This is a genomic window from Hydrogenovibrio halophilus DSM 15072 (assembly GCF_000384235.1).
In the GTDB taxonomy this organism is placed as follows: domain Bacteria; phylum Pseudomonadota; class Gammaproteobacteria; order Thiomicrospirales; family Thiomicrospiraceae; genus Hydrogenovibrio; species Hydrogenovibrio halophilus.
Map to the genome: position 1 here is coordinate 461,372 of NZ_KB913033.1, position 57,671 is coordinate 519,042.

53 protein-coding genes (2 of these 53 running past the window's edge) are annotated in these 57,671 nt (G+C 55.7%); 20 read left to right on the forward strand and 33 right to left on the reverse strand.

Features of this window, described 5'->3' with window-relative positions:
- The 4 genes from A377_RS0102285 to A377_RS0102305 form a co-directional block, all read left to right on the forward strand.
- A protein-coding gene (locus A377_RS0102285) for an FAD-dependent oxidoreductase (RefSeq protein WP_019894506.1) crosses the window boundary here: on the forward strand, positions 1-640 show its end. The gene continues 704 nt to the left of window position 1, outside the view; only the last 640 of its 1,344 coding nucleotides appear in the window; the start codon falls outside the window, past its left edge; its stop codon occupies positions 638-640.
- Between the two features lie 198 nt (positions 641-838).
- Positions 839-1,789 carry a GTP cyclohydrolase FolE2 gene (gene folE2, locus A377_RS0102290; RefSeq protein WP_019894507.1) on the forward strand — a complete coding sequence of 317 codons (951 nt, stop codon included), beginning with the start codon at positions 839-841 and terminating at the stop codon, positions 1,787-1,789.
- Positions 1,790-2,008: 219 nt separating this feature from the next.
- Positions 2,009-2,923: a sulfurtransferase gene (locus tag A377_RS0102300; protein WP_019894509.1), complete on the forward strand. Its 915-nt coding sequence runs from the start codon at positions 2,009-2,011 to the stop codon at positions 2,921-2,923.
- 152 nt (positions 2,924-3,075) lie between these two features.
- Positions 3,076-4,011: an MBL fold metallo-hydrolase gene (locus tag A377_RS0102305; protein ID WP_033422824.1), complete on the forward strand. Its 936-nt coding sequence runs from the start codon at positions 3,076-3,078 to the stop codon at positions 4,009-4,011.
- 156 nt (positions 4,012-4,167) lie between these two features.
- Here the strand turns inward: A377_RS0102305 and A377_RS0102310 are convergent, their stop codons facing one another.
- The 3 genes from A377_RS0102310 to A377_RS0102320 form a co-directional block, all read right to left on the reverse strand.
- Positions 4,168-5,535, reverse strand: a complete 1,368-nt coding sequence (locus A377_RS0102310; RefSeq protein ID WP_019894511.1) for a sigma-54-dependent transcriptional regulator — start codon at positions 5,533-5,535, stop codon at positions 4,168-4,170.
- Positions 5,507-7,003 (reverse strand): sensor histidine kinase, encoded by a 1,497-nt coding sequence (locus A377_RS0102315; protein WP_083919066.1) that lies wholly within the window; start codon positions 7,001-7,003, stop codon positions 5,507-5,509. Before A377_RS0102315 ends, A377_RS0102310 begins: the two co-directional genes overlap by 29 nt.
- 201 nt (positions 7,004-7,204) lie before the next feature.
- Positions 7,205-8,317, reverse strand: a complete 1,113-nt coding sequence (locus tag A377_RS0102320; protein ID WP_019894513.1) for a porin — start codon at positions 8,315-8,317, stop codon at positions 7,205-7,207.
- Between the two features lie 295 nt (positions 8,318-8,612).
- Here A377_RS0102320 and A377_RS11650 point away from each other — a divergent pair, with 295 nt between their 5' ends.
- Positions 8,613-9,458 carry a PhnD/SsuA/transferrin family substrate-binding protein gene (locus A377_RS11650; protein WP_157760694.1) on the forward strand — a complete coding sequence of 282 codons (846 nt, stop codon included), beginning with the start codon at positions 8,613-8,615 and terminating at the stop codon, positions 9,456-9,458.
- A gap of 33 nt (positions 9,459-9,491) precedes the next feature.
- Here the strand turns inward: A377_RS11650 and A377_RS0102330 are convergent, their stop codons facing one another.
- The gene (locus tag A377_RS0102330; RefSeq protein ID WP_019894516.1) at positions 9,492-9,962 is read right to left on the reverse strand and encodes an Lrp/AsnC family transcriptional regulator; all 471 of its coding nucleotides are present in this window, start codon (positions 9,960-9,962) and stop codon (positions 9,492-9,494) included.
- A 194-nt stretch (positions 9,963-10,156) separates the two neighbouring features.
- Here A377_RS0102330 and A377_RS0102335 point away from each other — a divergent pair, with 194 nt between their 5' ends.
- On the forward strand, positions 10,157-11,794 hold the full coding sequence (locus A377_RS0102335) for a 2-isopropylmalate synthase (protein WP_019894518.1): 1,638 nt from the start codon (positions 10,157-10,159) through the stop codon (positions 11,792-11,794).
- A 121-nt stretch (positions 11,795-11,915) separates the two neighbouring features.
- Here A377_RS0102335 and A377_RS0102340 read toward each other — a convergent pair whose 3' ends face one another.
- The gene (locus A377_RS0102340) at positions 11,916-13,013 is read right to left on the reverse strand and encodes an MBL fold metallo-hydrolase (protein WP_019894520.1); all 1,098 of its coding nucleotides are present in this window, start codon (positions 13,011-13,013) and stop codon (positions 11,916-11,918) included.
- Between the two features lie 145 nt (positions 13,014-13,158).
- Complete coding sequence (locus tag A377_RS0102345; protein WP_019894522.1) at positions 13,159-14,262, reverse strand: AI-2E family transporter; 1,104 nt, start codon at positions 14,260-14,262, stop codon at positions 13,159-13,161.
- A 74-nt stretch (positions 14,263-14,336) separates the two neighbouring features.
- Between A377_RS0102345 and ppnN the strand changes: the two genes are divergently transcribed.
- Together ppnN and A377_RS0102355 are read left to right on the forward strand one after the other, a co-directional pair.
- Positions 14,337-15,719: a nucleotide 5'-monophosphate nucleosidase PpnN gene (gene ppnN, locus A377_RS0102350; protein ID WP_019894524.1), complete on the forward strand. Its 1,383-nt coding sequence runs from the start codon at positions 14,337-14,339 to the stop codon at positions 15,717-15,719.
- Between the two features lie 81 nt (positions 15,720-15,800).
- Positions 15,801-17,120, forward strand: coding sequence for a DEAD/DEAH box helicase (locus A377_RS0102355; protein ID WP_019894525.1), 1,320 nt, complete (start codon positions 15,801-15,803; stop codon positions 17,118-17,120).
- Positions 17,121-17,132: 12 nt separating this feature from the next.
- Here the strand turns inward: A377_RS0102355 and A377_RS0102360 are convergent, their stop codons facing one another.
- From A377_RS0102360 to A377_RS0102375, 4 genes are all read right to left on the reverse strand, one after another.
- Positions 17,133-17,951 carry an EI24 domain-containing protein gene (locus tag A377_RS0102360; RefSeq protein WP_019894526.1) on the reverse strand — a complete coding sequence of 273 codons (819 nt, stop codon included), beginning with the start codon at positions 17,949-17,951 and terminating at the stop codon, positions 17,133-17,135.
- 211 nt (positions 17,952-18,162) lie between these two features.
- Entirely contained in the window at positions 18,163-19,533 is a 1,371-nt protein-coding gene (locus A377_RS0102365; protein WP_028485196.1) for an NAD-dependent succinate-semialdehyde dehydrogenase, read from the reverse strand.
- A gap of 100 nt (positions 19,534-19,633) precedes the next feature.
- The gene (locus A377_RS0102370; RefSeq protein WP_019894528.1) at positions 19,634-20,857 is read right to left on the reverse strand and encodes an EAL and HDOD domain-containing protein; all 1,224 of its coding nucleotides are present in this window, start codon (positions 20,855-20,857) and stop codon (positions 19,634-19,636) included.
- A gap of 24 nt (positions 20,858-20,881) precedes the next feature.
- Complete coding sequence (locus A377_RS0102375) at positions 20,882-22,222, reverse strand: dihydroorotase (RefSeq protein ID WP_019894529.1); 1,341 nt, start codon at positions 22,220-22,222, stop codon at positions 20,882-20,884.
- Positions 22,223-22,421: 199 nt separating this feature from the next.
- Between A377_RS0102375 and A377_RS12635 the strand changes: the two genes are divergently transcribed.
- From A377_RS12635 to ppx, 4 genes are all read left to right on the forward strand, one after another.
- Positions 22,422-24,848, forward strand: coding sequence for a putative bifunctional diguanylate cyclase/phosphodiesterase (locus tag A377_RS12635; protein ID WP_157760696.1), 2,427 nt, complete (start codon positions 22,422-22,424; stop codon positions 24,846-24,848).
- Positions 24,845-25,144 carry a membrane protein insertion efficiency factor YidD gene (gene yidD / locus A377_RS12925; RefSeq protein WP_083919068.1) on the forward strand — a complete coding sequence of 100 codons (300 nt, stop codon included), beginning with the start codon at positions 24,845-24,847 and terminating at the stop codon, positions 25,142-25,144. Before A377_RS12635 ends, yidD begins: the two co-directional genes overlap by 4 nt.
- Before the next feature lie 144 nt (positions 25,145-25,288).
- Positions 25,289-27,403 (forward strand): polyphosphate kinase 1, encoded by a 2,115-nt coding sequence (gene ppk1 / locus A377_RS0102385; RefSeq protein WP_028485197.1) that lies wholly within the window; start codon positions 25,289-25,291, stop codon positions 27,401-27,403.
- Positions 27,404-27,406: 3 nt separating this feature from the next.
- Positions 27,407-28,963 carry an exopolyphosphatase gene (gene ppx, locus A377_RS0102390; protein WP_019894532.1) on the forward strand — a complete coding sequence of 519 codons (1,557 nt, stop codon included), beginning with the start codon at positions 27,407-27,409 and terminating at the stop codon, positions 28,961-28,963.
- Between the two features lie 12 nt (positions 28,964-28,975).
- On the opposite strand, the gene der is transcribed toward ppx, so the two are convergent.
- The 11 genes from der to A377_RS0102445 all read right to left on the reverse strand — a co-directional run bounded on the left by der (position 28,976) and on the right by A377_RS0102445 (position 38,433).
- Positions 28,976-30,436, reverse strand: coding sequence for a ribosome biogenesis GTPase Der (der, locus tag A377_RS0102395; RefSeq protein ID WP_019894533.1), 1,461 nt, complete (start codon positions 30,434-30,436; stop codon positions 28,976-28,978).
- Positions 30,433-31,677 (reverse strand): outer membrane protein assembly factor BamB, encoded by a 1,245-nt coding sequence (gene bamB / locus A377_RS0102400; protein ID WP_019894534.1) that lies wholly within the window; start codon positions 31,675-31,677, stop codon positions 30,433-30,435. Before bamB ends, der begins: the two co-directional genes overlap by 4 nt.
- 33 nt (positions 31,678-31,710) lie before the next feature.
- Positions 31,711-32,355 (reverse strand): YfgM family protein, encoded by a 645-nt coding sequence (locus tag A377_RS0102405; RefSeq protein WP_019894535.1) that lies wholly within the window; start codon positions 32,353-32,355, stop codon positions 31,711-31,713.
- Positions 32,342-33,649: a histidine--tRNA ligase gene (gene hisS, locus A377_RS0102410; protein WP_028485198.1), complete on the reverse strand. Its 1,308-nt coding sequence runs from the start codon at positions 33,647-33,649 to the stop codon at positions 32,342-32,344. Before hisS ends, A377_RS0102405 begins: the two co-directional genes overlap by 14 nt.
- 67 nt (positions 33,650-33,716) lie before the next feature.
- Positions 33,717-34,151 (reverse strand): helix-turn-helix domain-containing protein, encoded by a 435-nt coding sequence (locus A377_RS0102415; protein WP_019894537.1) that lies wholly within the window; start codon positions 34,149-34,151, stop codon positions 33,717-33,719.
- The gene (locus tag A377_RS0102420; protein WP_019894538.1) at positions 34,144-35,286 is read right to left on the reverse strand and encodes a bifunctional tRNA (adenosine(37)-C2)-methyltransferase TrmG/ribosomal RNA large subunit methyltransferase RlmN; all 1,143 of its coding nucleotides are present in this window, start codon (positions 35,284-35,286) and stop codon (positions 34,144-34,146) included. Before A377_RS0102420 ends, A377_RS0102415 begins: the two co-directional genes overlap by 8 nt.
- Positions 35,264-35,698, reverse strand: coding sequence for a nucleoside-diphosphate kinase (gene ndk / locus A377_RS0102425; protein WP_019894541.1), 435 nt, complete (start codon positions 35,696-35,698; stop codon positions 35,264-35,266). The genes A377_RS0102420 and ndk overlap by 23 nt, the downstream gene beginning before the upstream one ends.
- Before the next feature lie 243 nt (positions 35,699-35,941).
- Positions 35,942-36,268: a HesB/IscA family protein gene (locus tag A377_RS0102430; RefSeq protein ID WP_019894542.1), complete on the reverse strand. Its 327-nt coding sequence runs from the start codon at positions 36,266-36,268 to the stop codon at positions 35,942-35,944.
- A gap of 39 nt (positions 36,269-36,307) precedes the next feature.
- On the reverse strand, positions 36,308-36,754 hold the full coding sequence (locus A377_RS0102435; RefSeq protein ID WP_019894543.1) for an Rrf2 family transcriptional regulator: 447 nt from the start codon (positions 36,752-36,754) through the stop codon (positions 36,308-36,310).
- A 58-nt stretch (positions 36,755-36,812) separates the two neighbouring features.
- Complete coding sequence (cysE, locus tag A377_RS0102440; protein WP_019894544.1) at positions 36,813-37,619, reverse strand: serine O-acetyltransferase; 807 nt, start codon at positions 37,617-37,619, stop codon at positions 36,813-36,815.
- Positions 37,612-38,433: an RNA methyltransferase gene (locus A377_RS0102445; RefSeq protein ID WP_019894545.1), complete on the reverse strand. Its 822-nt coding sequence runs from the start codon at positions 38,431-38,433 to the stop codon at positions 37,612-37,614. Before A377_RS0102445 ends, cysE begins: the two co-directional genes overlap by 8 nt.
- Positions 38,434-38,497: 64 nt before the next feature.
- On the opposite strand from A377_RS0102445, the gene A377_RS0102450 reads away from it, so the two are divergent.
- Positions 38,498-39,325, forward strand: coding sequence for an inositol monophosphatase family protein (locus A377_RS0102450; RefSeq protein WP_019894546.1), 828 nt, complete (start codon positions 38,498-38,500; stop codon positions 39,323-39,325).
- An 82-nt stretch (positions 39,326-39,407) separates the two neighbouring features.
- On the opposite strand, the gene rimI is transcribed toward A377_RS0102450, so the two are convergent.
- The 8 genes from rimI to A377_RS0102490 all read right to left on the reverse strand — a co-directional run bounded on the left by rimI (position 39,408) and on the right by A377_RS0102490 (position 47,105).
- On the reverse strand, positions 39,408-39,896 hold the full coding sequence (rimI, locus tag A377_RS0102455; protein ID WP_019894547.1) for a ribosomal protein S18-alanine N-acetyltransferase: 489 nt from the start codon (positions 39,894-39,896) through the stop codon (positions 39,408-39,410).
- Positions 39,889-40,425: a hypothetical protein gene (locus A377_RS0102460; RefSeq protein WP_019894548.1), complete on the reverse strand. Its 537-nt coding sequence runs from the start codon at positions 40,423-40,425 to the stop codon at positions 39,889-39,891. The genes rimI and A377_RS0102460 overlap by 8 nt, the downstream gene beginning before the upstream one ends.
- Before the next feature lie 2 nt (positions 40,426-40,427).
- Positions 40,428-41,981, reverse strand: a complete 1,554-nt coding sequence (locus A377_RS0102465; protein WP_019894549.1) for a 2-isopropylmalate synthase — start codon at positions 41,979-41,981, stop codon at positions 40,428-40,430.
- Complete coding sequence (gene pssA, locus A377_RS0102470; protein ID WP_019894551.1) at positions 41,974-42,804, reverse strand: CDP-diacylglycerol--serine O-phosphatidyltransferase; 831 nt, start codon at positions 42,802-42,804, stop codon at positions 41,974-41,976. The genes A377_RS0102465 and pssA overlap by 8 nt, the downstream gene beginning before the upstream one ends.
- 39 nt (positions 42,805-42,843) lie before the next feature.
- Positions 42,844-44,157 (reverse strand): UDP-glucose dehydrogenase family protein, encoded by a 1,314-nt coding sequence (locus A377_RS0102475; protein ID WP_019894553.1) that lies wholly within the window; start codon positions 44,155-44,157, stop codon positions 42,844-42,846.
- Entirely contained in the window at positions 44,154-45,785 is a 1,632-nt protein-coding gene (gene pgi / locus A377_RS0102480; protein WP_019894554.1) for a glucose-6-phosphate isomerase, read from the reverse strand. Before pgi ends, A377_RS0102475 begins: the two co-directional genes overlap by 4 nt.
- 48 nt (positions 45,786-45,833) lie before the next feature.
- Positions 45,834-46,709 carry a UTP--glucose-1-phosphate uridylyltransferase GalU gene (galU, locus tag A377_RS0102485; protein WP_019894555.1) on the reverse strand — a complete coding sequence of 292 codons (876 nt, stop codon included), beginning with the start codon at positions 46,707-46,709 and terminating at the stop codon, positions 45,834-45,836.
- A 171-nt stretch (positions 46,710-46,880) separates the two neighbouring features.
- Positions 46,881-47,105 (reverse strand): sulfurtransferase TusA family protein, encoded by a 225-nt coding sequence (locus A377_RS0102490; RefSeq protein ID WP_019894557.1) that lies wholly within the window; start codon positions 47,103-47,105, stop codon positions 46,881-46,883.
- A 272-nt stretch (positions 47,106-47,377) separates the two neighbouring features.
- Here A377_RS0102490 and A377_RS11665 point away from each other — a divergent pair, with 272 nt between their 5' ends.
- The 5 genes from A377_RS11665 (at position 47,378) to soxA (ending at position 51,195) form a co-directional block, all read left to right on the forward strand.
- Positions 47,378-48,829 carry a M48 family metalloprotease gene (locus A377_RS11665; RefSeq protein WP_083919070.1) on the forward strand — a complete coding sequence of 484 codons (1,452 nt, stop codon included), beginning with the start codon at positions 47,378-47,380 and terminating at the stop codon, positions 48,827-48,829.
- A 199-nt stretch (positions 48,830-49,028) separates the two neighbouring features.
- Positions 49,029-49,403 (forward strand): sulfur oxidation c-type cytochrome SoxX, encoded by a 375-nt coding sequence (gene soxX / locus A377_RS0102500; RefSeq protein WP_019894559.1) that lies wholly within the window; start codon positions 49,029-49,031, stop codon positions 49,401-49,403.
- A gap of 44 nt (positions 49,404-49,447) precedes the next feature.
- Positions 49,448-49,915 (forward strand): thiosulfate oxidation carrier protein SoxY, encoded by a 468-nt coding sequence (gene soxY, locus A377_RS0102505; RefSeq protein WP_019894560.1) that lies wholly within the window; start codon positions 49,448-49,450, stop codon positions 49,913-49,915.
- A gap of 51 nt (positions 49,916-49,966) precedes the next feature.
- Complete coding sequence (soxZ, locus tag A377_RS0102510) at positions 49,967-50,275, forward strand: thiosulfate oxidation carrier complex protein SoxZ (protein ID WP_028485201.1); 309 nt, start codon at positions 49,967-49,969, stop codon at positions 50,273-50,275.
- 86 nt (positions 50,276-50,361) lie between these two features.
- Entirely contained in the window at positions 50,362-51,195 is an 834-nt protein-coding gene (gene soxA, locus A377_RS0102515) for a sulfur oxidation c-type cytochrome SoxA (protein ID WP_028485202.1), read from the forward strand.
- 212 nt (positions 51,196-51,407) lie between these two features.
- Here the strand turns inward: soxA and A377_RS0102520 are convergent, their stop codons facing one another.
- Both A377_RS0102520 and ilvD read right to left on the reverse strand, forming a co-directional pair.
- Entirely contained in the window at positions 51,408-51,809 is a 402-nt protein-coding gene (locus A377_RS0102520) for a TerB family tellurite resistance protein (protein ID WP_019894563.1), read from the reverse strand.
- Positions 51,810-51,831: 22 nt separating this feature from the next.
- A complete protein-coding gene (gene ilvD / locus A377_RS0102525; RefSeq protein ID WP_019894564.1) occupies positions 51,832-53,688 on the reverse strand; it encodes a dihydroxy-acid dehydratase in 1,857 nt (618 codons plus the stop codon).
- A 107-nt stretch (positions 53,689-53,795) separates the two neighbouring features.
- Here ilvD and argA point away from each other — a divergent pair, with 107 nt between their 5' ends.
- Together argA and rnt are read left to right on the forward strand one after the other, a co-directional pair.
- Positions 53,796-55,109 (forward strand): amino-acid N-acetyltransferase, encoded by a 1,314-nt coding sequence (argA, locus tag A377_RS0102530; protein ID WP_245546759.1) that lies wholly within the window; start codon positions 53,796-53,798, stop codon positions 55,107-55,109.
- Positions 55,110-55,114: 5 nt separating this feature from the next.
- A complete protein-coding gene (rnt, locus tag A377_RS0102535; protein WP_019894567.1) occupies positions 55,115-55,747 on the forward strand; it encodes a ribonuclease T in 633 nt (210 codons plus the stop codon).
- 111 nt (positions 55,748-55,858) lie between these two features.
- Here the strand turns inward: rnt and grxD are convergent, their stop codons facing one another.
- Both grxD and A377_RS0102545 read right to left on the reverse strand, forming a co-directional pair.
- The gene (gene grxD, locus A377_RS0102540) at positions 55,859-56,206 is read right to left on the reverse strand and encodes a Grx4 family monothiol glutaredoxin (RefSeq protein WP_019894568.1); all 348 of its coding nucleotides are present in this window, start codon (positions 56,204-56,206) and stop codon (positions 55,859-55,861) included.
- A 229-nt stretch (positions 56,207-56,435) separates the two neighbouring features.
- On the reverse strand, positions 56,436-57,671 hold the 3' portion of the coding sequence (locus A377_RS0102545) for an N-acetylglutaminylglutamine amidotransferase (RefSeq protein WP_019894569.1). It continues 621 nt past the right edge of the window; only the last 1,236 of its 1,857 coding nucleotides appear in the window; its start codon lies off the right edge, out of view — the gene reads right to left on this strand; it ends in the stop codon at positions 56,436-56,438.

The window sequence follows — 57,671 nt, forward strand, 5'->3', positions numbered from 1 at the left end:
CAATCTGTCGACCCTGCCAATGGCCGGGAGCTTTTATTTTGCCCCGCAAATGCTCAATGGCAAAGTCTATACCATGCAGAACGACAAACTGCCCTTTGCCGCCCTGCACGGCGACCCGGACCTGACCGAACCGGGCAAAACCCGTCTGGGTCCGACGGCCCTGGCATTGCCCAAGCTGGAACGCTACACAGGCGGCACCTATCTGGACTTCTGGCGCACCCTGAAACTGGATCGCAAGGTTCTGAAAGTCTTCTGGGATCTGATGAAGGATGGCACCATTCGCAATTACATTCTGCGCAACATGCTGTTTGAAATCCCCTGGCTCAACAAGAAGCTGTTCGTCAAAGACGCCCGCAAAATTCTGCCAGGCTTGACCACCGACGAACTCACCTACGCCCAGGGTTATGGTGGCGTACGCCCGCAGGTGATTGACAAGACCACCCGCGAACTGAAACTGGGCGAAGCCAGCATTGTGCCCGACAACGACAATGTGATATTCAATATGACCCCGTCGCCCGGGGCGACCACCTGTCTGGGCAATGCCTATCGCGATGCGCAAATCATTTGTGAACGTCTGGGCATGGAACTCAAGCGGGACGAGCTGATCCACGACCTGCTTGATGGTGAAGACCTGTCCTGATCGGGCAGGCAATAACCATTCAACTCAGTCAGAAATCACGCCCGGCCCGACCTGGTGTGATAAAATGACTCTCTCAATTTTTTGGCGTCAAGACCGTTTTTGCGCCCAAGCTCACAAAGCGTCCTTTGCTTAACATCGGTATCCGTTCCCCACAGGGGCATACGAACCTCACAGGACGCAAAAGTCGAAGGAAATTGCATGACCAAGCACATGCCCGATATCGCCTGCCAGCCGCATAAAAACCCACAAGGCAAACTCAACTGGGTTGGAATGAGTGGCATCGAACTGCCCGTTCAAATCCAGCAAACACCGAACACACACCTCACACTTTCGTCTCAGGTTCAGGCGTATGTCAGCCTGGAAGACCCGTTAAGCAAAGGCATTCACATGTCTCGGCTCTACCTGATTCTGGACGAGGAAGGCGCCAAAGAACCCCTGACCCCCAAGCGCTTGCAGCACCTTCTGCAAGCCTTTATTTCTTCGCATGAGGGGCTCAGTCACAACGCATTTCTGGAATTTCGCTTTGACTATTACGAGCGTCGCCGTTCACTCAAATCCGACAACGCCGGGTGGAAGCATTACCCCTGCACCCTGCGCGGAGAAATCCGCGACGGGCAGTTTGAGTGCGAAGTCAGCCTCACCGTGCCCTACTCCTCCACCTGCCCCTGCTCGGCCGCCCTGTCACGTCAACTGATTCAGGAAGCGTTTGAGCAGCGGTTTCAAAATGGCGAACTGGACTTTGACGCCGTGCATGAATGGCTGGGCACGTCCGAGGGCATCAGCGCAACGCCGCACAGCCAGCGTTCCTACGCCCAGGTCAAACTCAAGGTCAGCGCCCAGCACAAACTGAGCCTTTCCAGCGTGATCAATCAAATCGAAGACAGCCTGAAAACGCCGGTCCAGGCCACCGTCAAACGTGCAGACGAACAGGAATTCGCCCGGCTCAATGCCAGCAATCTGATGTTCTGCGAAGACGCCGCGCGCCGTCTGCAAAAAACCCTGGACACTCAGCCCGATTTCCTCGATTTCTGGGTACGCGTCAATCATCTGGAAAGTCTGCACCCGCATGATGCCGTCGCCATTGTCACCAAAGACATCGAAAATGGCTATTCAGACGAACCCAACTTCATGGACCGGTTTGAATACTGATCGGTTCTAAACCAACCCGTTTCACTGCCGGAAATTGCAATGCCTTTTGCAATTTCCAACATCCCAGCCTGGGACCATTCCGACCCTTTGTTTTTTTCACTGATTTTTCAATCACTTGAAAACCGCTGTCTTTGGCACACATCTTCCTATGTTTCCATGAAAATTTAAGGAAACCGCGTTTTTTGCAGCAACGAAAAACGCCAATCAAAAGGATACGCCATGAAAGCATGTTTCAAAGGGCTTTTTACTCTGGTATTAATCGCATTCAGTCTGCAGGCCCACGCCCAGGGACGGGATTTTCTGGTCAACTCCGACTGGCTGGCTGAAAACATGGACGACGTCAAGGTCCTGGAAGTACGGTACCATCCGCACCGCTATCTGACGGTCGGCCACATCCCCGGTGCGATACAGGTCAAGCGCTTCTCCGACCTGGGCGACAACCAGGCCAACCCTCTGATGCGTCTGCCGCCCAAGGCACAGTTTCAGAACACCCTGCGTCAATGGGGCCTTGAATATGATGACACCATTGTCATTTATGACGATTCGGCCACTGCACTGGCCTCGCGCGTGTATTTTCTGCTGGATTATTACGGCTTGGACATGAACAAAGTCAAGTTACTGGATGGCGGCATTCGCGAATGGAGTGTGTTCGAGGAAACCACCCAGACCGCGACCCAACCCTCACCCAGCAAGATCGTTCTCAAGGACCCCGATCCCAAACTGTCTGTGGAGTGGACAGCCGTCTACAACGATGTCGTCAGTCAGCGTCGGGACAACGTCACTTTGCTCGATGCCCGACCAACCGACATGTACACAGGGGAAGTCATCAAACATTCCATTATGGGTGGTCACATCCCTGGGGCGGTCAATGTGGTCAGCCTGAACGGCATCACCGGCCAGAACTGGAAATCGGCGGAAGACCTTGCCGCGATGTATGCCGACATTCCCAAAAGCGACACTGTGTATGTGTACTGTCACGACGGCTTTCGCATGAGTCTGGCCTATATGCAGCTCAAAAGCCTGGGTTATGAGGACGTGCGACTTTACAATGGGGGCTGGTCACACTGGGGCAACTCTTTGACTCTGCCGGTCATTGATGGCAAAACGCCCTATTCCGGCGATTTCGATCTCTGATTTCGAGTGCGGTTTTCGCCTGATGCCTGCCTGGCCATGTGGTCAGGCATTTTTTTTGCACGTTTGTGGCGCAATTTTCGCTTGAGATCATGAAACAAGCAGAGTTATACTTATATCTGCATAAACAGATAAACAACGAAAAAGGATCCGTAATGAAATCAGTCTTACTCTTTCTCCTCACATTGGGCTTGAGCGTCCAAGCCTGGGCTGGTCAGGGCAAGGACCTGTTTGCCGCCGAAAAAGTCACCGACGGCATTTACGCCTATGTAGGCCCGATTGATGACCGTTCGCCCGAAAATCTGGGTCTGAACAACAACATCGGCTTGATCGACACCTCCGAGGGCTGGGTACTGGTGGACGCTGGTGGCGGTGACGCCGCCGCCAGAAAAATCGAAGCCATGGCCAAAGCGGTCAAGGACCAGCCCATCACCGCCGTGATCAACCTTGGCTCACAGGATCACCGCTGGCTGGGCAATGACTACTTTTCTCGCCAGGGCGCGACCATTTACGCTTACGAAGGCACCGTCGACACCCAGAAGCGCATGTATGACAATGTCACCAACCGCATGTTTTCAGCGGTTCCGGCCAACAAAGGCGCCAAGCAGAAAACCGCAGACAAGGTTTTGCAGGGGGACAAAAACACCCTGACCATTGGCGGCGTGGAAATGCAGTTGAACTTCTATGGCGACGCCCACTTTCCGGGCGATGCGGCCCTGTGGCTGCCCGGCAAAAAGGTGCTGTTCACCGGCGACATTGTCTATCTGGACAGAATGCTGGGCGTTCATCCCTGGTCCGACCCAATGGCCTGGCACGAAGCCTATCAGGCCATGCGTGATCTGCCAGCGTCATACATTGTACCGGGGCACGGACAAGTGGCCGAAGGCTGGGACCGTGTGGACCGTGATACCGGGGATTACCTGAAAAAACTGACCCGGAAAATGTATGACGCCGCCGATGCCTTTATGGGCGTGGGGTCCGCCGTCAGTGACAACAAGAATTGGCCCGAATTCAAACACCTGAAACACTACGATTCCTGGCATTCCACCAACCTGAACCGCACCTACCTGAAACTGGAATCGAGCATGTGACCTGCGCGATCCGTCGCGCGCATTCAGCGACCTGAAAAAAGCCTCTCTGAGGCTTTTTCTGTTTCTGCCTGACCGTCAGCAAACCCCAACGGCAAAAACCACCAGGCCTGGTCAAAATCCGTTCTGGCAGCCGATTGGCTTAAGTCCGACAGACGGCTAAGATTGATAGGTTTGCAGCTTTCGATACAGGGTGGACGCATCGATCCCCAGTTTGTCTGCCGCCAGGCGCTTATTGCCTTCACACACGGTCAGCACATGCTCAATCCAGAAACGTTCCATGTCCGCCAGGGTGGCGTCTTCCGGCAAGGCCTGTTCGCCGGTTTCGGTCAGCAACTGCGGCACCTGAATGCTCAGCAGTTCCTTGGGCAGATGATGCATTTCGATTTCCGCCCCCTTGGCCAGCACCACCGCGCGCTGAATGATGTTTTCCAGCTCCCGGATATTGCCCGGCCAGTGATAACGCTTGAGCGCTTCAACCACGCGAGGCGACAGCTCCCGCACCGATTTGCCGAACTTTTTGGCGTATTGATGCACAAACGCACGCGCCAGCGCTTCGATGTCGGCCTCACGGTGACGCAAGGCCGGCAATTCCACCGGAAACACATGAATGCGATAATACAGATCCGAACGGAATTGACCTTTTTCCACCAGCGCTTTCAACGACTGGTTGCTGGCAAACAATAAGCGGACATCCACCTGAATCGCGCTTTGGCCGCCGACCCGCACCAACGTCTGATCCTGCAGAAAATGCAACAGCTTGGCCTGCACGTCGGGCTGAGTGGAATTGATTTCGTCCAGCAACAGGGTGCCGCCATGGGCCAGTTCCAACAGTCCGGCTTTGCGCTGGGTCGCGCCGGTAAAAGCCCCCTTCTCATAGCCAAACAATTCCGATTCGATCAGGTTCTCAGGCACCGCCGCACAGTTGAGCGAAAAAAACGGGCCTTGCGCCCGGTGACTGATCTGATGAATCTGACGTGCCAGCACGCCTTTACCCACCCCGGTTTCACCGTTGATCAGCACCGGCACATCCAGCGGTGCGGCCTGTGCCACTTCCGCCATCACCGTCTGCATGGTTTTGGATTGGGATGCCACCGGTGCCGATTCGGTCTCCAGCTGCGTCAGCCGCGCTTCCAGTTGTTGAAGCTTGTGACGCTGAGCCAGCTGCTGGTGCACCCGTTCCAGTAAATTCGCCACCTGACGGGTTTCAAAGGGCTTGGTGATCAGGTCGTAGAGACCCAGTTTGAACCCTTCAATCGCATCTTCCATGGACGCATAGCCGGTGATCATCACCACCAGCACCTCTTCGTTCAGAGTTTTGACCTGATCCAGAAGTGTCAGGCCTGAGCCGTCCGGCAGACGCAGATCGGTCAGCAATACCTCCGGCAGAAAGCGCTGACATTCCTTCAGGCCGTCTTGCGCACTCAAGCTCACCCGCGTATCAAACCCGGCGGTTCTGGCCAGTTCGGCCAGCAACTCCGCCATGTCCTCATCGTCTTCAATGATCAGCAGATTCAGTGTTTTCATAAGCGTTCAGTTCAATCCGAAATTGGGTGCCTTCGGTCACGCTGTCATCCAGCGTGATCCGGGCCTGCATTTTTTCCAGTAAGGTGCGGGTCAGATACAACCCCAGACCGGTCCCGGCATTGTCATTGCGAAAGCTGCCGGCTTCTTTGGTGGTGAAAAAAGGTTCAAACACCTGATCGCGCTTTTCGGCCTCGATCCCTTTGCCGTTATCACAGACCCACAAATACCAGGCCTGGTGGTTTTCTGCTGGCGTCAGAGACAGCGTCACCCGGCTGGCACCGGCCTCGGCGCTGTTGCTGATCAGATTATACAGCACTTGCTCCAGCGCGGAAGGATCGCCCTTGACCCAGGCGGTTGCCTCGGCGTCAAACACAATCTCCACCGGCGCATCGCGTTTGAGCACCGGTCGAATCATCGTCAGAATGCCGTCGATCAATTGATTCAGATTCACGGCCTGCGCCACCACTCTGGGTTCCCGCGCCGCCGAGAGCAGATCCTTGACCGAGGCGGCGCATTGCTTGGCCTGCTTTTCGATGGTCTGCAAACGCTTTTGCATCGCATCGTCCCGGGTTTGCTGAGTCGCCATCTGGGCATAGCCGATGATGTTGGCCAGTGGCGTGTTGAGATTATGCGCCAGACCGGCCGCCAATTGCCCGATGGCCACCATGCGTTGGTTCTGACACAGGTTTTGCGTCGCTTTCTGGCGAAACTGGTGCGCCTCCTGCAGGGAATCAATGTGGTTCTGCAACGCCACCTGCAAATCGAAAATGGCGTAGTTGAGCACCTGCAGTTCCTGAGGCAGATTCTGCCGAACTGGCACCGGCTGTTGAAACAGGGCAGGCATGTCGTTCAGTCGTTCGGACAGATCCCGCACCGGGGCCAGAAGATGCCGATCCAGCAACCGCCGTACGATCACAAACACCAACATCAGCAACAGCGCAAACAACACCAGCCCAATCCCAAACAGTTGCATAAATGTGGTCCGAATCGATTGTCGGGAAAACCCCAGGGTGACCTCCCCCAACGACTGCCCGAAAAAGGCCATCGGCGCGGTGTAGTGCAAATGGGTCTTGAAAGGGTCACTGCCGGTCTCGCGCTGCTTCTGCACCTCGCTCAAGATCTCGCCCTGGGCATTGACCACCTGAATGTGATGCAAGTCTTGGGTCTGCGCCAGCAGATCACTGGTAATGCGGTCAATCACGCTGTATTCCTGCAACATCACCGCATCCTTGGCCACGGTCGCGACTTGCGAGGCCAGTGCTTTGGCTTTCTGCTCCATCGCCTGTTCCAAGGTGTGGGAAATAAACGCATAACCGGCCAGACTCAATGCCAGCATCATGCCCAGCAGCGCCGAAGCCAGATACAGATTCAAACGCCCGGCCAGGGTTCTGGGGCGTAAGCGCTCAAACCACCCCCTTCTATGACGGAAGAAGGTGGGGAACCCGGATTTTTCAGTGGCCACTGCCATGTTGTTTTCCTTTCATCCGTCAAGTCAATCGGCGTATTCCAAAGCTCGCCCAAAAGCAAGCGAACTTTAGAATAGACCCCAACAGGGATTCGGTCAAAAAAAAGCCAGTGCAAGACTGGCTTTCAAAATTCACAAAGATAAAGAGAACGAATACATTCCAGCGCCGCTCACAACAACGGCGCTTTGGATCAGGTTTGCGAATTAATAACCAAACTTGGCATCAATCCCCACTGTGAACGCCATGGCTTCGGCATCCCCACGCTCATACTGGTTCCAGCCCGCAATCAAAGCCGACTTATCAGTCAACTTGTACTTGGCACCCAGTGCATAATGCAGAGAGTCATCATCCTGGCTGTAAGCATTGTCATCACTCGCCTTGTTTGTACCAATGCTGGCTGTCAGTAGACCGTACTTGCCAACTTTTTGCGAGACAACGGCAAACATATTCTCACCAAGGTTAATGTCAGTCACATCTTCGTAGAAGCCAGCCAGTGTGGTACCGGTTTTGAACTTGTATTGCGCACTGGTTGAGTAAGCCGTGCCATTTTTGGCCTTGCCATTATTAACACCCGCTGCCCCGGTTACACCAAGATCATTTTCACTGTCCAACGTAACGGTATCCGCTGTCAGACGAAGTCCGCCGTTGAAATACTTCACCCCAAAACCATGCGCGCTGCCACCTGCCATGTCTTTCAACTTACCGGAGTTATGCAGGCTGTCCTGGCTCTCATCGGCCAACACCGAGTAATGGGCATTGACCTGAAATCCGTTCATTTTGGGCGAGGTGTAATCCACCGCATAGTTGAAGTAATTGGAGTTCAAGTTGGACGCGCCCTGCTGCCCTTTGTCACGCGCTTGCAGAATGTGATCCGTCCAAGGATCGATCTTGGTATAACTGGATTTATACCCGACCGTAAAACGCCCCATACGAATGCGACCATATTGTTTATTGTCCAGTCCCGCATAAGCGTCACGCATGTACAAAGCACCATCACCTGTATCGCCTTCGCCAGCGGCGTCCGAGTTATTGCCCACAGCGGTGTATTGAACATCGGCTTTGTAAATCAGCTTTGTGTTTTCAAGCGTGGTGTCCAACGAACCGGAAAAACCAAAACGAGAGGCGTTGCTTTTCAACTCTGTGCCTTCCATGCGTTCCAGCACATTATCCTTTCCTGCCAGAGGGGTGATATCGACCATATCGGCTGACACATTGATTTGACCGTGAACCGACAGTTTGTCTTCGGCCATCACAGGGTTCATTGCCAGGCCACAAGCAAGTGCCACTGGGGTCAGTTTTGCAAAGGTATGTTTCATAAGGTTTCCTCTTATCCTCTTTTGTTTTCGTTCGTGGTCGCGCCAGTCGCACACCACAAGACCGAGTACAGAGAGGAATAAGCGTGCCAACACCTAACTTACTGTTTTTTATAGTATTACAGATAAACGAACTCTTGCAGGCTGCGAACTCTTTGCAATCTGCAATGCATTTCAGAACTTCATGATATAAGCGTTTTTTAGCACCTGGCTGCTGGATTTTATCCGCCCCTGGCCAGAAAGCACTAAAATGACCCCATTTTGTGGCAGGAGAGATGGTGTGCACTCAGGAATGCGAATGCTACTGGCGGGATTGCTTGGCTGGATGCTGATCAGCGGCTGCGACCGTCCTGACCAGCCGGACAAGATGGCCGAAACAAGCGAGGTCGAGCCGCTGGTGCTGGCGGTGCAGCCGTTTGATCTGCCCTCCAGTGTGCAACAGCATTTTGCCCCCCTGCAGAGCTATCTGTCAGACGTGCTCAAACGCCCGGTCAAACTCTATATCGCAACCAGCTATGAAGACCAGATTCAAAAGATACTCAATAACAAGGCCGACCTGGCCTATATGGGTCCGACCATTTACGTCAAAACCCAGAAAATTCAGAAACGGGCCCAAAAACCCCTCAAACCGATCGTCACCGAACACCCCTATCGCGGCGTGGTGGTGGTGCATGAACAGTCGGACATTGAAACGCTGTCACAACTGCGACACAAACGCCTGGCACTGGGGGCCTATTTTTCCTACGCCGGGCATTTTGCTGCCAGAGAGGCGCTGAATCAGGCCGGTGTGCGGTTGGCAGACTTGTCTCTGTACAGTTTTCTGCAACGCCATCATCGCGCGGCCATGTCCGTGGTCTATCGCCACTTTGATGCGGCGGCCACCACCGAAGGCATTGCCCGACGCATGATTTCACAAGGGCACCCATTGCGCATCATTCACAGCACGAAACCGCTCGCGCCCATCGTGCTCGCAGCCAACCATCACCTGTCCGATGCATTGGTGGAAACACTTCAAATTGCCTTGCTCAACCCGAACTTTGATCAGGAATTGACGCTGTCCCTGTTCAGCCCCCAGGGCTACCAGGCTTATCAGGGACAGCACTACCGCGAAGTCGAACGGGTCATGACCCATTTTGAACGCTGACCCTTTCTCTTAACCCCAATATTTACCTTCGGGTTAAACGCTTTCCATGGGCAAAGCGGTTTTGTCCACGACCTTGCGCAACACAAAACTGGTATGGACACCGCTGACACCGGGAATCTGGGTAATGTGATTGAGCAGCAGGGCCTGATAAGCGTCCAGGTCTTTCACGATCACTTTGAGCTGGTAATCGGCGTTCTGCCCGGTGACCAGCAAACACTCCATCACCTGCGGCAATGCCTTCACGGCCGTTTCGAAACCATCAAACCGCTCTTGCGTGTGGCGATCCATCGCAATGTGAATCAGCGCCATCAGATCCAGGTCCAGTTGTCTGGCATCCAGCAGGGTGCGATAACCCAAAATCAAGCCGGATTTCTCCAGCGTTTTAAAGCGACGCAAACAGGCCGAAGGCGACAAACCAATCTGGTCGGCCAATTCCTGATTACTCAAACGCGCATTGTCCTGCAAGGCCGCAAGCATGGCCCGATCATAGCGATCCAGCTTCATTGACTTTCCCCCATAATGTGCAGATAAAACATCATAAAACCTACCCTGTGCAACAAACTGCCAACATTCACAATATTACAGCAATTTTAAACCATAAAACCACCAGGCCTGGTGGTTTTTGCAATCGGATTGCGCTCGCAATGGCCTACACTAAGCCTGACTCAAACAAAGCAGGCAAACATTCAGGAGAGCCAATGATGACCCCTCGTAAATACCGCCCCACGGTCACGCCCGATTTACCCAATCGTCAGTGGCCGAATCAGCGCTTAACCCGAGCGCCGATCTGGGCCAGTGTGGATTTACGCGATGGCAATCAGGCGCTCGCCACCCCCATGAGCGTCGAACAAAAGCTGCAACTCTGGCAGGTACTGGTGGAGATGGGGTTCAAGACGATTGAAATCGGCTTTCCTTCTGCCAGCCAGCCGGAATTTGAGTTCACCCGTCGTCTGATTGATGACGGCCTGATTCCCGAAGATGTGAACGTGCAGGTGTTGGTGCAGGCACGCGAGCATCTGATCGAAAAAACGTTTGAGGCTCTAAAAGGGGTCAAACGCGCGGTGGTGCACGTCTACAACACCACCTCCACCATTCAGCGCGAGCGGGTGTTTGAAAAATCCCAGTCCGAGATTCTGGGCATGGCCGTGCAAGGCGCTCAATGGGTCCGGCACTACGCAGCCCAACACCCGGACACGGACTGGACCTTTCAATACTCGCCCGAGAGCTTTTCGCAGACCGAAACCGACTATGCGCTCGACGTGTGCAAAGCGGTGATGGACGTGTGGCAACCCACGCCCGAGCATCGCTGCATTCTGAACCTGCCGGCCACGGTGGAAAGCACCTCGCCCAATCGCTTTGCCGACCAGATCGAATATTTTATTCGTCATCTGCCCAACCGCGACAGTGCCATCATCTCTGTCCACACTCACAATGACCGTGGCTGTGCCGTGGCAGCGGCCGAACTGGCACTGCTGGCCGGTGCCGATCGGGTCGAAGGCACCTTGCTCGGCAATGGCGAACGCACCGGCAATATGGACATGGTCACCCTGGCGATGAACCTATACAGCGAAGGCATTGACCCGGAGCTGGATTTATCGCGCCCGGACGACTGGGTGCCGGTACTGGAAGACGTCACCAAAATCCCCACCCACCTGCGTCATCCTTGGGTGGGCGAGGCGGTTTACACGGCTTATTCCGGCAGCCATCAGGATGCGATTCGCAAATGCCTGTTGCGCCAGCAACCGCAAGAGCCTTGGCAAGTCGCCTATCTGCCGATTGATCCAAAAGACCTCGGGCGCGACTACGAAGCCATTATCCGGGTCAACAGCCAATCGGGCAAAGCCGGCACCGCGTTTTTGCTGAGCCAGCATTACGGATTGAATCTGCCCAAATGGGTGCAGCAGGATTTTGCCCCCGTGGCGCAACAGATCGCCGAAGCCGGCGGCGGCGTGGTCAGCCACGCCCAGCTCTATGAAGCCTTTGCCCAGCATTACCGGCTGGACCAGGCGTCGAACCTGCGCCACTATCAGCTCGACCGCCAGGCCAGTGCCGATTCACTGGTGGTGCAATGGCAGGACCACCGTCTGCAAGGCCAGGGTCGCGGCACCTTAAGCGCCTTGTGCCAGGCCTGGCAAAACGCCACCGGGGAAACACTGGACATCATTGACTATCATGAACATGCTCTGCATCCGGCACAAACGCCTGTGGTTGGCAAGCAGGCCCAGGCCATCGCCTATGTCTATGTGCAACACAACCAGCAAAACCGAATCGGCATCGCCACCGCCGAAGACACCGTCAGCGCCATGATCGAAGCCACATTGAAAGCACTGGGATAGAAAAACCACCAGGGCTGGTGGTTTTTGGGGCCGTGACAAGCCGTTTATGACCGACACAAAAAAGCCGCAACGATGGATCTCGTTGCGGCTTTTTCATTGGGTGTCGACTGGAATCCGGCGATCAGAAACTGCCGAAATCGCCGCCGCTCATTTCACGATAAATACGACGCGCATTGTTTTCCGCGGCCTGATCGAACACCGGGCGGTCTTTATACATCGACTGATCAATCGCTTCGGCGTCAGACTCATCGCCATCATTGTCTACCACTTTGCGTACCTCGGCGCGCAGATACTTGAAATAGTCCAATGTCTGCTCGGTAATGGTCTCCAGATCGGCCGGTGTGCCATGTCCCGGAATCACATCCACATCATCGGGTATCTCGTTGAGCATGCGTTCAAAAGACGCCACCCACTGGGCACTGTTGGTGTAGGGGAACATCACCGGCATCCGCTCGTTGAACCCAAGATCGCCAGTCATCAATACCTTGCGTGAAGGAATGTAGGCACTGGTGGACGCAGGCGTGTGTCCGGGACCGAAATCAATCAACTCCACCGTTTCGCCGCCGCCGACATCAATGGTGTGGCGGCTTTCAAAAGTAGTGAATTCGCCACTGACATTGCGCGAAGGCTGGGTAATGGCCGTGCCGACCCGCATCGACCATTCTTCTTTGATGGCTTCAAACGCCTGATCAAACTGGAAATTGGCCATGTCGCTGGAATACAGGTTTTTCACGCCCACATCCACCCAGTAACTGGCCCCCAGATAGGCGTGACCCTGGTTGTTTTCCACTGCGACCCACTTGACGGGTTTGGTGGTCACGCGCTTGATCTGACGATGCACACTGTAGGCAATCGCCGTGTTGGCCCCGGCATTGAACACAAACACACCATCGTCAAACACCACAAACGAGATGTTGTTGTTGAGGCCATAGTTGGAGGGATTGTGCCAGATCTGTGAACCGACAATGGTATAGACTCCGTCGGTGACCTGGACTGCCTGCGGCAGGGGCAGTTCCGGCCCGATGTACCCGGCCTTCTTGAGCGTCGATTCCAAACTGTCGGCATAGGTGGTGACCGAAGGCGCCATTTGCTGGTCGCCCTCGATCGATTTCAGTTCGTTGGCATACGCCTCAAACCCGGCCACATAGGGGTCTTCGGCCGCCTGGGCCAAGCCGGCAGTTGCGGCAAGCAATGCACTGATCAGCAAACGTTTTTTCATAGAAGGCCTCCTTCTGTCTTGAAATATCTGCGTAACTTTTTCATCGTAACACGAACCGGGGTGGCGTAAATCAGGTTGTTTTTTGGGCTGTCCTTAAGTTTTTTTATATGAACACGTCACGCGAACGCAACCACCATTCATTCCATCAGGTCCGGTCCAGCCAGTCACCGCTTTTGTGCTCGTACACATCAAACACCGTAATCGCCATCGCCGCGATCACCGGCCCGAAAAACAGACCGATGATGCCAAAATGAATCAGCCCGGCAAAGGTCGAAAGCACGGTGATCAAGGTGTGATTGGCCACCGCCAGATCATCGGCGTTGCCCCCAATGGAGCGGGCGATCTTCTGGATCATAAGCGGGCGGGCCAGATTGTCAATCAGAAACCCATTGACCACGGCACCCACAAACACCACCAGTCCGGCGCTCATGTAATCGCCCTGAGCCGCCAGAATAATGGCCAGCGGAATCCAGACCAGGGCCGCCCCCACGATCGGAATGAACGAAGTGATGGCAATGGCGGTACCAATAAACAGTCCCGGCAGACCCAGAAACCAGGCCAGCACCGCAAACACCGCCCCTTGCATCAGCGCGATGCCCAGCACAGAAAGCAACAGGATGGTGGAAAGGTTGGAAAACCGGTTCATGATCATGTGATCGTAAAAGTTTTCCAATGGCGAAAGCACCTTCAAATGATGCGCAATCTTGTCGCCATCGCGATAGAAAAAGTAGAGCGCAAACACCGCCAGCAGCAAAAAGGTCAAAAACGACGTGGTGCTGCCAAACACACCCTGCACCAGAAACACGGCCGTGTTTTTGGCAAACGCGATGATGGTGTCGGCATTCTGCTCCAGTTGCTGAGCGACCTGGGCCTGCGTGCTTTCAGGCACCGGCAAGGCGTCGATCAGGTTTTCCGACATCTGGGCAAAGCTCTCGGCATTCTGCTGTGCCAGCCAACTCTGGGCCTGACCGAACACCTGCCCCACCTGCAATCCCACCTCCAGGAGCAGGTAACTGACCGGTGCGATCACCACCACAAACACCAATGAACTCATGATACCGGCGGCAATGTCTTTGTTGCCTTTGACCCTTGCCAGAATCTTGTGAAAATACGCATAGGTGGCGGTCGCCAGAATCACCGCAAAAAACAGGGCTTCCAGAAAGGGAGAAAACAGCCAGAACAACCCAACCACGGCCAGCAACAACAGCAACATCAAGAAACCGTCTTCGTATGGGGCATTCGATCGCATAAGCTTTACCTTGATTGTGTAAAATACGTTCTATTATACATGCCCGACAACCACCAACACACTGATCCGAATTTATGACAGAGCACCCAAACCGCACCACCATTCGTCCTTCCGGTTCCTTGCAGATATTGTCCTACAAGGAAGCCACCCAGCTTTGCGACCAGACCCAGGAAGGGCTCAACGACCTGTTTCGCCAGTGCGCGCTGGCGGTGCTGAACACAGGGCTGGTGGACGACAATGGCCTGGCGCTGATCGAAGCCCACCCGGATTTTCAGATTCGGGTTCAGGTCAAAGGCCGCGGCCTGCAGATCGAAATTGAAAACGCGCCGAATAATGCGTTTCTGGAAGACGACATGATTGTGGGCCTGCAGGAACATTTGTCCGCGGTGATCCGCGACCTGATCTACGCCAAAAACGAAATCGTCGACAACGGCGAGTTTGATCTGGAAGACACCTTTGGCATCACCAATGCGGTGTTTCATCTGGCTCGCAATGCCGAGCTGATGCAACCCAATCGCGAACCCAATGTTGTGATCTGCTGGGGCGGGCACAGCATCTCGCGCGTCGAATACAAATACACCAAACAGGTCGGCTACCATCTGGGCCTGCGTCAGCTCGACATCTGTACCGGCTGCGGTCCCGGTGCAATGAAAGGCCCGATGAAAGGCGCGGTGGTCGGGCACGGCAAACAGCGTTATCAAGACGGGCGCTTTATCGGCCTGACCGAACCGGGCATCATTGCGGCGGAAGCGCCCAATGCCATTGTCAACCAGCTGGCCATTCTGCCCGACATTGAAAAACGACTGGAAGCCTTTCTGCGCCTGGGCCACGGCATCATCATCTTCCCCGGTGGGGCTGGCACCATGGAAGAAATCCTGTATCTTCTGAGTGTGATCATGCACCCCCAGAACAACAACATTCCTTTCCCGGTGGTACTCACCGGCCCCGAATGCAGTCGCGCCTATTTTGATGCGGTGCTGGAATTCATCGAATTCACCCTGGGGCGCAAAGCCAGTGACAAACTGACCGTGTTGATCGACGAACCGATTGAAACCGCGCTGTTTCTCAAAAAAGGTCTGGGTCATGTCAAAGCCTACCGCGAGGCCACCTCGGACGCCTATTATTTCAACTGGAACCTGCACATTCCGTTTGAACTGCAAAAACCGTTTGAACCGACCCATGATAACATTGCCCAGCTGCGCATTCACAGAGACCAGCCCGAACACCAACTGGCATCACAATTGCGCCAGGTGTTTTCGGCCATTGTCGCCGGCAATGTCAAGCGCGAAGGCATGGCCCAGATCGAAGCCCATGGGCCTTTTCAGATTCAGGGCGACCCCGAAATCATGCGGCGCATGGACAAACTGCTGCGCGCCTTTGTCGAACAGCGCCGCATGAAGCTGGGCACCGAAAACTATGTGCCCTGCTACCACATTGTGACCGACATGTCGGCCTGACCGCATCCACCTTAAAAACAACCAGGCCTGGTGATTTTGTGTGCCAATCGGCTCCACCAGGCCTGACGACGGAGACTTCACATGACCCCCACGGACACAGACCTGTCTGAACAGCTCGAACCGATTGACCGCATTGACAGTTTTGAAGCGCTGGATCTGGACCCGTCCCTGCTGGCGGCGCTGGAAGCCCAGCATTTTCATCGCCCGACCGCTGTGCAAGCCGCCACGATCCCAGTAATGATGGAACAGCGTGACCTGCTTGCCGGTGCCGCCACCGGCACCGGCAAAACCGCCGCGTTTGTCTTGCCTGCCCTGCAGCGCCTGCTGGACGACCCCAGGCCGACCAGACACCCCAGGGTGTTGATATTGGCGCCGACCCGGGAACTGGCGTTTCAGACCCACAAGGTGGTCAAACAGCTCGGCCATTTCTGTGAATTTTCGTCGCAAGTGATCACGGGCGGCATCGCCGCCAACCAGCAGCTGTCACGCTTGAAACAGCCGCTGGACATTCTGGTGGCCACGCCGGGACGATTGCTCAAGCTGATGGCCGACGCCTTTCTGGATTTGTCCGACTTGGAGCTGGTGATCATCGACGAAGCCGACCGCATGCTGGACATGGGTCAGGGACCGGACGTACTGGCTTTGCTGGAAGCCATCCCCCGCGAATTTCAGGGCGGGTGTTTTTCCGCGACCCTGGCGGGAAAAGGACTGGAAGACTTTGCCCAACAAGTACTGGACGAACCCGAGGTCATTCACATTGACGCGCCCAACCAGCAATCCCGACAGGTTCAGCAAAGCCTTTATCTGGCCAAAGACCGCGATCACAAAGGCCAGTTGTTGCAGGCGATCATTCGCGACCCGGCCTGTCAACGCGCCCTGATTTTCTGCAACAAAAAAGAGCGGGCCATCGAATGGCAAGCCTGGTTACAGGCTCAGGACATTGACAGCCTGTTACTGCATGGCGACATGATTCAAGCCAAACGCTTACAGATTCTCAAACGTTTCCGTCAGGGCCAGCCGCCGGTGATGGTCGCCACCGATGTGGCCGCGCGCGGTCTGGATGTGGACGGCATCACCCATGTGATCAATGCCGACATGCCGTTTCGCGGCGACCAGTACATTCACCGCATCGGCCGCACCGGGCGCGGCCATCAGGCGGGTGTGGCCATCAGTCTGATCGAACGCCACGACCTGCCCAATCTGCAGCGGATTGAATACCATCTGCAACAGACCCTGCCCACCGAGGTGATCAAAGGGCTGGAACCCGGATTCAGCCGCAAGGATCTGGACAAGCGCGCCAAAAAACCGAAAAAGAAAGCCAAGGCCAAAAAGAAAGTCTCCGCCAAAAAGTCAGGTAAGGCCAAAAAACCGGGCACCCGACCCAAACGCCCCAATCGTTAAGTTTCCGACATTTCAGGGGGTGGGTTCGGAAGGCGATTGAGAAGACGGTTCAGCGGGTTCGGCCGATTTCGCGGTCTCCGGCTCCAGCGACAACCGGTCAAAATAATAATGCGCCAGCGTAATCACCCCCAGGACCGGTGCAAAAAAGCTCAGAATCGGCAGCACACTGAGCAGATACCAGAGCGCCAACGGCATGGTGCCCGTCCAGTCTGTCACCGACTTGACCCGGTCAAACAGGGGTTTGGGCAAAATGACCTGACCCACGTCCAATACCAGCGCATACCGAAAAAACAGAAACCCGATCAGCCAGAACCAGAGGATATTGACCAGAGGAATAAACAGCAGCGGCAAGGTCACCAGCAGCAACAGCAGCATGCCCAATGCGTATTTCACAATTTTCCAGGTCAGCCCCCAGAAATGCCCGTGCCCGGCATAATCGGTATAAGGGTAATGCTTGTCATGCACCGCCTTGACCAGAGAATCGGTCATAAAGGCGGTGACAATCATCGCAAACAACAGCACCAGGTAGCTGCCCAGAATGATCCCCAACACCCCGGCGACGATGGTGACCAGAAAGCCGACCAGCCACAACAGAAAGCCCCCGATCAGTGGAATCGAAGCCAGGGTCTGCTCCGCCGAGTTCTCCCAGTCTTCGATCATGGCCATCCACGGGTTGTTCCAAAGCAGATCGGAAGACACCGCCCAGCCAAACACGGCATACCCCAACACCGACACCGCAATCAGCCCCACCACAAACGGGACAAACAATCGCACCAGTATGGCCGGTTCTTTCAGGTCAACCAGTGTTTTCCAGAGATAAGTGACGCCCACGCTTCCGCCTTAATTGAGTCCTGTGCACGAGATAGAGACACGGACAAAAATGGTTAAAATTTCCCATATTTTCGTTGAAAAACTTCCGAATAGCCAGCTATTCGCTGCGTTTTTCGCCTCAAACGAAGAACTCGACGCCCGAAAAGGTAAGTCGAGAACCTGGAAAATTTTTCCTCATTTTTTCCTCGCGCTCTACCCGTGCAAAGAACTCTTAATGAATGTAAATGGTTTTGATATTGGTGAATTCGCGAATGCCTTCGCGTGACAGTTCACGTCCGTAACCGGAGTGACGAATGCCGCCGAATGGCAGACGCGGGTCGGAAAAGGTGATGCTGTTGACATAACTGGCCCCGGATTCGATGTTGCGGGCGATGGTCTCACAAGTGGCGGCATCTTTGCCCCAGACACTGCCGCCCAGCCCGAAGTCGGTGGCGTTGGCCAGTCCGACCGCATGCGCCGGTTCACTGGCCTTCAGCACCGTGGCCACCGGACCGAACATCTCTTCATGGTAAGCCGGCATGGCCGAAGTCACATCGGTCAGGATGGTGGGCGCATAATAACTGCCGGGACAATCCAGCTGATAACCGCCCGTCACCAGCGTCGCGCCCATCTGCACCGACTTCTGTACCTGAGCGTCCAGTTCTTCCAGCAGATCCTGACGCGCCATCGGCGCCAGAGTCGTGTCGGCGTCCATCGGATCGCCCGCCTGCAACTGGCTTTCCACCGCTTCCTTGAATTGGGCCACAAATTCATCATGACGGTAGGCGTCCACAATAAAGCGTTTGGCAGCGATGCAACTCTGGCCGCAATTCTGGAAACGTCCCTTGACCGCACCGGCCACCACCGTGGCCATGTCGACATCATCCAAAATGACAAAGGCGTCGGAGCCGCCCAGTTCCAGCACGCATTTTTTGAGTTCGCTGCCCGCCACCGCGGCGACTTTGCGCCCGGCGGGCTCGCTGCCGGTCAGGGAAACGGCTTTGATCACTTTGTTGCGAATCACCGGCTCCACTTGCGAGGCGCTGATCAGCATGTGCTGGTACACGCCTTCCGGGTAACCGGCTTTGCGAAAGACTTCTTCGATCGCCAGCGCGCATTGCGGCACATTGGAAGCATGCTTGACCAGTGCGATGTTGCCCGCGGTAATGGTGGGCACCGCAAACCGGAACACCTGCCACAGCGGAAAATTCCAAGGCATGACACCCAGTACCACCCCCAGCGGCTTGTAGGTGAGGTAACTGCGGGAGCCGCCGGATTCCAGCGGCTCGTCGGCCAAAAACTCCGGGGCCTTTTCGGCATAATAATCACACAGTTGGGCGCATTTATCGACCTCCGCCAACGCTTCCTTGTAAAGCTTGCCCATCTCCAGCGTAATCAGTTCGGCCAGGGGTTCGCGATCGTCCAGCAGCACATCGCCCAATCGTTTCAACAACTGACAACGGTGCTCCAAAGGCACTTCTTTGGCCCACTGCGTCCACAGCATGCCAGCATCGGTCACTGTCTGCTCAATCGTGGCCTCGTCCCAGAGGTCAAATTCCGCATTGTGGGCCCCGGTCGCCGGGTTCATTGATTGCATCGCCATGATTCCATCCCTTTTTATTCATGCCATACGTCGTTCGCAGTCGGCTGGCTGACGTTCGACTGGTTTTTTACCAGGCTTGGTAAAAAACCACTTTCACCGCTCAGGGTTCACTGAGCCCTTCTGCCGGGTTTTGTTCTATTCTATGCGCCCAGGCACACGCCGCCAAATAAATTCGGTTGAGGTAGGCGATGTCGTTTTCAAAAAACGTCATGCTGACATCGGGCAGCTGGCCCCGCTCAAAACTCCGGCACCAGCCCAATACCTGCCCCATCAGCCCTTCGCCTTCGAGGATGGCTCGGGTAATCGCATCTGCCAACACCATCTGTTCCAGCAATCCCGATTCCGGCTGGCGGAAATAAGCCTCCAGCAGAGAAAAAAGCCCGCCCAGAAAAAACTCGTCTTTCTGATCCGGCATGTGCATCACAAACGCCGCCTGCTCACAGAACCGGGCTCGGGTCAGAGCGGTAATGGTCAATTCCGGTGGTGTCTGTTCTTCCGGCAGTGCTTCCACTTCTTCGATCAGGGATTCCAGATGCCCCATACCGGTGTAATGCAATGCCTGATGCAGGTCATCCAGTTTCAGGTTGTGCGCCTGAGCCAGATCGTTGAGACTGTGTACCAGTTTGAACGCCAGGGACGGCACCTGTGACAGCAACACGCCGATGGGTTCAAAACTGGTGCCTGGCCGTTGCATTTCCTGCTTGAGAGACTGCAAGGCACTGTGATTGACACCCGGTTCATAGCCGGGCTCCGCAGGTAAGTGCTGCCAGAACAATCCCTGAAAATTTTCCACACCCTGCTGGCGGAGCGCATCAAACTGTTCTGAGGTTTCGACCGGATGGGCCACCGCCTGAGCGTCGCTTTGATGAATGCGCGCCACCCGGCTTTTCAGAGTGGTTTCGTCCAGCTGAGCGGTCTCAAGCCGTGCCCAGTGCGAAATGGGCAGCAGCTTGTCGGCCACCTCCGAGCCATCGTAATCGCCCAATGCCAACAAAGTGCCGTCCGCACGCAGCGTTTTCAGACGTTTCAGGATCGCCACATCCTTGACCATGGACAGGGGCAACTCCAGAATCAGCTGATCGGGCGATGCCATCTCAGGCAAGGGCGCGTCGGCCAGCAGAGCATGTGGCAACGCCAGCCAGAGCGGCGCCCCCGCCACCACTTTGGCAAAACCGGTGTTCTGCTCGACCGTCTCAATCAGACGAATCGCAGCGTCCAGATCGTTCTGAGTGGGCTCCGGCGGCAAATGCAGGCACAGGCGCACGGCCTGGGTCTGCAAATTGGCATCCAGAATGGGCTGTCGTTCAAAAAACACCTCGGCCATCGTCGACCTCCTGCCAGGTTTTAATCATGTTCCATCACGCGAAAAGGTTAAGCGCTGCCCCGGCTGAAACGGCGCAAACTGCCCCCGTTCGTAAATCAGGTGACCGTTTACCAGGGTGGCGGTGACCGAGCTTTGAAAACGCTGGCCCGACCAGGGCGACCAGCCACAATGATACAACACGTCTTCGGGGTCATCGGTATGAGGACGGTTGGGATCGACCAGCACCAGATCGGCGGCATAGCCTTCGCGAATGAACCCACGGTTGGCAATCTGATAGCGAATGGCCACATTGTGTGCGGTTTTCTGCACCACCGTTTCCAGATCAAACACGCCCTGATGCACCAATTCCAGTAGGGAAACCAGCGATTTCTGTACCTGTGGCAGACCGGCCGGTGCCTGGAAGTAGCGGTTCTGTTTCTCGTCCCAGGTGTGCGGTGCGTGATCGGTGGCAATGATGTCAATGCGCCCGTCCCTGACCGCCTGACGAATCGCGTCACGGTCGGCACGGGATTTGATCGCCGGATTGCATTTGATCAAGGTGCCCAAACGCTCATAGTCTTCGTCGCAAAACCACAGATGATGGGTGCAGGCCTCGGCGGTGATCTGCTTGCCGGCCACCGGACCTGGCTCGAACAACGCCATTTCGTCGGCGGTGGTCAAATGCAGCACATGCAGATTGGCACCGGTTTTTCGGGCCAGATCGACCGCAAACGAAGACGATTTGTAGCAGGCCTCACGGCAACGGATCTCGGGATGGGCCGACATGGGCACGTCCTCGCCATACTTTTCACGGTACAAGGCTTCCTGCGCCTGAATCATCGGTGTGTCTTCGCAATGAGTGGTAATCAAGGTCGGGCTGTGGGTGAAAATCTGCTCCAGGGCCACTTCGCGATCCACCAGCATGTTTCCGGTTGAGGCCCCCATGAAAATCTTGACCCCGCAGGCCGCATTCGGGTCCAGCGCCTTGACCTGTTCGATGTTGTCATTGGTCGCGCCCAGGTAAAACGAATAATTGGCCCAGGCATTTTGCGCCGCATGGGCGTGCTTGACTTCCAGCGCTTCCAGCGAAGTGGTGGCGGGCTTGACGTTGGGCATGTCCATAAAGGTGGTGGTGCCACCGGCCACCGCCGCTTTGGATTCGGTCGCAATCGAACCTTTGTGGGTCAGTCCCGGATCACGAAAATGCACCTGATCGTCAATCATGCCCGGCAATAGCCACTGGCCGGGGGCTTCGATCACCTTGTCCGCCTTGCCGGTCAAATCCGGACCGATCTCCGCGATCAGGCCATCCCGAATCAGAACATCCTGCTGATGGCGCTGACCCTCATTAATCACCGTCGCCTGCGTAATCACCGTGGCCGTCATACTCTGTCCTCTCGTCGTTTCCATCTCTACTCAGCATTCTAACCCGTCCGGCTCAGCGATAACAAAAAATCCCTCAGCGAAGACGGCACCCGACCAGGGTCGAGACAAACCCCTGATCAGACTGGGGAAACTTTTTGTCTTCTCGCTTCGTTTCTGCCAAAATAGCTGCAAATTATTATTTAACAAACCGTGTTGCCTCTTGAAACGATTATTGACCCACATTTTGAACGGCTCCATTTTCCAGGGCGGTCTGCTTTTGGCAACTGGCCTATTGATCGGTCTGAGCTGGTGGGCCGATGCCCGTGAGCAACAACGACTTTCCCAGAATTGGCAGGCCGCACTGAATCAGGCCGTGTCCGAGCTGAAATCGGATCGTCGGCGTTTGCAACCCTTGCTGGCCGCCACGGGCGATCTCAGCGAGCCACAACGTCAGACACTGGCGCAGGCACTGTCACAACAGCCCGGGGTCAGGGTTGTTTTTCAGGATACCCTGCCAGCGAAGGCCGAATCGCAGCCGTTTCAGCTGGTTTGGGCAACGCCCATTCAAAACCGCTCTCAATGGGGCGTGATCACGGTGGATCTACCCGAATGGCTCAAGGCGTCTTTCCGCCACTTGCCCGCTTCCAACCTGACTCTGACCGAAACCCACAGCGACACAAGCGAACCACTGTTCCAGTCCAGCGCCCTCGATTCTGCCTGGCGGACCCACCGACTGACGTTTTCACTCAACGACCATTTTCGCCAGCTGACACCAGCACAGGCCCACTATGCGCTGACACTGACCACCGCGGCACGCTGGCCAACCGGCCAGCTTCCCTGGATTGCGCTGATGACGGTATTGATCATCGTGCTCTATGTCTGGTTGCTTGGCCGCTATCGGCGTCATTCCGATCAGCGCAGGGAGTGGGGACTGAATCAGCGGCGCTTTAGCCAATATGTGAAAAATGCCCACGAAGCCATCATTCTGTGTGACCCCAATGGCCTGATCCGCCACTGGAACCCGGCCGCCGAAACCCTGTTCGGTTATCGCAAGACCGAGGTACTGGGCAAGCCGCTTCAAAGCTTTCTGACCGATGGCGACAGCCGACCGCACAATATGTTCCGCCTGCTGGCCCAGGAAAACGAAAAACATTACGAAATCGCCTTTATCCGCAAAAATTTTGAGACCGTTCGCTGCGAAGTCACCGCCACACGGTTTGACCAGGGCGACGAGTACGAATACGCGCTGTTCATTGACGACATCACCCAACACAAACGCCGTGAGGCCGAAATCGAACAGCTGGCCTATTACGACCCCCTGACCGGCCTCGAAAACCGGCACTTTTTCAGCCAGAACGTTGACAGTTATCTGGCGCAGTCGCCACTGGACCCAAGCGTGGTCTTTCTGATCGATCTGGACGGCTTCAAACAGATCAATGACACGCTCGGTCACGAATTCGGGGACGAACTGCTCAAGGTCATCGGCAGCCGCTTGAACCACTCCATCCGCAGTGCCTTTCCGCCCCCACGCCTGTGTCGGTTCGGCGGTGACGAGTTTCTGGTATTGCTGAGCAGCATTGAGCCGGACGAAGCCATCGCCACCGCCCGACGTTTGCTGGAAACCCTGCACAAACCCATCAAAATCGAAAAAGAGGAAGTGCACATCACCGCCAGTCTGGGCATCGCCTTTTATCCGGAACACGGTCACAACCTGAGCGATCTGTTGCGTCACGCCGACAGCGCCATGTACGAAGCCAAGGCCAAAGGCAAAAACACCCTGGCCATCTACGACAACACCATTGAAGCCCGACTGTCCGAACGCCTGAAAATCGAGCGTGGCTTGAGGCGCGCTCTGGACGACAACGAACTGGATCTGTATTACCAGCCGCAAATCGACGTGCGCAGCCAGCAGGTCAATGCGGTTGAGGCCCTTTTGCGCTGGGAACATCCCGAGATCGGCCCGGTTTCCCCCGACCGTTTCATTGCCATTGCCGAACAGAGCAGCCTGATTCTGGAGGTGGGGCACTGGGTATTGCAGACCGCAGTCAATCAGCTCAAGGTCTGGCAGGGCACCCCGTTTGAATCGCTGCATATCGCCATCAATGTCAGCAGTCATCAACTGGAAGATCCGACGTTTCTGGATCAGGTGCATGAGATGATGGCAAAGGAAAAGGTGCCGTTTGAGAAGCTGGAAATCGAACTGACCGAACGCTCGATCATGTCCAATGCCCAGGACAATGTCGACATGCTCTACCAGATTCGGGAACGCGGACTGACCATTTCTGTGGACGACTTCGGTACTGGCTATTCGTCTCTGAGTTATCTCAAGCGATTCCCACTGAACATCCTCAAAGTGGACAAGTCGTTTGTCGATGGTCTGCCCGATGACGAAGACGATGCCGCCATCTCCCGGGCCATCATCAAACTGGCCCAGAGCCTGAACATGAAAGTGATTGCCGAAGGCGTGGAAAACCAGGCCCAGTTTGACTTTCTGCTCCAGGCCGGCTGCGACATGGTGCAGGGCTACCATTATTGCAAACCCCTGCCCGTTCACGCCCTGGAAGCCTGGATGCATCATTACGACCCGGTGCACGCTGTCGCCGAACCCTTATTGACCGATCCCCAGACCCACGAGCAACCGAAATGACCCCGTTGAAATGGTTGCTGATTGGGCCCCTGCGCTTCTACCAGTGGTTTATCAGCCCACTGCTCGGACCGCGTTGCCGTTTTTACCCCACCTGCTCGCATTATTCGATTGAAGCCATCGAAACACATGGCATTCTTTGCGGCAGCTGGCTGAGCATACGACGCGTATTGCGCTGCCATCCGGGCAACCCAGGCGGCGTGGACCCGGTTCCCGAGTGCGGTTGCCACCGCTCTCCTTCGTCTGACTCTGACCCGGATCAAAACGACGCTTCTTCGGACCCCGCTTCGCGTTCCTGACTTTCCTGTCATCCAGACGTCATCTGTCCGTGATAGACTTGGCGGCGGAATAGCGTCTTTAAAAGCCTCTGAAAAGGCGCTAAAATGCTGATTCTGCCTCCGGCCATCTCGGCCGGCCACGACGCGCAAGGGAGTGCCGCACCGATGAACGACCAGAAAAACCCCTATATCAACCGTGAACGCAGCCTGATGGAGTTCAATCGCCGAGTGCTGGCCCAGGCCAAGAACCCCAACATTCCCCTGCTGGAACGTTTGAAGTTTCTGTGCATTTCCAGCAGCAATATGGACGAGTTTTTCGAGGTGCGCCTGGCCAGCCTTTATGAGTTACAGAGCGATCCCGGTGCGCGCACCAAGCCCGACAACATGGTGCCGGAGCAGGCAGTCGACATGCTGCATGAAGTGGCACGGGAACTGGTCGAAGACCAATATGACACCCTCAACCACACCCTGATTCCAGAACTGGAAAAAGAAGGCATTCGTTTTCTGCGCCGCAACCGCTGGAACGACAAGCAAAAGGAATGGATACGCCAGTTTTTCATAGATTCCCTGCAGCCGGTCATGAGCCCGATGGGACTGGACCCGTCCCACCCTTTCCCACGCCTGCTCAACAAAAGTCTGAACTTCATTGTGTCGCTGGAGGGCAAGGACGCTTTTGGCCGCACCAACGGCCTGGCCATTGTTCAGGTGCCGCGCTCCCTGCCACGTTTGATCAAACTGCCGCCTGAAGCCACCGACGGCGACAACGATTTTGTGTTTCTGTCCTCGGTGCTGCATTCCAATGTGTCCAACCTGTTCCCGGGCATGACCGTCACCGGCTGTCACCAGTTCCGCCTGACCCGCAACACCAATCTGTTCATCGACGAAGAAGAAGTCGATGACATCATGCAGGCCATTCAGGGGGAACTTTCCAGCCGTGATTACGGCGGGGCCATCCGTCTGGAGGTGTCGGACCGCTGTCCACCCGACATGTACCGTTACCTGCTCAATCAGTTTGATCTGGACGAATCCCAGCTGTATCAGGTCAATGGCCCGGTCAACCTGCATCGTCTGGACGCCGTGCCGGACATGGCCCGTCGCCCCGATTTGCTGTTTCCGCCGTTTTCGGCACGCAAGCTGACCGCGCCCAAAGCCAAACAGAGTTCGTTCAAGCTGTTCAATCGCAAACAGGAACCCGAAAGCCTGTTTGAACAGATTCAACGCAAGGACATTCTGCTGCACCACCCATACGATTCTTTCAGCCCGGTGATTGAGTTTCTGCAACAGGCTGCCAACGACCCCAACGTGCTGGCGATCCGCATGACCCTTTATCGCACTGGCGAGAAATCGGCGATCATCGATGCGCTGGAAAAAGCCGCGCATAACGGCAAGGAAGTGACCGCAGTGGTGGAATTGCGCGCCCGTTTTGATGAGGACAACAACATTGCCCAGGCCAACCGCCTGCAGGACGCCGGGGTCAATGTGGTCTACGGTGTGGTCGGATACAAAACCCACGCCAAAATGATTCTGGTGGTGCGCCGTGAAAAACAGCAGCTGCGCCAGTATGTGCATTTGGGCACCGGCAACTACCATCACGTTACCACCCGTTTCTACACCGACTTCGGTCTTTTGACCGCCAATCCGCGCATTGCTCAGGATGTGGCCAAAATTTTCCAGCAGCTGACCAGTCTGGGCGACACCAAGAATCTGGGCATTTTGCTGCAATCGCCTTTCACTCTGCAGCAGGGCATGGTCGAACGGATTCAGCGCGAAGCCGAAAACGCCCGCAATGGCCGTCCGGCCCGCATCATCGCCAAGATGAACGGTCTGCAGGAGCAGGGCATTATTGACGCCCTCTACCATGCCTCCCAGGCCGGAGTGAAAATCGACCTGATCGTGCGCGGCATCTGCAGCCTGCGCCCAGGCATCGAAGGCATGTCGGAAAACATCCGCGTCATCAGCATCATCGGGCGTTTTCTGGAACACCATCGCGTTTATTACTTCGAAAACGCGGATGGCAAACCCGAACTCTACTGTTCCAGTGCCGACTGGATGCGGCGCAATCTCTTTTCTCGCGTGGAAACCTGTTTTCCGATCGAAGACAAGGCGCACTTCCAGCAGGTGTTTACCGAAGGACTGGCCATTTATCTGCAGGACACCGTCGGTGCCTGGGAACTTCAACCGGATGGCAGCTACGTGCAGCGCCAACCTGATGAAAGCGCGCCCCCTTTCAGTGCCCAGCAATGGCTGATCGACAAATATTCCGAAACCGAAGAAGGCTGAAGCATGAGTTTTTTTGACAGCCTTTTACCGGGCCACCGACCCGAGGGCGCCCAGAGCATGTATGCCGCGATTGATCTGGGGTCCAACAGTTTCCACCTGGTCATCGCCCGCGAACTGCATGGACAGGTTCAGATTGTGGACAAACACAAGGAAATGATTCGCCTGCGTTCGGGTCTGGACAAAAAAGGTTATCTGACCGAAACCGCCTTTGATAACGGCATTGCCTGCTTGGAACGCTTCGGCCAGCTGATCAAAAACCTGCCCCCCAATCACGTTCGTGCCGTCGGCACCAACACTTTGCGCAACGCCCGCAACAGCCAGGCGTTTCTGGCGCAGGCCAAGCAGGCGCTGGGGCATGACATTCAGATCATCGGCGGGCAGGAGGAAGCCCGCCTGATCTATCTGGGCGTGGCCCACGACCTGCCACAGACCGATGAACAGCGTCTGGTCATGGACATCGGCGGGGGCAGCACCGAATACATCATCGGCAAGGCGTTTGAGCATGAGCATCTGACCAGTACTGAAATGGGCTGCGTCAGCATTACCCAGCGCTTTTTCCACAAGCCTGAAATCAGTGAAAAAAGAATGAGCAAGGCCATCAGTCGTTGTCGCCAGGTACTGCGTCCGCATTACCGGAAGCTGACGCGTATGGGCTGGGACAATGCCTATGGCGCGTCCGGGTCGATCAAGGCGCTGGGCAACATTCTGGTCGAAAATGGCTGGGATGGGGCCGAAGACGGTTCCCAGCCGGGCAGCATTACCCTGAAGGGTCTCTATCAGATTCGCGATGCCATCCTCAAAGGCGGCAGCGTGGCCAAAGCCGATCTGAAGGGACTCAAAGAAGAGCGGGTGCCGGTGCTGGCAGGCGGTCTTGCGATTCTGATCGCGACGTTTGAAGAACTCAAGATTGCCCAAATGCTGGTCTCAAGCAACGCCTTGCGGGAAGGTCTGATTTACGACACGCTGGGAAGACTCTATGATGCCGATGTGCGTGAAACCAGTGTGGCCGCAGCCCAGGCCTGGTTAAAAGTGGATCAGCCACAGGCCGATGCCGTGGCCGAAACCAGTCTGGATCTGTACCAGCAGGCCAGTGAGGTCTGGGAACTTCAGAACACGGAATACGACTACGACAAACTGTTGAAGTGGGCCGCGCAATTGCACGAAGCCGGCATCGCCCTCAGCTACAAGCGCTACCGTTACCACAGTGCCTATCTGATCGAAAATTTTGACATGGCCGGATTCACCCAACAGGAAAAACAGATGCTCGGGGCCCTGTTGCTCAATCACCGCGGCAAGTTTCTGGTAGAGCCTTTTGCCCGTCTGGATACGCCCCATGACACCAGATTACAACGCCTGACGGTGCTGTTGCGATTGGCCGTTCGCCTGCACAGGGGGCGTGAAACCGAACGTCCATCAATGCAACTGAACGTCTTTCACCAGACCGGGCTGGCCATCCGGTTTGAATCCGGGTGGCTGGCCAACCACCCGCTGACCCAACTGGACCTCGAAACCGAAGCCCAACACATGGCCGCGGCCGGATTTGAATTGATCTTCGAATAAGCAGACAGGCTGCTAGCGACGAGGTTTCTGGGTCCGTTTGCGTTGTTTTTTGTGGCGTTTCAGTTCGTTGTTTTCGGCTTGTGCAAGCGACTTTCCACGACGCTGCACAAAATTGGACGCCCGATCTTTATAAGGGTTGCTGGAGACACGGTATTCGATGCGCACCGGTGTCCCCACCCACTTGAAGGCTTTTCGGAACACATTCATCAGGTATTTGGTGTAAGCGGCCGGTAATTTGTCGACCTGATTGCCGTGAATGATCACCGTCGGCGGATTGACCCCGCCCAGATGCGCATAACGGCATTTTATGCGGCGGCCCCCAACCAGAGGCGGTTGATGATCGGCCACGGCCTGGGTCAGCACGCGATTCAAATCGGCGGTGGACACCGACTGCACCGACGCCTGATACACCGCATTCACGGTTTTGAACAGCGTGCCCACACCGGTACCATGCAACGCCGAAATCAAATGGCGCTCGGCATAATCCACAAACGAAAAACGGTGGCTGAGTTCGTGTTTAACCTTCTGGCGCTGTTCATGACTCAGATGGTCCCATTTATTGATCGCCAGAATCAAACCGCGTCCGGATTCAATCGCCAGTCCCAACAGGGTCAAGTCCTGATCGGTCACGCCTTCGGAACCATCCATCACCAGAATCACCACATGGCTCGATTCCATGGCCTCAATGGCCTTGACGATGCTGAATTTCTCGATTTTTTCCTTAATGTTTTTGCGACGCCGAATCCCGGCGGTATCGATCAGGGTATAGGCCTGACCGTCCCGCTCAAACGGCACAAAAATGCTGTCACGAGTGGTTCCCGGCAAATCAAACGCCACCACCCGTTCTTCCCCGATCATTCGGTTGATCAGGGTGGACTTGCCCACATTGGGCCGCCCTACGATCGCCACGCGCGTCCCTGGTTGCTCATCCAGAGACATTTCCGAGTCGGACTCGGTCGTCTCCAGGGCTTGCGACGCCTGTTCAATCGAGGCCAATGCCGTCTCCAGCAGATCGTTCACCCGGTCACCGTGCGCAGATGAGATGGCAAAGGGCATGCCCAATCCCAGCGCATAAAACTCGCTGCCGACCAGATCGGGGTTCTGACCTTCGGCTTTGTTCACCACCAACGTCACCGGCTTGCCAAATTCACGCAACTGCTGGGCAATGGTCTCATCCGCCGGAATCAAACCGGTGCGGGCATCCACCAGAAACAGCACAGCATCGGCTTCCTTGATCGCTTGCACCGCCTGGGACGCCATCAGTGGATCGACACCGGCCTGTTCACCGCTGAGTCCGCCCGTGTCGACGACGATAAAAGGATCGTCGCCGTACCGACCGCGACCGTACTGACGGTCGCGCGTCAACCCCGGGTAATCGGCCACAATGGCATCACGGGTGCGTGTCAGCCGGTTAAACAAGGTGGATTTACCGACATTGGGCCGTCCAACCAGTGCAATGATCGGTTTTTTCATTTCTGTGCGTCATCTTTGTGTTGTGCAAACAATCCCTGCGGATCGTTCGGGTGTTCAAACGCATACCAATCGGAAGCTTGTACCTGGTACGACTTCACATACCCGTCCGCATCCAGAGTGTAAAGCGTGTGATCTTCGGACCAGAGTCGGGAAATGGCATTGCCGGTGCCCAAATCGTTGCTGATTTTGACACGGGCCGTCAAGGCCCCATCCACACGGTCCAGCCAGTGTACGAAGCCAAAACGGTCCGCCGTGACCAACTGGTTCGAATCAAACGTCAGCACATCGATCAGGTAGCGCCCCTCCAGGCTGGTCTGTTCCCACAGAACGGTGCCATTCATCTTATCCAGCGCCTGCACCCGACTTTCATCATTGACCAGATACAACGCCTGATCGTCCAGCGCCATACCGCGGTAGCCGGAAACATCGCGCGTCCAGTAAAAAGCCCCGGTCTCGGGATTCAGAGCCGCCACTTTGCCCTGGTAACCCAGTGCAAACAGGCGACCGTCCTGGTAACGCAGGCCAGCTTGAATGTCGACCAGCCGTTCCAGATCGGTGCGGCCGGATGGCACCAGAAATTGTGTCTCCCATTGACGCTCACCCGTACGGGCATCCAGAGCCTCAATCCGACCGTTTTCCCAGCCGACAAAAAGGGTGCCGTCGGCAAAGGTCACCGGGGCCACGCCGCGCAATGACAGATTCGGCAGACTGCGCTCGATCACCCAGTTGACCTGACCGTTCTGAGGATTGATGGCGTAAAGCTTGCCATCCACTGTGCGCACAAACAGTTGACTGTGACCGATGACCGGTCGACTCAACACTTCACTGGACAAAGCCACCTGCCAGCGAACCTCACCGGTTTTTTCCGACAAACCGATCAGTTGCCCTTTTCCGGTGCCCACAAAAATCTGATGATCCAGCCGGGTCGGGCCAGCGGTCAGAGACGCCGCCATTTTTTTCTGCCAGATGACCTGATCCGTCCAGCGGCCCTGAGGCGTTTTGCTGGCTTTGGTCACATAACCACCCGGTACCCCGAAGAAAACGGCTGAATCCGTAGACTCAAAATAAAGCCCTTCAGCCTGAGCCGGAATAAAGGCCGACAGTTGCAGCTGCCATTGTTTGTCCAACGCATAAGGCGACGAGAGAGTCGGCAAAGGCGCTGGCGGCGTCAGTTCTTTCGAGGTGGAACACCCACCGAACACCAGAGCGGCCAGACTCAAACCGATCATTTTTGTCGTCATCGGCTTCCAAAATGCAACACGGAAATCCATCATTTAAATGCCTGCCAAGTCCGAAAGTTTGAGACGTGTCAGATTTTCCAGCCCGTCCGTGAGACCGGATACCGACAGCACTTTTTGATAGTGGGTTTTGGCCTCTTCGTGCGCTTCATGCTGCATCGCAACGTCACCGGCCACAAAATGGTAGTTGGCTTGCTCCAACGGGGCCAGCTCATCCACCGGGATCGCCGCCAGGAAACCCTCCGCCTCGGACAGACGCCCTTGCTGCAAAGCCACCTTGGCCGAACGCAATGCGGCCACCAGTTTCAAGGAAGCATCCTCACTGTGGGTTTGGATCCAGTCGTATTGCGCCAGTGCCTGATCGTACGCCTGCTGGTCGAAATGGTACTTTGCCAGAATCAGTGCAATCCCGGTTGAATAAGGGCTTTGCGGCTGTTCGGCCACAAAGCTTTTGGCTTCCCGCAGGACTTCTCCCACCTGGTTTTGCTGGGCCTGAGCCTGAACCATTTCAAACATGGCCGAACCCTGCATGGCTTTGGAAAGCTGATGATTCTGCCAATAGGTCCAGCCAGACCAAGCGATCACCACCACCAGCACGCCACTGAGCAGCCAGGTTCCATTTTTCTGCCACCAGGCCTTCAGGGCCTGAAGTTGCTCATCGTCGTCGTTATAGCGACTCATAGGTTTTCCTCGCTTTTTCTGAATCGGTCGTCATTTGGGTCAAATAAGGCATCAGCCGATCCCAATCGATGGTTTCCTGCTCGCGTTCTTCGCGCAGGAACTTGATCGCCACCCGCTGCTGCGCCACTTCCTCTTCACCCAGAATCAGTGCCATTTTCGCACCCGATTTATCGGCTTTCTTGAACTGACTTTTGAAACTGCCACCGCCGCAATGCATCTGCACTTTCAACTGCGGAAAAGCTTCACGAATCTGCTCGGCCAGAACCAGGCCTGGTCGATGTGCTGTTTCACCCGCCAGAATCAGATACAGGTCGGCATTCACTCGGGGAGGAACACAGTGTTTTTCCTGCAAAAGCACCATCAGGCGCTCGACGCCCATTGCAAAACCGACCGCTGGCGTGTGGCGGCCACCGATCTGTTCCACCAGGCCGTCATAACGCCCGCCGGCACAGACGGTGCCTTGCGCACCCAGGTCCTGGGTGATCCATTCAAACACGGTGCGGTTGTAGTAATCGAGGCCGCGCACCAGATTGGGGTTGATTTCATACTCAATGCCCAGATCATCCAGATAAGCCAACAAAGCTTCGAAATGCTGGCGCGATGCGTCATCGAGATGATCGGCAAGCTTGGGCGCTGCCGCAATCAAATCGGCCATATCAGGGTTTTTGGAATCCAGAATCCGCATCGGATTGGTATTCAGGCGCCGCTGACTGTCTTCGTCCAGTTGGCTGGCGTGTTCCTGGAAATAGGCAACCAGAATATCACGATAGGCGGCCCTGGCCGCTTGCGAGCCCAGAGAATTCACCTGCAGAGTCAGGTTTTCCAGTCCCAGCGTTTCCCAGAGGCGGGCCGTCATCGCAATCAATTCGGCATCGGCATCCGGAGTTTCCAGTCCAAACACCTCAACGCCCAATTGATGAAACTGACGATACCGGCCCTTCTGCGGACGTTCATGACGAAACATGGGCCCGGTGTAAAACAGCTTTTGCACCTGATTGTGCACCAGCCCATTTTGTATCACCGCCCGGACACATCCCGCTGTCCCTTCCGGGCGCAGACTGAGCGAATCGCCATTGCGATCCTCAAAGGTGTACATTTCTTTTTCCACAATGTCGGTGACTTCGCCGATACTGCGGGCAAACAAAGCGGTTTTCTCGACCGCAGGCAGTGAAATGCTCTCGTAACCGTACTGGCGTAAAACACGGCGGGCGCTATTGAGCAGGTAGTCCATGGCCCAGGCCGCATCACCGTGGACATCGTTCATGCCACGGACAGCAGAAATTGAATTCGACATAGTCTCTTTTAAGCGTGTTGATTCATTCGATTGAAAAATGTTGTTTGGGTTTGACTGAACGGATCCGTTACAGATTCATCCACACCAGAAAAGCCGCCAGAACCAGAATCACCAGCGTAATCAGACCCTTGAGCATGCCGATGGAAATCAAAGGTCTGGCATGTTCTTCTTCCAGATCCACCGCCTGAAGGGTCGCGCCCACATCGGTGACTTTGGGGAAAAAGGTGGCATAAGGGCTCAGATCCACTTCCAGCATCTCGGCGTAATTGCGGATATAGCCCCGCTGAAAAGGGTCCAGCTCGGCGAATTCAAACGCCCCGCTCTCAAACAATTCCAGATGTTCGGCACTGATGCGCAATGACTCCGCCGCATGGGTGAGGCTCATCCGCTTGCGCTCACGCGCCTGCCTGAGCTCGTGACTGAGCGCCTGAATCAGGGATTGCTCGGATTCGGCCGCAGCCGGTGTGGATGTTTCCGCGGGATCGCGTTCATTTTCAGCCATGGAGTCTTTCCAGATTCACGGTATTCAGGGTTCGTTTGGTACGATCTTTGACCTTACCGGCCAACTGACCACAAGCGGCATCGATGTCATCGCCACGTGTGCGTCTGACGGTACAGTTTACACCAGCCGCCATCAGTTGTTGCTGAAATTTATGCACCGCGTTGTTGGACGAGCGCCGATAAGGCGCACCATCAAACGGATTAAACGGTATCAGGTTGACTTTACAAGGCAAATCTCCCAGCAGCGCAATCAATTCCTGCGCATGCTGAGGCCGGTCATTGACCTGATCCAGCATCACATACTCAACGGTCACATGTTTTTTGCTGTGCCCGCCTTCCACAAAACGGTGCAAGGCCGGCATCAACACTTCCAACGGGTATTTTTGATTGATGGGCACCAGTTCATCGCGCAACGCATTATTGGGCGCGTGCAGAGAAATGGCCAGAGAAACGTCCAGCGCCTGTTTGATTTTATCGATCGCCGGCACCACCCCGGCGGTACTGATGGTCACCCGACGCTTGGACAAGCCATACGCGTTGTCGTCCATCAGAATGCGCGCGGCCGGAAAGGTGTGAGTGACGTTCAGCAGTGGTTCGCCCATGCCCATAAACACCACATTGGAAATCACTCGCTCTTCCTTGGGTAAGCAACCCAGCGCTTTGTTGGCCACCCATACCTGAGCCACGATTTCCCAGTTTTCCAGATTGCGATTGAACCCCTGGCGCGCCGTGGCGCAGAAACTGCAATCCAATGCACAGCCAACCTGCGACGAAATGCACAGGGTGCCGCGGCTTTTCTCGGGAATAAACACCACTTCCACCGAGTTATGGTGGTCCACTTCCAGCAGCCATTTGCGGGTACCGTCTTCCGAAACCTGCTCCGAGACAATTTTGGGCGTGCGAATCAAAGCCACCTGCGACAGTTTCTCACGCAGAGCCTTGCTCAGATTGGTCATTTCCTCAAAATCGCTGACGCCGTGCTGGTGAATCCACTTCATCACCTGAGCGGCACGAAACGGCTTCTCACCAATGTCGGCAAAAAACGCCTTGAGCGCGTCCAGATCCATGCCCAGCAGATCGGTTTTGTCCTGACGGGGCGTTGTTGGTGTCAGCTCAGTTGGCACTGTCGGCTCCATGCAGTTCCAGACGGGGAAAGAAAAAACCGATCTCTCGCGCCGCACTCTCAGGCGAATCCGACCCGTGCACCGAATTCTGCTGCATCGACACGGCGTAAAGTTTGCGCAAAGTGCCTGGATCGGCCTTGTCCGGGTCGGTTGTCCCCATCAGGCAACGGTATTGTTCGATCGCCTGATCGCCTTCCAGCACCATAACCACAATCGGCCCGGCGGTCATATTGGTCACCAGGGTTTCAAAAAAGGGTTTGCCCTGATGCTCACCATAAAACGCCTGAGCCTGATCGACGGTGAGATGCAGCATTTTAACCGCCACCACCGTCAAGCCGTTCTCTTCAATGCGTTGAATGATTTCGCCGATCAGGTTTCTTTTGACCGCGTCCGGCTTGATGATTGCAAACGTTTTCTCTAACACCTTTTTCCTCACAACTGGTTTGGCTGTTCTGTTGCGCAGAGCCCGGAAAAATCACTGAAAAACACCGTCTTTCAGTCACCCGCGCCAACAAAAAGCCTTCGAATTTTCAATATTTTAACAATCTGCACTCAGAATGTCAGAAAAAGCATCCTTCAACCTTCTGACCTTGTGTGCTGAGGTCTTCAAACAAAAAACCCCGGCCGGGCCGGGGTGAATGGGTGTGTTTGCAGAAAGCCAGGTCGATCAGACGCTGAACGACTCCCCACAACCACAACTGTCTTTGACATTGGGGTTGTGGAATTCAAAGCCTTCATTGAGCAGGCTTTCCTTGACGTAATCCAGTTCCAGTCCGTCCAACTTGTCCAGCGCGTCCTGAGACACCACCACTTTGACGCCATGGCTTTCAAACACCGTGTCCGCGTCCGAGATCTCATCGGCGTAATCCACCACATAAGCAAACCCGGCGCACCCGCTCACTTTTGCGCCCACTCGCAGGCCAACGCCATGACCGCGTTTGTCGAGCATGGTTTCCACACGATTCGCTGCCGCTTGTGTCAGAGTGACTGCCATAGGATTCTCCTTCCGTTGTGAGCACCGCATTGTAACCGATCAGGCCGATGCGGTTTTGCTATCAAATTGCACCGGCTTGGAACCGCAGCGTTTGTCAATGATGGTTTGCAGACTGACATCGCTCAAAAACTGATTGATCATCTCGCTCAAATCGGCCCAGAGCGCATGTGACAGGCATTCCTCACCTTGTTGACAGTTGGATTCACCCCGACAACGGCGTGGTTCCAGGTCTTCGTTAACCGCCAGAATCACTTCATTGACCTTGATCTCACCCGCCGGGCGGCTGAGTCGGTAGCCGCCACCCGGTCCGCGTGCGCTCAATACCAGGTCGGCTTTTTTCAGTCTGGAAAAAATCTGCTCCAGATACGACAGTGAAATCGACTGTCGCTCCGAGATCATCGCCAGCGTAATCGGGCCGTTTGACTGATTCAATGCAATGTCAAGCATCGCGGTGACCGCATAGCGGCCTTTGGATGTCAGCTTCATACATCACTCTTAGATCTTTGTAAATGAACACCCATCATACAAAAACCCACCAAATAACTCAAGATTTGTCCAAATCCGTTTGAATCGTGTCACGAATGTGCGCGCGCTGAGCCGGGTCATCCGGCTCCAGCACCGCGTCATCCAGGCCTGGTAATTCCACATGCGAATCCTGCCCGCCCAGCCGCTGCACCTCTCTGTTCAGGCGTTCCAGCTGTTCATCCTGGCCCTGGATGTGATCCAGCAGACTGTATATGGCTTTTTCCACCGGGTCTTCCACATTGCGGCTGACCCCATAGGCGTCAAAACCGATTTTTTCGGCCATGGCTTTGCGTTTACGGCTTTTCTCATCCGTCGGTCGCTCCACCACCCGGCCAGGAATCCCGACCACCGTGCGCATCGCCGGCACCGGCTTGACCACCACGGCATTGGAACCGATGCGGGCGTCGTCCCCCACCTCAATCGGCCCCAGTACCTTGGCCCCGGCGCCCACGACCACCCGATCCCCCAGTGTGGGGTGCCGCTTACCTTCCTGCCAGCTGGTGCCACCCAGTGTCACCCCATGGTAGAGGGTGCAGTCGTCGCCAATCTCGGCGGTTTCGCCAATCACCACGCCCATGCCGTGGTCAATAAAAAACCGACGCCCGATTTTCGCCGCCGGGTGAATTTCAATGCCCGTCAGCCAGCGCGCCAGACCGGAGACAAAACGCGACAGCCACTTGAGGCGCTTGTGCCACAACCAGTGAGTCAGCCGATAGAACAAAATCGCATGCAGGCCCGGATAGGTGGTCAACACCTCCAGCGTGTTGCGCGCGGCCGGGTCACGGGCAAACACACAGCGAACGTCTTCCCGAATTCGATCAAACATCCGTCGTCTCCCCCACTGCGTCTTCCAGTCCCGCCGCTTTCAGCCGTGACTGCAAAGTGCTTTTTGACCAGGCCTGCCTTTGGGCAGAACGCAAAATGCCGCGCAGAATGTCGATTTCCTTGATGTCCAGGCCGCTGCGATTGAACAGACGGCGCATGCGACGCATAAAGCGCGCATTTTTGGCCGGATCCAGAAATTCGATGTCCTGCAGCGCCTGATACAGATGCTCGTAAAACCCTTCCAACTGCTCGGAACTGGCACGTCGATCCCGATAGCCCTGACCTTCCGGCACATCGTCAAAATCCGACGCCATCCGGCACTCGTAGCTGAACACCTGCACCGCCTGCGCCAGATTCAGGGAACTGTAATCGGGGTTGGAAGGAATGTGGGCCAGATAATGACACAGGTCCATCTCGGCATTGGTCAGCCCCGAATCTTCCCGCCCGAACACCAGTGCCACCGAATCGCCGTGCGCGGCTTGCTGCCAGGCCATCTCCGCCGTCTGGCGCACATTCACCTGAGGCCAGGCCACTTTGCGCAAGCGAGCACTGGCGCCGAAAACGGTGGCGCAATCGGCCAGGGCCGTTTCCAGATCCGGCGCCACTTCGGCCCGATCCAGCAGATCGGCGGCACCGGACGCTCTGGCCGACGCCACCTGACTGGGAAATTCGCGGGGACGAACCAGCGTCAGACGCTGCAAGCCCATGTTTTTCATGGCTCTGGCCGCCGCCCCGATGTTGCCGGGATGCGAGGTTTCCACCAGCACCACCTTGATTCGACTGAACGCCGACAGGTTTGTTTCCGATTCGCTCATGCTTTTCCGTTATAATGGGCCCAATTTTACGAACCCCCATTCTAACAAAACCGGACGGATTGTTATGCACCCGATTCTCAATATCGCCACCCAGGCCGCCAAAGACGCCGGGGAATTCATCGCCAACCAGCTGCAAAACATTGACCGCTTGAACATCGAACACAAGGGGCGCAACGACTACGTCAGCGAAGTGGACCGACAGGCCGAACGCATCATCATCGACACCATCCACAAATATTACCCGGCCCACAGCATTCTGGCTGAGGAAAGCGGTCACCACCACAAGGATTCCGACATCGAGTGGATCATTGACCCACTCGACGGCACCACCAACTTTCTGCACCAGTTTCCCCAGTTTGCCGTGTCCATTGCCGTGACCGAAAAAGGGAAATTGATGCATGGCGTGATCTACGACCCTCTGCGCGACGAGCTGTTCAGCGCCAGCAGAGGCCAGGGCGCACGAGTCAACAACTACCGCATCCGAGTCAGCAACCAGAACACGCTGGCCGATGCGCTGATGGCCACCGGCATTCCCTACTACAACTTTGATTACGTGGACGCCTATCTGGAAAGCTTCAAGGAATTCATGATCTCCACCGCCGGTATCCGTCGTCCCGGCTCGGCGGCACTGGATCTGGCCTATGTCGCCAGCGGTCGCGTGGATGGGTATTGGGAATTGAACCTCAAGCCCTGGGACATCGCCGCCGGCGCTTTGATTGTGCAGGAAGCCGGTGGCATGATCACCGATTTCATGGGCGGAGACGGCTATCTTCAGTCCGGCAACATCATTGCCGCCAACCCGAAAATGCTCAAGGAAATGGCCAGTGTGATCGGTCGCACCATTCCCGAGGAATTCCGCCGCAACCGTCCGGCACAGGCCAACCCCAAGTAACCCGACGTTGCAAAAGACCGGAAACGGTCAGCAAAAACGGTTAAAAGGCACCTGCAAAACTGACCAGGCCTGGTTAATCCGATCATTTCAGGGAATACGACATCAGACAGGCGTCTTCCCGACCGCTTTGGGTCGGATAATAATTGGGGCGATGCCCGTCCACCTGAAACCCCAGTGATTGATACAAAATTTTGGCCGGGTTAGACACGCGCACTTCCAGCAACACCCGCTGCCAGCCTTGCGCAGAAAAGGTTTCCAGCAGCTGCCCAAATGCCACCCGCCCCAAGCCCTGACGCTGAAAGGCGGGGGCAATGCAAAAATTGAGCACTTCCACCTCGTCCACCACCGGTCGGCAGAACGCATACCCAACCGGTTGCCAGTCCCCTTCCCGCGCCCGGGCAATCAGATAATTCAGCCCCTGGTCCAGCGCCAACTCAAACCCTCGACGGCTCCAGGGCCAGGCATACGCCGTCCGCTCCACCGACTGCACCCAATCCAGATCGGCTTCGTCCAGTGGTTTGAGGAACAACGATTGAGTGACGGGCGATTCGGTAACGGACGATTCAGTCACGTTCGGTCCAGGCCAGCCATTGCTGATACAGCGCTTTTTTCTGCAAAGGCGCGGCCAGCATTTGCGAGGCAGGGGGCACCGGCTCAACCATCACCCCTTCGGCCAGCTCCTGCACAAACGGATGTGCCAGATCGGTGCACAAGGCCAGATCGGGCCCGAAGTCGATCAAGCGTTCCAGACAATCAAACTGGGCGTCGTCGTCAGGCAAGGTTGACGGGTCCAGCCACTGCCAGTTTTGCGGCGCCACCCCAAAGGCCGCAAACGCGTTCGCGACCAGTGTTTGCGCGCGCTCACCGGCCGCCGTCAAACCCGGTTCCACCCACAAAAACCGCTGCAGCCCGGCCGCCGCCACGGCTTCGCCATCAGACGCCTCGGCCGCCATCGATCCGCCGGGCACGGATTCCGCGACCTGACTGGTCTGTACGGAATCGCCCAGGGCGGCCGACACAGGCATGGCAAATTCGGGTTTCAAGCGCCAAGGCTGAACCCCCAGTTGAGCAAAAAAGGACGCGGACAGAGACATCGTCATACTCAGACCGGTGCCTGTGGATGGGCCTTGAGCCCTTCGTCCATCAGTTTGTTCAGCGCATTGATATAGGCCTTGGCCGACGCAATCACAATGTCGGTGTCGGTACCCTGACCATTGACAATGCGCCCGCCTTTTTCCATGCGCACCGAGGTTTCGCCCAATGAATCGGTGCCATTGGTCACATTGCTGACCGAGTACAACTCCAGACTGGCACCGGAATCGACGATGCGTTCAATCGCCTTGAAGGTGGCGTCCACGGCACCGCCCCCCTCGGCGCTGGCCTGTTTTTCTTCGCCATTCAGCCAGAGCGTGACCTGCGCCATCGGCGACTCGCCGGTTTCGCTTTGCACCCTCATCGATACCAGTTTGACCTGCTCGTTTTCAGTGCGGCGGCTGTCGTTATCGGTCACCAGCGCCTGGATGTCCTCATCGTAAATTTCGTGTTTGCGGTCCGCCAGCGCCTTAAAACTCATAAAGGCTTCGGACAGTTCGGTTTCGGTCTCAAACGCAATGCCCAACGACAGACACCGATCCCGAAACGCATTGCGCCCTGAATGCTTGCCCAGCACCATGCGGTTCATGCTCCAGCCCACGTCCTCGGCGCGCATGATTTCATAGGTTTCGCGATGTTTGAGCACGCCGTCCTGATGAATGCCGGACTCGTGGGCAAAGGCATTGGCCCCGACAATCGCCTTGTTGGGTTGAACCGCAAACCCGGTAATACTGGCCACCAGACGCGACGCCGCCAGAATTTCCGGCGTATGAATGCGGGTGTCCACCGGAAACACATCCTGTCGGGTGCGCACCGCCATCACCACTTCTTCCAGCGCCGTATTGCCCGCACGTTCGCCCAGACCGTTGATGGTGCATTCCACCTGACGTGCGCCGGCCTGAACCGCCGCCAGAGAGTTGGCCACGGCCAGCCCGAGGTCATTGTGACAATGGGCCGAAAACACGGCCTTGTCGGAATTGGGGATGCGAGTGAGCAATTGGTGAATGCGTTCGCCGAACTGCTCGGGAATGTTGTAACCCACCGTGTCCGGGATATTGATGGTGGTGGCCCCGGCGTCAATCGCCGCCTCGATCACCCGACACAGAAAGTCCAGGTCGGAGCGCCCGGCGTCTTCGGGTGAGAACTCCACATCGTCGGTAAAGTCGCGCGCACGCTTGACCGCCCAGACGGCTTGCTCCACCACCTGATCGGGCGTCATTTTCAGCTTTTTTTCCATGTGAATGGGCGAGGTGGCAATAAAGGTATGAATCCGACCCGCTTCGGCTGGGGCAATCGCTTCGCCGGCGCGGACAATGTCGTTTTCCAGAGCCCGTGCCAGGCCACAGACACGGCTGTCGCGGACGGCCTCGGCCACCGAACGCACCGCTTCAAAATCGCCCTGACTGGCGGCAGGAAACCCGGCTTCGATCACGTCCACCCGCAGTTTTTCCAGCTGGCGGGCAATTCGGATTTTTTCTTCCCGGGTCATACTGGCACCCGGACTCTGTTCCCCATCACGCAGCGTGGTATCAAAGATAATCAAACGGTCCGTTGCATCAGTCATGGCGTTGTGGCTCTTCTTTCTTTGTGGAAGGTTCAGAGGACTCGCTGTCTACAGTCGCCTCACTCTGAGCGGTTTCGGTCTGAGGGTTTTCCGGTTTGTTACGGCGGCGTTTCTGCCGACGTCGCTGAATTTCTTTCAAGGTCCAGACCGGGCCGGAAATGGCATAGAGCAAAAACAGCAAAAACAGAATCATCGAAGGCTTGAGAGTGATCACCACAAAAACCAGCACCGCCAGCAACAGAGTCACAAACGGCACCTTGTCTTTCAGATTCAGCTCCTTGAACGAACTGAAACGGACATTGCTCACCATCATCAGCCCGGCCACAGCGGTGAGCACCAGCGCCACCGGCCCGGCCAGATCGGGATTCAACGGATTGGTTTCAAACATCCAGATAAACCCGGCAATCAACGCCGCGGCTGCCGGACTGGGAAGCCCCTGGAAATAGCGTTTGTCCGCCACCCCGACCTGGGTGTTAAAGCGCGCCAGACGCAGTGCCGCGGCCGCCGTAAACACAAAGGCAACCAGCCAGCCGATTTTGCCGTAACCGCTCAACACCCACTGGTACATCAGCAGCGCCGGAGCCAGACCAAACGAGATCATGTCGGCCAGACTGTCGAATTCGGCACCAAAGGCGCTGGAAGTCTGAGTCATCCGGGCAATCCGCCCATCGAGCCCGTCGAACACCATCGCCACAAAAATCGCGATCGCGCCCAGCTGGTAATCGCCGTTCATGCCCGCAATCACGGCATAAAAGCCAGAAAACAGCGCGATCATGGTCATCAGATTCGGCAACAGATAAATGCCTTTTTCAAACGATTTCATAGCATCCTTCAATCGTAATTGGGTGAATGTTGTCCCGGCTTAAATCGGGTCGCCGCGTCCAACGGCGAAATAACGGAACCCGAACGATTTTAACACCGAATGTTCGTAAATATTACGCCCATCAAAAATCACCGGTCGACGCATGCGCTCGATCATCTGCTCATAATCGGGCGTCCAGAAACGGCGCCACTCGGTCATCACCATCAGCGCATCGACACCGTCCAGCGCCTGATACATGTCGTCCACCAGGGTCACGCCCGGGCGCTCGCCCCAGTAACGACGAAAAGACGCCCCGGCCTTGGGATCGTAGGCAACCACTTCGGCCCCCTGCGCCACCAGCGCTTCAATGGTTTTGACACTGGGCGCATTGTCCACCGTGGCGGTATTGGGTTTGAACGACAGACCCCATACCGCGATTTTGCGGCCCTTGAGGTCGTTCTTGAAAAAACGCCAGGCCTTACGAAACAGCACTTCCTTCTGGGTTTCATTGTTCTGCAACACCGCCTTAAGCAGGTCGGCATCATAACCTTTGGACTGCAGCGTGCCCACCAATGACTGCACATCCGCGGCAAAACTGGGACCACCGAAACCGCAACCGGGGAAAAGGTAATTAAACCCGATCCGATTGTCCGATCCCAGTCCCTGACGCACTTCTTCCATATCGATATTGAAATGCTCGGCGTTGTTGGCCAGTTCGTTGACCAGACTGATGCGCGTCGCCAACAGCGCATTGACCGCGTACTTGGTGTACTCGGCCGCACGGGTCGACATCACCTTGACCTGATCGGTCACATGATTGAACGGGCGCATCAAATCGCGAATGATCGCGGTCGATTGTTGATCGTGACTGCCCAGCACCACCCGGTCTGGTTTGGAAAAATCGCTGATCGCCGAACCTTCACTGATGAATTCCGGCATCGACACCACCGACACCTTGGCCACCAACCCTCTCTGAGCAAAGGCCAGCTTAATCGAGGCCTCAAACCGATCGGCGGTACCAATCGGAAAGGTACTCTGGTTGATCACCAGCACATCCTTGCTGGCGGTCTGGCCAATCGCTTCGATCACCTCTTCGGCCTTTTCGGAGCGCCAGGACGGCATGCTGAGCATGTAAATGCCGGCATGAGCAATCCCGGCCTGCCAGTCTTCCGAAAACCGCAGACGCCCTTCCGTCACCTGGCTCTTGACCAGCGTGGTCAACCCCGGTTCGTCCCGAGGCAACAGACCCTGCTCCAGGTCACGGACCTTCAACAGATTCCCCACTGGCATGGCCAGCACGTCATTGCCGGTATGGGCCAGCGAACCGGCCGTCACCAGCCCGCTGAGCTCACACCCGAATACCGATATTTTCATGGCACCACCCGTTTGATCAATGTTTTTGTGGACTCGTCAAAGGCATCGAGAAGCGTCGGATCCTTGATCGCTTGATAGGTTTCCTTGGCAATTTGCTTGCCCAGCTCCACCCCCCACTGGTCAAAGGAATTGATCTCCCAGATTACGCCTTCCACATAAGTTTTGTGTTCGTACATGGCAATCAGCATGCCCAGCGTATGAGCCGAAAGGGTGTCGATCAACAGCGTATTGGAAGGCTGATTGCCCGGATAATGCTTGAACGGCGAATCAAAACTGGCTTTCAGCGACTCGGGAATGGCTTCGTCCCCCAGCATCAACACCCGCGACTGGGCAAAGCAGTTGGCCAGCGCCAATTCGTGCTGATGGCGCAGGCTTTCATTTTTCTCTGAATGCAGATTGGGATCAAAATCGTCGCGCGTGGTCGGAGCGATGAAATCGCACATGACGGCCTGGGTGCCCTGATGCAGCAATTGATAGAAAGCGTGCTGGGCATTGGGACCGACCTCGCCCCACAGCACCGGACAGGTTTTGTAGGCCACCCGGTCGCCCGACTTGGTCACGGCCTTGCCGTTGCTCTCCATCACCAGTTGCTCCAGATAGGAGGGCAGGTAACGCAGGCGCGCGTCATAGGGCAGAATCGCCTTGTCGTGAATGTCCAGAAAATTGATGTTCCAGATGTCGATCATGCCCAGCACCACCGGAATATTGTGTTCCAGTTCGGTGGTCATAAAGTGCTGATCCATCATGTGCGCACCGCGCAACAGTTCACGAAAGCCCTGCATGCCGATTTTCAGCGCAATGGGCAAGCCGATGGACGACCACAGAGAATAACGCCCTCCGACCCAATCCCAGAAAGCCAGCTGATTGGCGGTCGGGATGCCCCATTCGTCCATTTTTTTGCTGCTGGCCGAGACCCCGATAAAATGCTGCGACAGGATGGCCGCGTCATCGGGAATGCATTCCTGCAACCAATCCTTGGCCGTTTCCGCATTCGAAAGCGTGTCAATGGTGGTAAAGGATTTGGACGCCAGAATGAACAGCGTGGTTTCCTGATTCAGATCCCGCAACAGGTTCGAAGTCTGAGTGCCGTCAATCGAGGAAATAAAATGCAGCCGCACCGGCGACTCAATGGTCTGCAAGCTGTGGGTGATCATCAAGGGCCCCAAATCCGAACCGCCCACGCCGATGTTCACCACATCGGTAATGGGTTTGCCGGTATAACCGCGCCAATGCCCGGAACGGATTTTATTCGCCAGCCCCGCCATCTTCTCCAGCACTTCGGCCACCTGAGGCTGCACCTCGGCGGCATAGCCGGATACGTCCTCGCCCTGGGCGCGCAAAGCCGTATGCAGCGCCGGGCGGTTTTCGGTTTCATTGACCACCTCCCCTCGGGTCAAACGGTCAATCGCATCCGGCAACTTCTGCTGACGCGCCAGATCCATCAATAAAGCCAGAGTCTCATGCGTGATCCGGTTTTTGGAAAAATCCACGTACAACTGATCGAATGCCAACGAAAATTCACTGACTCGGTTTGGCTGCCGAAACAGATTGGCCAGATGCTGACTGCCGACACCGGCATCGCAATGCAGCTGCAAGGCCTGCCAGGCCGATGATTGTTCTACCCCCATAATCCTCTCTCTTTATTTTTCTGTGGCCGGTTTTTATCAAGGGCTAAGTTAAAACTTGAGTCCTTTGAGGTATTGTTTGAACCCTTTGCCCAGTTGGGCATCGCGCAGGGCATACTCCACATTGGCCTGCAGATAGCCCTGCTTGTCACCGCAGTCATAGGTGTGACCGTTTTTGAATTCAAATCCGAACATCACTTCTTCTTCCAGCAACTGGTCCATCGCGTCCGTCAGCTGAATTTCGCCGCCCGCGCCCGGCTTGGTGTCTTTGAGCAACTCCATCAGTCGCGGGGTAAAAATGTAACGCCCTACCACCGACAAATTGGACGGTGCTTCCTGCGGCTTGGGCTTTTCCACCAGCTCCACAATGCGCATATCCGGGCCTTTCACCCCGGCAATGCCGTACTTCTCCACCTGGTCTTCGGCCACAGCCTCCAACGCCACCACACTGGTGTGCATTTTCTTATACTGCTGCGTCATCTGGGCCAAACACCCTTTTCTCGGGTGATACATCAGCACATCCGGTAACAGCACGGCAAAAGGTTCATTGTCCGCAATCACCGGTTCCGCACACAAAATGGCGTGCCCCAAGCCCAGCGCCTCCGGCTGGCGCACACTGACTATGCGCACGCCCTTGGGGGTAATCTCCTCCAGACTGACCATGCGATCGCTTTTCCCGCGCAAATTCAGCTCGGATTCCAGCTCGTAATGTTTGTCAAAGTGGTTCTCAATCGCCGCCTTGCTGGAATGCGTCACCAATATGATGTCGGTAATGCCGGCTTCCGCGGCTTCGTGCACAATGTATTGAATCAGGGGTTTGTCCACCACCGTCAGCATTTCCTTGGGAATCGCCTTGGTGGCTGGCAGAAAACGCGTGCCCAGGCCCGCCACCGGAATCACGGCTTTGGTCAGTTTCTTCAAAGACATACTACTATCCTTTGCTCAGCAAACCCCGGCCCAATCCAGGCGGATTGCGAAGGCCGAGGTTTCGTTCGATTTTCGTACCAGCCCCGTTGCCGGCAAGCGTGTGACTGTCAGTAAGTATAACGGAGTCCGGGCAAACTGAACACTCTTTGCCGCCCCCATCGCCTGATCGGCTCAATCTGGCCGCGTCACCACAAATCGAAAGGGACGGCCGTCTTCCCGGCTCGGCGACTCACACCCCAATCCCTGCTGCTCACAGAAAGCCGGCAAATCCCGCAGTGATCCCGGGTCGGTCGAATAAAGCTCAAACTGCGTCACTTCCGGGCCTTCTGCCAATGCCTGCTTGAGTTTCAGCAACGGCATGGGGCAAGGCAAATCACACACATCAATGGTTTTCATACGCCATAATTCCTCTTATACCCGAATGTTTCATAAACTTTGTGCCGAGGTCGCGCTGAAACTTGATTTCACAAGGAAATTTTCGAAGAAGTGTCGTATCAAACGATTACGACCGACTGAGAAAATATTGCTTGTGGAATCAAGGGGCAAGCGAGATCGGTGTAAATTTGTGAAATATTCGGGTTATATACTAATGTCATTATCTTACAATAGCATGAATCCTGCCCGATCTTCGATTGCACCACACCCCTTCAGCCACTAAGATTCCATCCATGACATTCAAACACGGCTTCCCGCTCATGCAGTCCCTTCGGCCCTTGGCTCGCGCCGCGCTTTTCAGCCTTCTGATCGCGACACTTTCCTGTGCCCAGGCCGGATTGCACAGCGACCTCCCAGACCTGGGCGCGCCCGACCTGGTCTCCTACACGCCGGAAAAGGAACAGGCTTTGGGTCGGGCGTTTTCCACCACCCTGCACACCCAATTTGACATGATTCAGGACCCCACGCTGCTGGACTACGTCCGCCAGATCGGCGCCCGCATCACCAGTCAGACCCAATCCCAGCGGGATTATCGCTTTTATGTCATCGACCGCTCTGACATCAACGCGTTTGCCGGACCCAACGGCATCATCGGCCTGCATTCCGGGCTGATTCTGGCCGCCCGCTCCGAAGACGAGCTGGCCTCGGTCATTGCCCATGAAATCGCCCACGTGACCCAGCGCCACCTTTCCCGGCGCTACGAATACCAGAACAACAACACCGCCACCACCATCGCCTCCCTGATTGCCGCCATTCTGGTCGGATCACAGAACCCGAGCGCGGGCATGGCGACCATGATGGGCGCCACCGGCCTCAACTTACAGCAACAACTGAAAAACTCCCGCCTGCACGAGAACGAGGCCGATCACTTCGGGATTCGTTACCTGACCGAAGCCGGTTACAACCCCTTTGCCATGGGCGACTTTTTTGGGCGACTGGCCCGCGAATCCCAGTATGACGAATTCGCCCTGCCGGAAATCCTCCGCACTCACCCGGTTTCCGCCGACCGCCTCGCCCGTGCCGACGACCGCGCCGGACAAATGCCGACGGACAGCCAAAAGCGGGCCTCTCAGAAAGACACCCTGACACTGATGCAACTGCGTCTGCAAAACCGCCACCCGGAAGACATCAATGCGTTCGAGCAGGCGAAACTGTCATCGGCACAAAGCTGCTACCGCAAAAACCACCAGGCCTGGTTAAAACAACAGGACACCGCGGTAGCCTATTCACTGAAATGTCTGGACCAGGCCGAGCAGGACGCTGCAGCGTCCCCTTATTATGCGTTGCTCAAGGCCCAGATCCAGACCCGGCTCAAACGCCGCGACGCACTGAAAACCCTGGACTACCTCACCGAGATCTACCCACGCAATGCGGCCATGGTCCTTGCCAGAGCCCGTGCTTTGCAGGCATTTGAAGGTCCGCAGGCCGCCATCGCCTACCTGGAACAAAACGTCGACCGGTTCCTTCACAAGGCCGAATTCTACAACCGGTTATCGCAGCTGCACACCGAACAGGAAGACGACTTTTACAGCGATTACTATCAGGCATTACTGCAAGAACATCTGGGCAACATCGAAAAAGCCCGCTATCTGAGCCGGCAGGCCGAAGCGCACGTGACCGCTGAAATGCGCAAAAAAAATGCAAGGATTGAGCAACTGAAATCGCGCCTGACACAATATCGCTGAAAAACAACGCCCTACCCGCTTTCATAAACAAAAATATAACGAGCATTAAATATTACTATGTACGTTTACTGGCAAAAAACTTGCGAAAGCTGAGCAGATCAGTAACCTATGCTCTTAAGAGCTTTCACTCGCTCAAAAATAAGACCCTGTAAGGGGAGCATAATCGAAAAGTCACTTGGCTTTTTTAGGAGGATATAGAATGTTGAAAATGAAAATGAAGCAATTCCTGACTGCTGTCGCTGTTTCATCAGCGTGTGTTGCCGCGCCATCCGTCGCGTTCGCCGACAACCACGGTGCCAGCGCCATTGAGGAAGGAAAGGAATTGTCTTTTGGACGCTCCAAAGGCAACTGCCTGGCTTGTCACATGATTCAGGGCGCCAACATGCCCGGTAACATTGGGCCGGCTCTGGTAGCCATGGAAATGCGCTATCCTGACAAGCAAAAACTCTACGACAAAATCTGGGGCACACCCGAAACCATCGTAGAAGACAGCATGATGCCGCATTTTGGAGCCAACGGAATCTTGTCTGACGAAGAGATTCAAAAAATTACCGATTACATCTACACTCTGTAATTGTTAATCATTTTAGTTAAACCTTAACCGGGAGTTAAAACCTTATGAAACGCAGATCTTTCCTGAAAGGTACCCTTGCCACTGGTGCTGCAGCCGTTGCAGCAAACGCTGGCCTGTTGACCCCATCTACCGTACTGGCAGATTGGAACGAGAAAGCATTTAAAGCAGAAACCGTTGACGGTGGTTTGGACGCGATGTTCGGCACCACTTCCACAACCGATTCTGATGACATCGACCTGTCTGCACCGGCCATCGCCGAGAATGGCGCGGTTACCCCAATCAAAATCGACGCGTCCAAAATGGACGGTGTTGAGTCCATTGCCATTATGGCAACCAAAAACCCAAGCCCAATGGTTTGCCGTTATGACTTCTCCGGTCCAGCCGTAGGGTATGTTTCCACTCGTATCCGTATGGGTGAAACCATGAACGTCGTCGCCCTGGTGAAAGCTGGCGGCAACCTGTATAAGAAAGAACAGGAAGTGAAAGTCACCATCGGTGGTTGTGGCGGTTAATTCCCCTCCCTCACTTCAAACATTTTTATACTGAATTAAAAAGGAACGACTATGTCTATTAAAATTCGTATGCGTGGCCGCGCAAAAGGCGGCGTTGCAGAAGTAAAAGCACTGATCAAGCACAAAATGGAATCCGGTGCTCGCATGAACAAAAAAACCGGCAAGCCATATCCTGCTGACTACATCAACGTGGTCGAAGTCATGGTAAACGGAACCAAAGCCATTGATTCTCAGTGGTCTGGTGCGATCTCTGCCAACCCATACATGGGCGTAAAGGTCAAAGCCGACAAAGGTGACGAAGTCACTCTGAAGCTGCAGGACATGAGCGGCAACACTGGTGAGCACACCATCAAAGTTTAATCCCGATTAAGCTGACAGCAACCCGCTCTGCGGGTTGCTGATACCAAAAATAAAATATTATCATCGTTTTCGGACGGAGGAATGGGATGAAGAAAACATTGCTAGTCGCCTTAACACTGGGCGCAACCGCAACCGCTGCCACCAACGTAATGGCCGGTGGAGTCGATCCGGAGAAAAGCCGGATTCAATTAGTTGAGTACTTCCAAGCGAAGAACCCCAACATCGCACCAGAAGAGTACATTAATGGTGCTTATATCTACAACGAGGACAAATTCATGCAGTGGGAAGCTGCTGAAGAGTTCCCTCCCTATTTGGATGCCGTTGATGCCGGTGAAGCGCTTTATCAGCAAGACAAAGCTGTCTATGACAAGTGTTTCGGTTCGGACGTAACCAAAATCCGCAACCAATACCCACGCTTCAACGAATCAACGCAACAGGTTGAAACCCTGGAAGGGCAAATCAACCAGTGTCGTGCTGACAATGACCTGAAACCATTCAAGTGGAAGAAAGGCGACATCGCACAGTTGTCCGCTTACATGGCGTATGAAGCCCGTGGCCAGAAAATCAACGTAGATGCCAGCTCACCAGGCGCCAAAGAAGCCTTTAACAAAGGGCAGGCTTTCTATGTTGAAGAACGTGGTCAGCTCGGCTTGTCGTGTGCAAAATGCCACACTTACAATGCCGGTCGTAAAGCGCGTTCCAACACTCTGTCAGCCAACCTGGGTCACACCACGCACTTCCCGGTCTTCCGTGCCAAATGGCAGGAACTGGGTACCCTGCACCGTCGTTATGGCGGCTGTAACAAAAACATGCGTGCCAAGCCGATGAAAGCGCAGAGCGAAGAATATCGCAATCTGGAGTTCTTCCAGGCGTACATGTCAAACGGTCTGGAAATCAACGGTCCAGGTTATCGCGAATAATCTGACTGATTGAGACTCTCTGAAAACCCGCTTCGGCGGGTTTTTTTATGCCTGAACCAAACGTTGCGTCTCAACGCGGCACCCCATTTGACCAGGCCTGGTTAAAAAGGACTCCCCCCAACCTCGCAGCCTGTCGGACACAAAAAAAAACCGGCCATCGCCGGTTTCTCTCAATGCGCCCTTCGTTTCGTGCAAGGACGCTCAACAGCCGTTCAGACGTCGTCCAGCATGTCTTCGCCTTCGTACACCCAGTTAAAGCCTTCCCGCACCCATTTTTCGATGCGCATAAACAACTCAGGCTCATTCAGGCCCAGTTTCTGGGCAATGGTAAACACATTTTCCTGCTCCTCCTGACCGAAATGGCCGTCCTTGTACGACAGCTTGATCAGTTCCTGAAGCAGAATGATGCGATCGTGCTTGTTCTTAAACACCTTTAGCAGATCATCGACCTTGAGATCGCTTTTGTCCAGATTGTATTCAATCCCAAAGGCTTCGCTGAAATTGCGCAGGTACTGCTCTTCTTCGCTGGCCAGCTCCCGGTCGGCATAGGCCAGCATCACGGCCAGGTCAAACACAGCCTGGCGCTGTTGGTTGTTCAATCGGTCTGCAAACATGTTCCGTTCCTCATTGTTCGACTCAGTGGCGCTCTACCTGATCCACGTCTCTGACCGCGCCATAGGCGGCACTGGTGGTCATGGCCGCATAGGCGCGCAAGGCCGCACTGACTTTACGTTTTCTGGGCAGAGCCGGTTTCCAGGCATCACGCCCTTTTTCATGCATCGCCTGACGACGCTCGGCCAGCTCTTCATCCGTGAGTTTGACTTCAATGGTACGGTTGGGAATGTCGATTTCAATCGTATCCCCTTCTTCCACCAGGCCGATATTGCCACCTTCGGCGGCTTCGGGCGAACAATGGCCGATGGAAAGCCCGGAGGTTCCACCGGAAAAGCGCCCATCGGTCAGCAGCGCACACTGTTTGCCCAGTCCTTTGGATTTCAGGTAACTGGTGGGATACAGCATTTCCTGCATGCCCGGGCCACCTTTGGGACCTTCATAGCGGATCAGCACCACATCACCGGATTTGACATCCCCATTGAGAACGCCTTCCACAGCGGCATCCTGACTTTCATAAATGCGTGCCGGTCCGGTGAACTTGAAAATGGATTCGTCCACCCCGGCCGTTTTGACGATGCACCCTTCCGCGGCGATGTTGCCATAAAGGACCGCCAGACCGCCTTCCTTGGTGTAGGCATTCTCCACACTGCGAATGCACCCGTTCTTGTCGTCATCGTCCAGGCTTTTCCAACGTTTGCTCTGGCTGAATGCCTGAGTGGTCCGCACATTGCCAGGCGCGGCGCGGAAAAAGGTTTTGACCGCTTCGTCGTCGGTACGGGTGATGTCCCAAAGTTCCAGTGCGGCCCCCATAGTGGAGGCGTGCACGGTGTACACATCCCGATCAATCAAACCGCCTCGATCCAATTCTCCCAGTATGCGCATGATCCCGCCTGCGCGATGCACGTCTTCCATGTAATAGTCCTGGGAGTTCGGCGCCACTTTGGCCAGACAGGGCACCTTGCGTGAAATATGGTCGATGTCACTCATATTGAAGTGAACGCCGGTCTCACGTGCGATGGCCAACAAATGCAGTACCGTGTTGGTGGAACCGCCCATGGCCACATCCAACGCCATGGCGTTCTGAAAGGCTTCGTAAGTCGCAATCGAACGCGGCAACACCCGCTCATCATTGTCTTGATAATAGGCTTTGGAGATTTCCACGATGCGACGTCCGGCTTCTTCAAACAGGTGGCGGCGATCCGAGTGCGTCGCCAGTGTGGTGCCATTGCCCGGCAAAGCAATGCCCAGGGCTTCAGCCAGACAGTTCATGGAATTGGCGGTAAACATCCCGGAACAGGAGCCACAGGTCGGACAGGCCGATTCTTCGATCGTGGTCACGTCGGCATCGGAACAGCTTTCGTCCGCGGCCTTGACCATGGCGTCCACCAGATCCAGCTTGATCCCTTCGCCTCCCAATACCGTTTTGCCCGACTCCATGGGGCCGCCGGTGACAAAAATGGTCGGAATGTTCAAACGCATGGTCGCCATCATCATGCCCGGGGTGATCTTGTCGCAGTTGGAAATGCACACCAGTGCATCGGCGCAATGCGCATTGCACATGTATTCCACCGAATCGGCAATCAGATCGCGTGATGGCAGGGAGTAGAGCATGCCGTCATGGCCCATGGCAATCCCATCGTCCACCGCAATGGTATTGAATTCCTTGGCCACGCCGCCGGCTTCTTCGATCACTCTGGCCACCAACTGCCCCATGTCTTTCAGGTGCACATGGCCTGGCACAAATTGCGTGAACGAGTTGGCAATGGCGATGATGGGCTTGCCAAAATCTTCGGTCCCCATGCCGGTAGCACGCCAAAGCGCGCGTGCGCCCGCCATATTGCGACCGTGAGTACTGGTTTTGGAACGATAATCCGGCATACTTTCCTCCTTCCATCAGGGTTTTTCCGTTTCCCCGATCAGACTGTTATACTTACTTTCAAACAATTATTTTCGCACATCCGCCCGCCTCTGTGCATGAACTGTCAGTGGCGGACGAAAAAAGTTTTGATCCCATGAATGCATCCAGCCCGTCCCCATCTTTCAGCGAATACCTGCGTCAGGCGTCTCCCTATCTGGCGCAGCACCGCGACAAAACGCTGGTACTGTACCTGCCATCGTCCATGATCTCCGATGCGGCCATGCTGCAATCGCTGGCACGGGACTGTGTGCTGCTCAACAGCCTGGGCCTCAAGCTGGTGATCACGCTGGGGGCCGGGGACTGGCTGGATCAGGCCTATCGCGAAGCGGGACTGAGCTGGCAGCACCACCACAACACCCGCATTACCCAGGCCGAACATCTGCCTTTACTGGAAAGCACCATCGGCCGGGTTCGCGCCCGGGTCGAATCCTCGATCACCCAGGCCAGCGCCGAACATCACCTGCCCGGCGCTCTGGTGTCCGGCAACTGGGTGGTGGCCAAACCCAAAGGCGTGATCAACGGCATGGATTTCCAGCACACCGGCACTGTACGCAAAATCAACCGAACCGCGCTGACCCAGACACTGGCCGCCGGGCAGATGGTTCTGATCACGCCGCTGACCTATTCGCTCAGCGGCGAGGCCTTCAACATCAACACCCTGGAGCAGGCGTTTGCGATCAGCGACCTGTTGAATGCCGACAAACTGATGTTGTTTCAACCGGCGGCTGAACTGGCCTCTCTGCCCAAAGCCGTCAAAGGGTCCGAACTTGACCGGCTTCCTCTCTCTGCACGTTTGCAGGGATTGATTCATGCCCATGGTCAGGGACTCAAGCGTGTCCATCTGATGGCCGACAACCAACCCGATGCCCTGTTGCAGGAACTATTCAGCCGGGACGGTGCCGGTACCCTGATCTACACCGACCGCTACCATCAACTGCGCCCGGCCCAGGCCGAAGACATTCCCGGTCTGATGCGACTGATTCAGCCACTGGAAGCGGCCGGCATCCTGGTCAGTCGCAGCCCGGAACAGTTGGAACAGGCGCTTTCGGATTTCTGGGTGATGGAAATCGATCAGCACCTGATCGGCTGCGCGGCCCTGAATGCGATCGATGGCGACCATGCCGAACTGTCCTGTCTGGCCGTGGACCCGGCCTACCGCGATCAGGGACTGGGACAGGAACTGCTGGACCAACTGGAAACCCAGGCGCGGACCCAGGGCTTTCAGCAGCTGTGGCTGCTGACCACCCATACCCACCACTGGTTTGAGGAGCACGGGTTTCGCCTGACCGATCCGCAAGCCCTGCCCGCTTCGCGCAAAAACCTGTACAATGCGCAACGGAATTCCAAAGTATTGGTCAAACCCATTGAAACCCGTATCTGAGGCCCGTGTTGATCCAACCTGGTGACAAAAACTGTATTCGTCAACGCTTTCGGGGCTTTCTGCCGGTGGTGGTCGATGTCGAAACCGCCGGGTTCGACCCCGAAAAAAACGCCCTGATTGAAGTCGCTGCTGTCACCATCGGCATGACCCCCGAGGGCGAAGTCTATCCCAATGTCGCGGTACAGGCCAATGTCCTGCCGTTCAAAGGGGCTCAACTAGACAAAAGCGCACTCAAATTCATTGGGGTGGAAGACCCGACCCACCCGTTTCGGTTTGCGTTGTCGGAGAAAGAGGCCTTAAAGAAATGCTTTGATCCCATTTTCCGGGAACTCAAAGCCACGGGCTGTACCCGCGCCATATTGGTAGGGCACAATGCCTTTTTTGATCTGGGCTTTATCCGTGCCGCGGCCGATCGTCAGAAAGTGAAATCGCCGTTTCACAAATTCAGCACTCTGGACACGGTTTCGCTGGCCGGTCTGGCCTATGGGCAGACCGTTCTGGCCAAAGCCACCCGCGCCGCCGGACTGGACTGGGATGACAGCCAGGCTCACTCTGCCGCTTACGACACCGACAAAACGGCCGAGCTGTTTTGTCGGATCGTCAATGACATGCCCTGGCTGAATCAAACCGCCCAGTAGCGGGGTATTCGATTCACCAGCCGGCGCTCACGCCAAAACCTTAAGCCGATGCACAGTCTCCGACCTGATTTTCACCAGGCCTGGTGAAAACTGCACTCGGCTGGCAGTCTGCTAGGCGTTTTCCTGGGTCTTGGCGTTGGCCTCGGCCATCAGGGTTTTCAATTCGCCCGACTCACCCAGTTCCAGAGTGATGTCGCAACCGCCCTGAAGTTCGCCGTCGATGTACAGCTGCGGAAACGTCGGCCAGTCCTGATATTTGGGCAGATGCTCCATAATCAGCGGGTCGGCCAGCACGTTCACAAACGCAAACTTTTCCCCGGTTTTCACCAGCGCTTCCGCGGTGCGGCTGGAAAAGCCACAGGTCGGCATTTGGGGCGTGCCTTTCATATACAACACCACGGGATTGTTTTTGACCTGTTCGTCAATGCGCGCGAGAATTTCCTGTTCCTGATCTGCCATAACCTGTCCTTGATCCTAATCGTTACGTTTCAGAGTATCTACTAGCCGGATGGCTAAACAACCACCAGCTCACTCAATTCTTGAGTCGTTAAGTAGGTTATTCTAACAAACCCCTGCCCAGAATCCCACCCCGACCCACCAGCAAAAACAAGATGGGCGTCGGGACAAGACCACGACCAGCCTGAGCAGGCCGAAAACGCTTCACAGACCTGAGACAGGTTCCGTGTTTTCATTCAGCTGAACACAGGTTTCGCTCGCGATACGGGTCCACATGGGTCTGCAGCCACAGTTCCAGCAAAGCGGCATGCCAGAGTTTGCTGCCCTGAATCCGGGTAAAGCTGGCATCGGCCTCCGGCTCGGCCAGCAAGCGCTCAATGTAATCGGACTGGAACAGTCCCCGTTTTTGCGCCACTTCGCTGGTCAGCACCGAACGCATCATGTCATAGAAAGGCCCACGCACATACTTCAGGGCCGGCATCGGAAAATAGCCTTTTGGCCGGTCAATCACCGAATCCGGTACCCGCCCTCTGGCCACAGCCTTGAGCAGATATTTAAAGTCCTGCAGTTTGGTTTCCGGCGGCGCGGTCATCGCAACCTCGACCAGAGAGTGATCCAGAAACGGCACCCGTGCTTCCAGCCCCCAGGCCATGGTCATGTTGTCCACGCGCTTGACCGGGTCGTCCACAATCAAGTGACTGGCATCCAGACGCAATACCTGATCAATGAACGTGTCCGCATCTTCTTCGCTCAAACGGTCCTGCACCCACTCGGTGGTAACGTCACGAATGTGGTAATCCGGGTGGATCATCTCACTCCATTCGGCGTGATCCCGGTCAAAATAAAAGGGGGCAAACGCGTCTACGGCCTGCGCCTCCGGTCCCAGTTTTTCCGCGGCCTGCGCCATCTGCGGATACCAGAAATAGCCGCCGAACACTTCGTCCGCGCCCTGGCCGGACATGACCACCTTGACCTCTTTCGAAACCTGCTCCGACAACAGATAAAACGCCACCGCATCCTGGGCAAACATCGGTTCGGACATGGCATCGACCGCTTCCTGCAATCGCGGCAGCACGGCTTCATTGGGAATCAGGAATTTCTGATGACGGGTCTGAAAGCGCTCGACCACCTGATCGGAATAGTCGAATTCGCTGCCTTTTTCCTCGGGCACGTCTTCGAAACCGATGGAAAAGGTCCGAATGTCTTCCACACCCGCCTCATCCAGCAACGCCACAATCAGACTCGAATCCAGCCCGCCGGACAACAACACACCCACCGGCACGTCCGAGGCGGTCAATCGCTTGTGCACCGCTTCTTTCAGGGTGTCGTGCACCGCTTCAACCCAGGCCTGGTGATCTGTGACACCGCTGAGGGCCTGCAATCGGGACGAAGGGTGATCCGGGCCGGGACGTTCGGCTTTCAAATGCCACCAGCTTCTCTGATACATCTGTCCGTCCGGATTCACCGT

Excerpts from the sequence above, each read along its gene's own strand:
- folE2 (WP_019894507.1), top strand. The coding sequence starts at position 839 with ATGACCAAGCACATGCCCGATATCGCCTGCCAGCCGCATAAAAACCCA.
- A377_RS0102300 (WP_019894509.1), top strand. The coding sequence starts at position 2,009 with ATGAAAGCATGTTTCAAAGGGCTTTTTACTCTGGTATTAATCGCATTC.
- A377_RS0102305 (WP_033422824.1), top strand. The coding sequence starts at position 3,076 with ATGAAATCAGTCTTACTCTTTCTCCTCACATTGGGCTTGAGCGTCCAA.
- A377_RS0102310 (WP_019894511.1), bottom strand. The coding sequence starts at position 5,535 with ATGAAAACACTGAATCTGCTGATCATTGAAGACGATGAGGACATGGCG.
- A377_RS0102315 (WP_083919066.1), bottom strand. The coding sequence starts at position 7,003 with ATGGCAGTGGCCACTGAAAAATCCGGGTTCCCCACCTTCTTCCGTCAT.
- A377_RS0102320 (WP_019894513.1), bottom strand. The coding sequence starts at position 8,317 with ATGAAACATACCTTTGCAAAACTGACCCCAGTGGCACTTGCTTGTGGC.
- A377_RS11650 (WP_157760694.1), top strand. The coding sequence starts at position 8,613 with ATGCTACTGGCGGGATTGCTTGGCTGGATGCTGATCAGCGGCTGCGAC.
- A377_RS0102330 (WP_019894516.1), bottom strand. The coding sequence starts at position 9,962 with ATGAAGCTGGATCGCTATGATCGGGCCATGCTTGCGGCCTTGCAGGAC.
- A377_RS0102335 (WP_019894518.1), top strand. The coding sequence starts at position 10,157 with ATGATGACCCCTCGTAAATACCGCCCCACGGTCACGCCCGATTTACCC.
- A377_RS0102340 (WP_019894520.1), bottom strand. The coding sequence starts at position 13,013 with ATGAAAAAACGTTTGCTGATCAGTGCATTGCTTGCCGCAACTGCCGGC.
- A377_RS0102345 (WP_019894522.1), bottom strand. The coding sequence starts at position 14,262 with ATGCGATCGAATGCCCCATACGAAGACGGTTTCTTGATGTTGCTGTTG.
- ppnN (WP_019894524.1), top strand. The coding sequence starts at position 14,337 with ATGACAGAGCACCCAAACCGCACCACCATTCGTCCTTCCGGTTCCTTG.
- A377_RS0102355 (WP_019894525.1), top strand. The coding sequence starts at position 15,801 with ATGACCCCCACGGACACAGACCTGTCTGAACAGCTCGAACCGATTGAC.
- A377_RS0102365 (WP_028485196.1), bottom strand. The coding sequence starts at position 19,533 with ATGGCGATGCAATCAATGAACCCGGCGACCGGGGCCCACAATGCGGAA.
- A377_RS0102370 (WP_019894528.1), bottom strand. The coding sequence starts at position 20,857 with ATGGCCGAGGTGTTTTTTGAACGACAGCCCATTCTGGATGCCAATTTG.
- A377_RS0102375 (WP_019894529.1), bottom strand. The coding sequence starts at position 22,222 with ATGACGGCCACGGTGATTACGCAGGCGACGGTGATTAATGAGGGTCAG.
- yidD (WP_083919068.1), top strand. The coding sequence starts at position 24,845 with ATGACCCCGTTGAAATGGTTGCTGATTGGGCCCCTGCGCTTCTACCAG.
- ppk1 (WP_028485197.1), top strand. The coding sequence starts at position 25,289 with ATGAACGACCAGAAAAACCCCTATATCAACCGTGAACGCAGCCTGATG.
- ppx (WP_019894532.1), top strand. The coding sequence starts at position 27,407 with ATGAGTTTTTTTGACAGCCTTTTACCGGGCCACCGACCCGAGGGCGCC.
- der (WP_019894533.1), bottom strand. The coding sequence starts at position 30,436 with ATGAAAAAACCGATCATTGCACTGGTTGGACGGCCCAATGTCGGTAAA.
- bamB (WP_019894534.1), bottom strand. The coding sequence starts at position 31,677 with ATGACGACAAAAATGATCGGTTTGAGTCTGGCCGCTCTGGTGTTCGGT.
- A377_RS0102405 (WP_019894535.1), bottom strand. The coding sequence starts at position 32,355 with ATGAGTCGCTATAACGACGACGATGAGCAACTTCAGGCCCTGAAGGCC.
- hisS (WP_028485198.1), bottom strand. The coding sequence starts at position 33,649 with ATGTCGAATTCAATTTCTGCTGTCCGTGGCATGAACGATGTCCACGGT.
- A377_RS0102415 (WP_019894537.1), bottom strand. The coding sequence starts at position 34,151 with ATGGCTGAAAATGAACGCGATCCCGCGGAAACATCCACACCGGCTGCG.
- A377_RS0102420 (WP_019894538.1), bottom strand. The coding sequence starts at position 35,286 with ATGGAGCCGACAGTGCCAACTGAGCTGACACCAACAACGCCCCGTCAG.
- A377_RS0102430 (WP_019894542.1), bottom strand. The coding sequence starts at position 36,268 with ATGGCAGTCACTCTGACACAAGCGGCAGCGAATCGTGTGGAAACCATG.
- A377_RS0102435 (WP_019894543.1), bottom strand. The coding sequence starts at position 36,754 with ATGAAGCTGACATCCAAAGGCCGCTATGCGGTCACCGCGATGCTTGAC.
- cysE (WP_019894544.1), bottom strand. The coding sequence starts at position 37,619 with ATGTTTGATCGAATTCGGGAAGACGTTCGCTGTGTGTTTGCCCGTGAC.
- A377_RS0102445 (WP_019894545.1), bottom strand. The coding sequence starts at position 38,433 with ATGAGCGAATCGGAAACAAACCTGTCGGCGTTCAGTCGAATCAAGGTG.
- A377_RS0102450 (WP_019894546.1), top strand. The coding sequence starts at position 38,498 with ATGCACCCGATTCTCAATATCGCCACCCAGGCCGCCAAAGACGCCGGG.
- A377_RS0102460 (WP_019894548.1), bottom strand. The coding sequence starts at position 40,425 with ATGACGATGTCTCTGTCCGCGTCCTTTTTTGCTCAACTGGGGGTTCAG.
- A377_RS0102465 (WP_019894549.1), bottom strand. The coding sequence starts at position 41,981 with ATGACTGATGCAACGGACCGTTTGATTATCTTTGATACCACGCTGCGT.
- pssA (WP_019894551.1), bottom strand. The coding sequence starts at position 42,804 with ATGAAATCGTTTGAAAAAGGCATTTATCTGTTGCCGAATCTGATGACC.
- A377_RS0102475 (WP_019894553.1), bottom strand. The coding sequence starts at position 44,157 with ATGAAAATATCGGTATTCGGGTGTGAGCTCAGCGGGCTGGTGACGGCC.
- pgi (WP_019894554.1), bottom strand. The coding sequence starts at position 45,785 with ATGGGGGTAGAACAATCATCGGCCTGGCAGGCCTTGCAGCTGCATTGC.
- galU (WP_019894555.1), bottom strand. The coding sequence starts at position 46,709 with ATGTCTTTGAAGAAACTGACCAAAGCCGTGATTCCGGTGGCGGGCCTG.
- A377_RS0102490 (WP_019894557.1), bottom strand. The coding sequence starts at position 47,105 with ATGAAAACCATTGATGTGTGTGATTTGCCTTGCCCCATGCCGTTGCTG.
- A377_RS11665 (WP_083919070.1), top strand. The coding sequence starts at position 47,378 with ATGACATTCAAACACGGCTTCCCGCTCATGCAGTCCCTTCGGCCCTTG.
- soxX (WP_019894559.1), top strand. The coding sequence starts at position 49,029 with ATGTTGAAAATGAAAATGAAGCAATTCCTGACTGCTGTCGCTGTTTCA.
- soxY (WP_019894560.1), top strand. The coding sequence starts at position 49,448 with ATGAAACGCAGATCTTTCCTGAAAGGTACCCTTGCCACTGGTGCTGCA.
- soxZ (WP_028485201.1), top strand. The coding sequence starts at position 49,967 with ATGTCTATTAAAATTCGTATGCGTGGCCGCGCAAAAGGCGGCGTTGCA.
- soxA (WP_028485202.1), top strand. The coding sequence starts at position 50,362 with ATGAAGAAAACATTGCTAGTCGCCTTAACACTGGGCGCAACCGCAACC.
- A377_RS0102520 (WP_019894563.1), bottom strand. The coding sequence starts at position 51,809 with ATGTTTGCAGACCGATTGAACAACCAACAGCGCCAGGCTGTGTTTGAC.
- ilvD (WP_019894564.1), bottom strand. The coding sequence starts at position 53,688 with ATGCCGGATTATCGTTCCAAAACCAGTACTCACGGTCGCAATATGGCG.
- grxD (WP_019894568.1), bottom strand. The coding sequence starts at position 56,206 with ATGGCAGATCAGGAACAGGAAATTCTCGCGCGCATTGACGAACAGGTC.